Source organism: Saccharopolyspora sp. NPDC003752, from assembly GCF_053605825.1.
In genome coordinates this window covers 114,265-171,935 of record NZ_JBSGJZ010000010.1, presented here as the reverse complement: position 1 = coordinate 171,935, position 57,671 = coordinate 114,265, and the positions used below count along the sequence as shown (strand labels likewise).

General features: G+C 67.2%; 49 protein-coding genes and 1 pseudogene (1 of these 50 running past the window's edge). 28 read left to right on the top strand and 22 right to left on the bottom strand.

From position 1 onward, the window contains the following. Positions 1-6: 6 nt before the first annotated feature. Complete coding sequence (locus ACWEV3_RS15895) at positions 7-663, bottom strand: DUF1990 family protein (protein WP_452614574.1); 657 nt, start codon at positions 661-663, stop codon at positions 7-9. A gap of 37 nt (positions 664-700) precedes the next feature. Continuing rightward, the gene (locus ACWEV3_RS15890; protein ID WP_452614573.1) at positions 701-949 is read right to left on the bottom strand and encodes a hypothetical protein; all 249 of its coding nucleotides are present in this window, start codon (positions 947-949) and stop codon (positions 701-703) included. An 85-nt stretch (positions 950-1,034) separates the two neighbouring features. On the opposite strand from ACWEV3_RS15890, the gene ACWEV3_RS15885 reads away from it, so the two are divergent. Further along, positions 1,035-1,745: a DUF1990 family protein gene (locus ACWEV3_RS15885; protein WP_452614572.1), complete on the top strand. Its 711-nt coding sequence runs from the start codon at positions 1,035-1,037 to the stop codon at positions 1,743-1,745. Between the two features lie 450 nt (positions 1,746-2,195). Here the strand turns inward: ACWEV3_RS15885 and ACWEV3_RS15880 are convergent, their stop codons facing one another. The 3 genes from ACWEV3_RS15880 to ACWEV3_RS15870 are packed head-to-tail and all read right to left on the bottom strand — an operon-like array spanning position 2,196 to position 3,513. Beyond that, positions 2,196-2,336 (bottom strand): hypothetical protein, encoded by a 141-nt coding sequence (locus ACWEV3_RS15880; protein ID WP_452614571.1) that lies wholly within the window; start codon positions 2,334-2,336, stop codon positions 2,196-2,198. A gap of 29 nt (positions 2,337-2,365) precedes the next feature. Beyond that, the gene (locus tag ACWEV3_RS15875) at positions 2,366-3,235 is read right to left on the bottom strand and encodes a site-specific integrase (protein ID WP_452614570.1); all 870 of its coding nucleotides are present in this window, start codon (positions 3,233-3,235) and stop codon (positions 2,366-2,368) included. Beyond that, on the bottom strand, positions 3,232-3,513 hold the full coding sequence (locus ACWEV3_RS15870; protein WP_452614569.1) for a hypothetical protein: 282 nt from the start codon (positions 3,511-3,513) through the stop codon (positions 3,232-3,234). Before ACWEV3_RS15870 ends, ACWEV3_RS15875 begins: the two co-directional genes overlap by 4 nt. Before the next feature lie 800 nt (positions 3,514-4,313). Here ACWEV3_RS15870 and ACWEV3_RS15865 point away from each other — a divergent pair. Next, a protein-coding gene (locus ACWEV3_RS15865; protein WP_452614568.1) for an IS5 family transposase occupies positions 4,314-5,136 on the top strand; the annotation gives its coding sequence in 2 pieces (ribosomal slippage) (positions 4,314-4,855 and positions 4,854-5,136; 825 coding nt in all). 9 nt (positions 5,137-5,145) lie between these two features. On the opposite strand, the gene ACWEV3_RS15860 is transcribed toward ACWEV3_RS15865, so the two are convergent. The 3 genes from ACWEV3_RS15860 to ACWEV3_RS15850 form a co-directional block, all read right to left on the bottom strand. Further along, positions 5,146-6,711 (bottom strand): AMP-binding protein, encoded by a 1,566-nt coding sequence (locus tag ACWEV3_RS15860; RefSeq protein WP_452614646.1) that lies wholly within the window; start codon positions 6,709-6,711, stop codon positions 5,146-5,148. A gap of 128 nt (positions 6,712-6,839) precedes the next feature. Further along, positions 6,840-8,504, bottom strand: coding sequence for a flavin-containing monooxygenase (locus tag ACWEV3_RS15855; RefSeq protein WP_452614567.1), 1,665 nt, complete (start codon positions 8,502-8,504; stop codon positions 6,840-6,842). Between the two features lie 125 nt (positions 8,505-8,629). Then, complete coding sequence (locus tag ACWEV3_RS15850; RefSeq protein WP_452614566.1) at positions 8,630-9,607, bottom strand: alpha/beta hydrolase; 978 nt, start codon at positions 9,605-9,607, stop codon at positions 8,630-8,632. Positions 9,608-9,775: 168 nt separating this feature from the next. Here ACWEV3_RS15850 and ACWEV3_RS15845 point away from each other — a divergent pair, with 168 nt between their 5' ends. The 6 genes from ACWEV3_RS15845 (at position 9,776) to ACWEV3_RS15820 (ending at position 17,664) form a co-directional block, all read left to right on the top strand. After that, a complete protein-coding gene (locus tag ACWEV3_RS15845; RefSeq protein WP_452614565.1) occupies positions 9,776-10,438 on the top strand; it encodes a hypothetical protein in 663 nt (220 codons plus the stop codon). Then, positions 10,431-11,804 (top strand): glutamine synthetase family protein, encoded by a 1,374-nt coding sequence (locus ACWEV3_RS15840; protein WP_452614564.1) that lies wholly within the window; start codon positions 10,431-10,433, stop codon positions 11,802-11,804. Before ACWEV3_RS15845 ends, ACWEV3_RS15840 begins: the two co-directional genes overlap by 8 nt. A 5-nt stretch (positions 11,805-11,809) precedes the next feature. Continuing rightward, positions 11,810-12,619 carry a gamma-glutamyl-gamma-aminobutyrate hydrolase family protein gene (locus ACWEV3_RS15835; RefSeq protein WP_452614563.1) on the top strand — a complete coding sequence of 270 codons (810 nt, stop codon included), beginning with the start codon at positions 11,810-11,812 and terminating at the stop codon, positions 12,617-12,619. Then, positions 12,616-15,012 (top strand): AMP-binding protein, encoded by a 2,397-nt coding sequence (locus ACWEV3_RS15830; protein ID WP_452614562.1) that lies wholly within the window; start codon positions 12,616-12,618, stop codon positions 15,010-15,012. The genes ACWEV3_RS15835 and ACWEV3_RS15830 overlap by 4 nt, the downstream gene beginning before the upstream one ends. A gap of 64 nt (positions 15,013-15,076) precedes the next feature. Then, the gene (locus ACWEV3_RS15825) at positions 15,077-16,174 is read left to right on the top strand and encodes a Zn-dependent alcohol dehydrogenase (RefSeq protein ID WP_452614561.1); all 1,098 of its coding nucleotides are present in this window, start codon (positions 15,077-15,079) and stop codon (positions 16,172-16,174) included. A 26-nt stretch (positions 16,175-16,200) separates the two neighbouring features. Continuing rightward, the gene (locus ACWEV3_RS15820; protein ID WP_452614560.1) at positions 16,201-17,664 is read left to right on the top strand and encodes an aldehyde dehydrogenase family protein; all 1,464 of its coding nucleotides are present in this window, start codon (positions 16,201-16,203) and stop codon (positions 17,662-17,664) included. A 51-nt stretch (positions 17,665-17,715) separates the two neighbouring features. Here the strand turns inward: ACWEV3_RS15820 and ACWEV3_RS15815 are convergent, their stop codons facing one another. Continuing rightward, complete coding sequence (locus tag ACWEV3_RS15815; protein ID WP_452614559.1) at positions 17,716-18,324, bottom strand: TetR/AcrR family transcriptional regulator; 609 nt, start codon at positions 18,322-18,324, stop codon at positions 17,716-17,718. Positions 18,325-18,680: 356 nt separating this feature from the next. Between ACWEV3_RS15815 and ACWEV3_RS15810 the strand changes: the two genes are divergently transcribed. The 4 genes from ACWEV3_RS15810 to ACWEV3_RS15795 all read left to right on the top strand — a co-directional run bounded on the left by ACWEV3_RS15810 (position 18,681) and on the right by ACWEV3_RS15795 (position 24,172). After that, positions 18,681-19,376 (top strand): transporter, encoded by a 696-nt coding sequence (locus ACWEV3_RS15810; protein ID WP_452614558.1) that lies wholly within the window; start codon positions 18,681-18,683, stop codon positions 19,374-19,376. A gap of 41 nt (positions 19,377-19,417) precedes the next feature. After that, positions 19,418-20,764, top strand: coding sequence for an NAD(P)/FAD-dependent oxidoreductase (locus ACWEV3_RS15805; RefSeq protein ID WP_452614557.1), 1,347 nt, complete (start codon positions 19,418-19,420; stop codon positions 20,762-20,764). A 277-nt stretch (positions 20,765-21,041) separates the two neighbouring features. Next, on the top strand, positions 21,042-22,532 hold the full coding sequence (locus tag ACWEV3_RS15800) for a flavin monoamine oxidase family protein (protein ID WP_452614556.1): 1,491 nt from the start codon (positions 21,042-21,044) through the stop codon (positions 22,530-22,532). A gap of 158 nt (positions 22,533-22,690) precedes the next feature. Beyond that, entirely contained in the window at positions 22,691-24,172 is a 1,482-nt protein-coding gene (locus ACWEV3_RS15795) for an MFS transporter (protein WP_452614645.1), read from the top strand. 136 nt (positions 24,173-24,308) lie between these two features. Here the strand turns inward: ACWEV3_RS15795 and ACWEV3_RS15790 are convergent, their stop codons facing one another. The 3 genes from ACWEV3_RS15790 to ACWEV3_RS15780 all read right to left on the bottom strand — a co-directional run bounded on the left by ACWEV3_RS15790 (position 24,309) and on the right by ACWEV3_RS15780 (position 27,258). Beyond that, positions 24,309-25,919, bottom strand: a complete 1,611-nt coding sequence (locus ACWEV3_RS15790; protein ID WP_452614555.1) for an MFS transporter — start codon at positions 25,917-25,919, stop codon at positions 24,309-24,311. A gap of 76 nt (positions 25,920-25,995) precedes the next feature. Further along, complete coding sequence (locus ACWEV3_RS15785) at positions 25,996-26,400, bottom strand: RidA family protein (RefSeq protein WP_452614554.1); 405 nt, start codon at positions 26,398-26,400, stop codon at positions 25,996-25,998. Between the two features lie 27 nt (positions 26,401-26,427). Then, entirely contained in the window at positions 26,428-27,258 is an 831-nt protein-coding gene (locus ACWEV3_RS15780) for a phytanoyl-CoA dioxygenase family protein (RefSeq protein ID WP_452614553.1), read from the bottom strand. Positions 27,259-27,360: 102 nt separating this feature from the next. Here ACWEV3_RS15780 and ACWEV3_RS15775 point away from each other — a divergent pair, with 102 nt between their 5' ends. After that, positions 27,361-28,020 (top strand): TetR/AcrR family transcriptional regulator, encoded by a 660-nt coding sequence (locus ACWEV3_RS15775; protein WP_452614552.1) that lies wholly within the window; start codon positions 27,361-27,363, stop codon positions 28,018-28,020. Between the two features lie 43 nt (positions 28,021-28,063). Here ACWEV3_RS15775 and ACWEV3_RS15770 read toward each other — a convergent pair whose 3' ends face one another. From ACWEV3_RS15770 to ACWEV3_RS15760, 3 genes are all read right to left on the bottom strand, one after another. Next, the gene (locus ACWEV3_RS15770) at positions 28,064-29,353 is read right to left on the bottom strand and encodes a flavin monoamine oxidase family protein (protein ID WP_452614551.1); all 1,290 of its coding nucleotides are present in this window, start codon (positions 29,351-29,353) and stop codon (positions 28,064-28,066) included. Positions 29,354-29,399: 46 nt separating this feature from the next. Further along, on the bottom strand, positions 29,400-30,245 hold the full coding sequence (locus tag ACWEV3_RS15765) for an MBL fold metallo-hydrolase (protein ID WP_452614550.1): 846 nt from the start codon (positions 30,243-30,245) through the stop codon (positions 29,400-29,402). Between the two features lie 106 nt (positions 30,246-30,351). Beyond that, positions 30,352-31,665 (bottom strand): NAD(P)/FAD-dependent oxidoreductase, encoded by a 1,314-nt coding sequence (locus tag ACWEV3_RS15760; protein ID WP_452614549.1) that lies wholly within the window; start codon positions 31,663-31,665, stop codon positions 30,352-30,354. Positions 31,666-32,010: 345 nt separating this feature from the next. Here ACWEV3_RS15760 and ACWEV3_RS15755 point away from each other — a divergent pair, with 345 nt between their 5' ends. Together ACWEV3_RS15755 and ACWEV3_RS15750 are read left to right on the top strand one after the other, a co-directional pair. Continuing rightward, on the top strand, positions 32,011-33,717 hold the full coding sequence (locus tag ACWEV3_RS15755) for a recombinase family protein (RefSeq protein WP_452614548.1): 1,707 nt from the start codon (positions 32,011-32,013) through the stop codon (positions 33,715-33,717). A gap of 259 nt (positions 33,718-33,976) precedes the next feature. Then, complete coding sequence (locus ACWEV3_RS15750) at positions 33,977-34,624, top strand: hypothetical protein (RefSeq protein ID WP_452614547.1); 648 nt, start codon at positions 33,977-33,979, stop codon at positions 34,622-34,624. Between the two features lie 890 nt (positions 34,625-35,514). On the opposite strand, the gene ACWEV3_RS15745 is transcribed toward ACWEV3_RS15750, so the two are convergent. Beyond that, complete coding sequence (locus ACWEV3_RS15745; protein WP_452614546.1) at positions 35,515-36,333, bottom strand: hypothetical protein; 819 nt, start codon at positions 36,331-36,333, stop codon at positions 35,515-35,517. A gap of 1,259 nt (positions 36,334-37,592) precedes the next feature. Beyond that, positions 37,593-37,994 carry a hypothetical protein gene (locus ACWEV3_RS15740; RefSeq protein ID WP_452614545.1) on the bottom strand — a complete coding sequence of 134 codons (402 nt, stop codon included), beginning with the start codon at positions 37,992-37,994 and terminating at the stop codon, positions 37,593-37,595. A 326-nt stretch (positions 37,995-38,320) separates the two neighbouring features. Here ACWEV3_RS15740 and ACWEV3_RS15735 point away from each other — a divergent pair, with 326 nt between their 5' ends. From ACWEV3_RS15735 to ACWEV3_RS15700, 8 genes are all read left to right on the top strand, one after another. Further along, positions 38,321-38,479, top strand: a complete 159-nt coding sequence (locus tag ACWEV3_RS15735; protein WP_452614544.1) for a hypothetical protein — start codon at positions 38,321-38,323, stop codon at positions 38,477-38,479. A 343-nt stretch (positions 38,480-38,822) separates the two neighbouring features. Next, positions 38,823-39,752, top strand: a complete 930-nt coding sequence (locus ACWEV3_RS15730) for an ABC transporter ATP-binding protein (protein ID WP_452614543.1) — start codon at positions 38,823-38,825, stop codon at positions 39,750-39,752. Continuing rightward, positions 39,749-41,092: an ABC transporter permease gene (locus tag ACWEV3_RS15725; RefSeq protein ID WP_452614542.1), complete on the top strand. Its 1,344-nt coding sequence runs from the start codon at positions 39,749-39,751 to the stop codon at positions 41,090-41,092. The genes ACWEV3_RS15730 and ACWEV3_RS15725 overlap by 4 nt, the downstream gene beginning before the upstream one ends. A 178-nt stretch (positions 41,093-41,270) precedes the next feature. After that, the gene (locus ACWEV3_RS15720) at positions 41,271-43,844 is read left to right on the top strand and encodes a phosphoesterase (protein ID WP_452614541.1); all 2,574 of its coding nucleotides are present in this window, start codon (positions 41,271-41,273) and stop codon (positions 43,842-43,844) included. Between the two features lie 122 nt (positions 43,845-43,966). Continuing rightward, positions 43,967-45,391, top strand: a complete 1,425-nt coding sequence (locus ACWEV3_RS15715; protein WP_452614540.1) for an alkaline phosphatase PhoX — start codon at positions 43,967-43,969, stop codon at positions 45,389-45,391. Between the two features lie 63 nt (positions 45,392-45,454). Continuing rightward, the gene (locus ACWEV3_RS15710; protein WP_452614539.1) at positions 45,455-46,588 is read left to right on the top strand and encodes an alkaline phosphatase D family protein; all 1,134 of its coding nucleotides are present in this window, start codon (positions 45,455-45,457) and stop codon (positions 46,586-46,588) included. Between the two features lie 791 nt (positions 46,589-47,379). Continuing rightward, positions 47,380-47,529 (top strand): hypothetical protein, encoded by a 150-nt coding sequence (locus tag ACWEV3_RS15705; RefSeq protein WP_452614538.1) that lies wholly within the window; start codon positions 47,380-47,382, stop codon positions 47,527-47,529. A 58-nt stretch (positions 47,530-47,587) separates the two neighbouring features. Beyond that, positions 47,588-48,793, top strand: coding sequence for a cation:proton antiporter (locus ACWEV3_RS15700; RefSeq protein ID WP_452614537.1), 1,206 nt, complete (start codon positions 47,588-47,590; stop codon positions 48,791-48,793). Between the two features lie 161 nt (positions 48,794-48,954). Here the strand turns inward: ACWEV3_RS15700 and ACWEV3_RS15695 are convergent, their stop codons facing one another. From ACWEV3_RS15695 to ACWEV3_RS15685, 3 genes are read right to left on the bottom strand one after another with little or no spacing between them, the layout of a single operon-like run. Further along, positions 48,955-49,239, bottom strand: a complete 285-nt coding sequence (locus ACWEV3_RS15695) for a DUF6510 family protein (protein ID WP_452614536.1) — start codon at positions 49,237-49,239, stop codon at positions 48,955-48,957. 1 nt (position 49,240) lies between these two features. Then, positions 49,241-49,993, bottom strand: coding sequence for a ferredoxin reductase (locus ACWEV3_RS15690; protein WP_452614535.1), 753 nt, complete (start codon positions 49,991-49,993; stop codon positions 49,241-49,243). Beyond that, positions 49,963-50,562, bottom strand: a complete 600-nt coding sequence (locus ACWEV3_RS15685; protein WP_452614534.1) for a molybdopterin-dependent oxidoreductase — start codon at positions 50,560-50,562, stop codon at positions 49,963-49,965. The genes ACWEV3_RS15690 and ACWEV3_RS15685 overlap by 31 nt, the downstream gene beginning before the upstream one ends. A 328-nt stretch (positions 50,563-50,890) precedes the next feature. Here ACWEV3_RS15685 and ACWEV3_RS15680 point away from each other — a divergent pair, with 328 nt between their 5' ends. Next, entirely contained in the window at positions 50,891-51,367 is a 477-nt protein-coding gene (locus tag ACWEV3_RS15680) for an SDR family oxidoreductase (RefSeq protein WP_452614533.1), read from the top strand. A gap of 10 nt (positions 51,368-51,377) precedes the next feature. Here ACWEV3_RS15680 and ACWEV3_RS15675 read toward each other — a convergent pair. Then, positions 51,378-51,656: pseudogene (locus tag ACWEV3_RS15675) on the bottom strand (RraA family protein); the annotation flags it as partial. Between the two features lie 192 nt (positions 51,657-51,848). Beyond that, positions 51,849-53,276 carry a PucR family transcriptional regulator gene (locus ACWEV3_RS15670; protein WP_452614532.1) on the bottom strand — a complete coding sequence of 476 codons (1,428 nt, stop codon included), beginning with the start codon at positions 53,274-53,276 and terminating at the stop codon, positions 51,849-51,851. 89 nt (positions 53,277-53,365) lie between these two features. Between ACWEV3_RS15670 and ACWEV3_RS15665 the strand changes: the two genes are divergently transcribed. The 4 genes in view from ACWEV3_RS15665 to ACWEV3_RS15650 are tightly spaced (at most 26 nt apart) and all read left to right on the top strand, a layout consistent with a single transcriptional unit that may run on beyond the window. Further along, positions 53,366-54,391, top strand: coding sequence for a DUF917 domain-containing protein (locus tag ACWEV3_RS15665; RefSeq protein ID WP_452614531.1), 1,026 nt, complete (start codon positions 53,366-53,368; stop codon positions 54,389-54,391). Beyond that, positions 54,388-55,728, top strand: a complete 1,341-nt coding sequence (locus ACWEV3_RS15660) for a hydantoinase/oxoprolinase N-terminal domain-containing protein (RefSeq protein ID WP_452614530.1) — start codon at positions 54,388-54,390, stop codon at positions 55,726-55,728. Before ACWEV3_RS15665 ends, ACWEV3_RS15660 begins: the two co-directional genes overlap by 4 nt. Before the next feature lie 26 nt (positions 55,729-55,754). After that, positions 55,755-57,101 (top strand): purine-cytosine permease family protein, encoded by a 1,347-nt coding sequence (locus tag ACWEV3_RS15655; RefSeq protein WP_452614529.1) that lies wholly within the window; start codon positions 55,755-55,757, stop codon positions 57,099-57,101. A 10-nt stretch (positions 57,102-57,111) separates the two neighbouring features. Then, on the top strand, positions 57,112-57,671 hold the start of the coding sequence (locus tag ACWEV3_RS15650) for a hydantoinase/oxoprolinase N-terminal domain-containing protein (RefSeq protein ID WP_452614528.1). The gene runs 1,006 nt beyond the window's last position; 560 of the gene's 1,566 nt are visible here — the first part of the coding sequence; its start codon is at positions 57,112-57,114; the stop codon falls past the right edge of the window.

Below are 57,671 nucleotides of genomic sequence, written 5' to 3'. Positions count from 1 at the left end.
TGATGTTCAGATACCCGGATGGTGCCACCGCACGGTAAGCAGATCGCCAGCGGTGGGGTGGATGCCGGAGGGCGCAAGCACCAGGTCTCCCTCGTGCAGGACGGTCGCCGCTGCGGTGGCGCCTGTGAGGCGGTCTTGCACCAGCCTGCGTAGGCGTGCGCCGCACTGGCGGTAGAAGCGCAGCTGGGTCCGGCGGCCGAACAGCAACCAGCCCAGCCGGGTGATCGGGCCCAGGGCGGGCGAGCGTTGTGAGAAGCCGGTGATCACGAACTCGACCTTGCCGGACTCCAGGTCCTTGACGAGTTCGTAGCTCATTCTGCCGCGCTCGAGGTGGCCTTCGAGCGTCGTGTAAGCCCAGCCCCACACCTGCTGGGAGCCGCCACGCGTCTCGTCGACCACATGGGTCACACGCACGCCCATGTAGAAGCGCAACCCGTGGAAGCGCCCTTCGAGGAGCATGTCCCGCCCCAGCAGGGGGTCGCGGCCGTCGTAGACGGCACGGACGAGCGTAGGCACCGAGAACTCGTAGTCCCGGACGAATCGGCAGGCGATCTCCCAAGCGCCGCCGGGCTCCGGCGGGCCTGGTCGTTCGCGCGCGAGGTATTGGCGGTAGGTGTCGAAGTGCCATTCCGGCGGTTGGATTTGCTCAGCGGTGAAGTTCACCTTGCGGTGCCGCAAGTTCCCCAGAGCTGAGGCGTAGTCAACGCCGCGGAGCAGTCGAGCGCGCATCGCGACTTCGTTCGAGTTCGTGCAGTGAAGCACCAATCAACCACAGCGTTGGTGGCCACAAACCGGTGAACAGGGCTCGGCGTTCGGCGTTGCCGCGCTGTTCCTCGTCGACGGTCTTGGCCCTGATCCACAGGCCCAAGCACAGCAGAACCGACCCCAGCGACAGCACCTGCAGATGGGTGCTGCGCAGCCCGACCTGGTGCAGTGTCCGAACGACCACTGGTCCTCCCCGTGTCATCGCTGGCGTTTCGGGGCATGACACGAGCATGCCCGGCCCGGGCAATCCACGCGAAAGGAGCGCCGTTGTGGCGTCCAAGGGTTCTTTCGTCCGCCGTGCGCTCGCGGTGGCGCGTTTGCTGCTTGGCATGGCTTTGATCTCGTGGCGCTACCTGTGGCAGATCACGCCGCTGCACCGGAGCGAGGAGTGCGGAGATGAGTTGGACCTGCCCCCTGCGTTGCCTGATGGCCTCATCGACGAGCACTGCCAGCTGGTCGGTGATGGGACTGGTCAGCTGTTCCACCGCACCTTCAGCGTGCGGATCGAGGCCGGCGACCTCGACGCCCCCACGTTGATGGCGGTGGTCATGACTGATCTCAACCGAGCCTTCCCGCGCGAGGTCGCGACGGTGCAGCGAACCCGAGGTAGGGAAGGTGGTCTGCGGGTCGGTGACGAGCTCGTGGTCCGGATGCCGGGGCCGTGGAATGCGCCGGTCCGGGTTGTGGCCTGCGAGGACGCTTCGTTTCGGATGGTGACGCTGCGGGGGCACCTCGAAGCCGGGCAGATCGAGTTCCGCGCCCGGCCGGAGGGAAAGGCGGTTCGATTCGAGATCGAAGCCTGGGCGCGCCCCAGCACCCGGCTGGTGAATCTGCTCTACGCACGAGCGCGGCTGGCCAAGGAAATGCAGCTCAACATGTGGGTGCGCTGCTGTCTGCGCGCCGCCGACCTCGCCCACGGCCGAGCACGCGGAGGCGTCCATATCCACACGCGCCGCACGCCTACATGCGCCCAGGACTGAGAGTGAGTCCGGATTCAACGTCGACATGCCCCTGAGCCAGGGTTGCATCACAAAAAATGGGCGGTTCAGCCGCACCAACCCTGGATCGCGGTGGCGAAACGGGCCGTGAGTCGTGTGGCAGCTATGGCGGCCCGCCGGTGGGACGCCACGGCCAGTCTCCAGGACGTGGCGCAGCCGGGCGTGGCCGTGGTCGAAGTCTGGAGCAGGAGTCGTGAATCCGGTGCGCTGGCCATTGCTCATTCCTGAACTACCGTCAGGCGCGGTGCCCACCGGTTGACGGGCTGGGGGCGGGTCGTCTGATTCGTGGTTTCTGAAGGGCGCGAGGTTGGGATGTTCGAGGAGCGAGTGATCTGGCCACGAGCAATGTGGTGTCGGGTGCCGCCGGCAGAAATGGGAGGCCTGGCTGGGCGCCAGGCCTCCCGGGTTGGGCGTTTCACGGATTATTGGGTTTTAGCCCGCTAGTGGGTGGGGTTCTCCGGTGAGGGCGGCGAGTGCGGCGGCGATTTCGCGGATGTCGGCTCGGGTGTAGGTGGTGGTGCTTCCGCCGTCGCCGTTGTTGTTGTCGGTGTGGCCGGCGTAGGCGCGGGCCACGGCGTAGCCGAAGTTGCGTTCGACCCATTTCAGGGTGGTGTGGCGGAGCCAGTGGATGCTGATCTGTTGGGTGGCGACCCAGGGGAGGTGTTTGCCGAGTCGGGTCCAGAGGTGGTCGTAGCGCCGGTAGGTGATGGGAGTTCCGTTGGCGTAGCGCAGGAGCTGTCCGCCTGAGGCGGCGGCGCGCGTTGTTCGGCGTGCTCGCGGAGATGGGTCATGAGGGTGGGGGAGACCGGTTGCCAGCGGACGGTCTCGCCTTTCTCATGAAGCATGATCAGGCAGAGGTCCGGGTCCAGGTCCCGGGGTGTGAGGGACAGTGCTCCGCCTCGGCGGCAGGCTGTCTCGGTGTGCAGCCGGAGGATGAGGCTGTCGAGCACCGGATCGTTACCAGTGGTCGCGGCGACGTGGTTGATCTCCTCGAGCGGGGAGTCCGGCAGGCCGCGGCGTGTGGTGGGCAACCGGCGCGGTTTGGGCACTTTCTTGGCGGGGTTGTCGGTCTCGCTGATCAGCTCGTCGGTCACGGCGTGGTTGTAGAGGCAACGCAGGGCGGCGATGAGGTGTTCGGCGGCGCCGCGTCCGCCGCGGGCGTTGCGGCGGATGACCACCTGGTTGCGGGTCTTCTCGGCGAGCTGTTTGATCTCCAGTGCTGTTGGTTCGTCCAGCCGCCGCTGGCCCCACTCGGCTGCCACGCGTTTCCAGTAGGAGCTGTAGACGCGCCGGGTTCCGGCGCTGACCGCGTCAGCGACTTTGGGGATGTACTCGGCGAAGGTCGGAGCGAGCGGCCGCGTGGACGGGGTGCTGACGAGGTCGTCCACGGAGACGCCGAGGCGTCCGAGCAGTAGCTTCGCTGCTTCGATCTCCTCCGGGCCGGCTCCTGATGTGATCTTGTTCTCGGTCATGCCGGCTCACCACCCCACACCATGGCGTGACGCTGCTCCAGGGCCTGGTCCACGGCGGTCAGGGGGTCGACCAGCAGCATGTCCCGCCGAGGGTCGGCGACCAGCAGTACCGAGTCCCTGGTGTGGATGCCGCAAGTAGCTCTGGCTGTGGCCGGGATCATGATCTGTGGTGTGCCGGGCAGCCGGTGGATCCCGCCCGGATCGGGCTGCAGCACGACCGCTCCCGAGGCGACCCGGATGGTCAGGCTCTGACCCGGTTGCCACTCCAGGGCGTGCAAGACCGGTCTGGCCGAGACCCGGCCGGACGAGAGTCCATCCGGACCATGCCGTAGATCACCGGCAGCTCACGGCGTCGGGTGATGACCGGCAGAGGCAGACCGCGGCACTCCCCGCCTCTCACCTCGGCCGGCGAGTCATGGTTGGTGACCACGGGCGGCACCAGGCCCGTGACGATCTGCTCACTCATGGCCACCACCCCGGTGACCAGCGCACATCAGGGGACAACACCCCTGCAGACACCATAAATCGCGACGGCAGAAGGGCCGCCGCGATACGGTGTTCAAGTACTCGCTGTGATGGGGAAATTTCACGCGATTTTGTGTCCGAGGGGGGACTTGCACACTATCCACCCGGCTCGTGCTTCCCGAAATTGGTTGAGGCAGGGGTATATCGCTGTCCCGCCTGTCTCGCCGGGAGTCCGCCTGGGACGCCTTGATGGGCCGGGCGGGCTTGCCTTGTGACCTGTGAAAAGGCCGACTGGTGCACGGTCGGGACAGGTGCTGTCGGGTGTCCCAACGTGTGCCCGAACAGCCCCCATGGCCCTTGTAGCGGGTGCTCGGTTTCGGGACACGGTTACCTGTCCCGGTACAGCTATGCGGGGAACGTCGCTGCCCTGGTGTGGAGGGTCCAGACGGCGCACAAGATCAACCCCAAGTACCTCCGCTACCACCGCGAGCAACACAGCTTCAAGGACAACGGCTGATCCTTGCCCGTACTCCTAAGGGGTCGTTGCATAATGATCTTTGTCTGGCATGGTGGTGGCTGAAGTTGATCACGTTTCGATCGTTGGGAGCGTGGGATGGCTCGCCCGAAGCCGTGGGAGGTCAGTGACGAGCTGTGGGCGTTGATCGAGCCGCTGCTGCCCCGGCACGAGCGTCGGTTTCGGTATCCAGGACGGCGTCGGATCGATGACCGCAAGACGGTGCAGGGCATCTTGTTCGTGCTCTACACCGGCATCCAATGGGAGCTCCTTCCCCAGGAGTTGGGATTCGGCTCGGGGTCAACGTGTTGGCGGCGGTTGGCCGAGTGGCAGCACGCCGGGGTGTGGGAGGAGCTGCAGGAGGTACTACTGGCAAAGTTGCGTGGCGCGGGTCAGCTCGACTTCTCCCGTGCGACGGTTGATTCCTCGCAGATCCAGGCGAAACGGGGTCGATCGTCCCCAAAAGTCGGTCCGAGTCCGGTTGACCGAGGCCGGCCGGGCTCCAAGCACCACGTCATCACCGATGCACAAGGAACGCCGCTGCGGGTGTCGCTGACCGGTGGCAACCGTAACGACATCACGCAACTGCTGCCGCTGGTCGAGGCCATCCCACCGGTGAAGGGCCTGCGTGGACGCCCACCGCAAGCCTCGCCGGCTCTACGCCGACCGGGCCTACGACCACGACACCTATCGCGATCGGCTTCGGGCACACGGCATCACGCCGTGCATCGCCCGGCGCGGTGACGAGCACGGTTCCGGCCTCGGGAAGCTGAGATGGGTCGCTGAAGCAGCGATCGCATGGCTGCACGGTCCCCGCCGCCTCCGGACCCGGTGGGAAACCCGCGACGACATGCATGACGGCTTCCTCCAACTCGCTCACTGCATGGTCCTCGCCGCCAAGCTCCCCACAGCAGCATTCTGAAACGACCCCTTAGTCGCTTCCCTTGGCGCGCAGATTCTTGCGCAGGATTTTCCCGGACACTGACTTCGGGATCTGCTCGATGAACTCGACGACCCGCACCTTCTTGTGCGGCGCGACCCGCTCGGCGACGAACACCATGACCTCGTCCTCGGTAAGGTCCGCACCGGCGGCCTGCTTGACGACGAATGCCTTCGGCACCTCCTCGCCGTCGGCGTCGCGCACCCCGATCACTGCGGTATCGGCGATCTTGTCGTGGGTGAGCAGCAGGGCCTCCAGCTCGGCGGGCGGCACCTGGTAGCCCTTGTATTTGATCAGCTCCTTGACCCGGTCGACAATCGAGTAGACGCCCTCTTCGTCGACGACGGCGATGTCGCCGGTGTGCAGGTAGCCGTCGGCATCCTTGGTGGCGTCGGTCGCGTCGGCGTTGTCGAGGTACCCGACCATCACGTTCGGGCCCTTCACCCACAGTTCGCCACGCTCCCCGATGCCGACCTCCTGACCGGTCTCCGGGTCCACGAGCTTGCACTCGATATTGGGCAGCGTGAAGCCTGAGGAGCTGAGGTCCAGGTCGCCGCGGTCGTCGGGCATGCAGTGGCTCACTGGGGACAGCTCGGTCATGCCGTAGCCCTGCAGCACCGTGCATTGCAGCCGCTCGGCGACGGCGCGGCCGAGCTCGCCATCCAGCGGGGCTGCGCCGGAGAAGATCGTCTTCACGCAGGACAGGTCGTAGGTGTCGACGATCGGGTGCTTGGCCAGCGCGACCGCGACCGGCGGGGCGATGTAGAGACGGTCGACGCTGTACTTCTGCGTGATCGTCAGGAATTGCTCGAGGTCGAACTTCGGCATGGTGACGACTGTGGAGCGGGCGTGCAGGCCCTGGTTCATCATCACAGTCATGCCGTAGATGTGGAAGAACGGCAGGAACGCCATGATCTTCGTCTGGTCAGTGACGGAGCCCATCGCCTGGACCTGGAGCAGGTTCGCCACCAGGTTGCGGTGGGACAGGATCACCCCCTTGGCCAAGCCGGTGGTGCCTGAGGAGAAGGGCAGCACCGCGGTGTCCGTCGCGATCGTCATCAGCTCCGGGGCCGGGGCGCCGGAGGACACGAGGTCGGCCAGCGAGTCGTGGCCCTCGGTCGCGTCAATGGTCAGGACTGCGTCGGCGGACAGCCCCGCCTCCTTCGCAGCGGGCAGGGCCCGGTCGAGGAACGACGAGACGGTGATGACCATCTTCGCGCCGGAGCCGGTGAGCTGGTGGACCAGCTCACCGGCGGTGTACATCGAGTTCGCGCTGGTCACGATGCCGTTGGCGCGCAAGATTCCGTGGAACGATGCTGCCCACTGCGGCAGGTTCGGCGCGAACAGGCCGACGACATCGCCCTTGCCGATGCCCCGGGCGGCGAGTCCGCCGGCGATCTTCTCGACGAGGTCGCGGAACTCGGTGAAGGTGAGCTGGTCACCGGTGGTCCCATCGAGGAACGCGGGCGCGTCGGCCCGGTCCCCGAAGCCGTCGGCGAACAGGAACTCGGTCAACGAGACGTCCGGAATCTCCACGTCCGGGTACGGGCTGCGCATCGACAAGGCGTTGCTCCTTCACGGGGTCCATTTGGGAACGGGGCCGCAAAGGCCCCGGGTCATGTAGCGCGCGAGGTGCCGCCGTCTATCGCCACGATGACGACGACCGAGAGCCTGGAGGGTGATCTTCATTCGATTTCCTCGTCGATGCGGCCGATGCGGGGTACGGGAGCGTGACCATCGATCTTGATGCCGGGGTAGCCGCGCTTGGCGAGCTCAGTGCACATGCGGCGGTATTTGCCGACGCCGCCGACGTAGCCCATGAAGGTGGTTGGTTTGCCGGCGATGTTCGAGCCGCGATACCAGGAGTCGGTGGTGGCGTACAGCGTCTGGCCGACTGTTTTCTCGGTGATGGCCACCCAGTCGTCCTGGGCTTCGGCGGTGGGTTCGATGACCTCGGCGCCTTGGGTTTTGGCGTGGGCGATCAGCCCGGTGATCCAGTCGACGGCTTGCTCGATGGTGACGATGACGTTGCTGACGAGTGCGGGGCTCTGGGGTCCGCCGATCATGAAGAAGTTTGGGAATCCGGCGGTCATGATCCCCAGCAGCGTGCGGGTTCCGTCGCTCCACGCGTCTTGCAGCTTGCCCGCCTGCGGCGTGGTGATGTTGAGCGCGAACAGGGGGCCGGTGAAAGCGTCGAATCCGATTGCCAGCACCAGGGCGTCGACAGGGTACGAGTCGTTGCTGGTGATGATGCTGTCGGCGGTCATGGTCTCGATGGGCTCGTCGCGCAGTGAGACGACGGAGACGTTGGGGCGGTTGAAGGTTTCGTAGTAGTCGGTGCCGAAGCAGCTGCGCTTGGCGCCCAGCGGGTGGTACCGGGGCTCCAGGACGCGTGCCGTCTCCGGGGCGGCGACGATCTCGCGGATCTTCTCGCGCATGAACTCCGCGGCGGTCTCGTTGGCCTCGGCGTCCAGGAGCAGGTCGGCGAACTCTGCCCCAACGCCGAGGAATCCGCTGCGTTCGTAGGCCCTCTCGTAGCGCTCGTGCCGTTCTTCGGCGGAGACGTCGAAGGCGCGGTCGGTGACCGGGCGATCCGGGATGCCGCCGGGGGAGTGGCGGCACTCTTCGCGGATGGCGGGGTAGTTGCTCTTGATCTTCTCGACGGTCTCGGCGTCGAGCGGGGCGTTGCGGGCGGGGAAGACGTAGTTCGGGGTGCGCTGGAAAACGGTGAGGCGCTCGGCGACTTCTGCGATGAGCGGGATGCACTGCACGCCGGATGATCCGGTGCCGATGACGGCGACGCGCTTGCCGGCGAGGTCGTCCAGGGAGATGTTCCAGCGGCTGGTGGACACCGTGATCCCGGTGAAGTTCTCCTGCCCGGGCACATCGACGTCCTTCGGCGTCGACAATCCGCCCGAGCCGGCGAGCAGGTAACGACCTCGGCGGGTCTCTCCGGAGCCGAGGGCGACTTCCCAGAGATGCTCGTCGGCCAACCAGGTCGCGGCGACCACCCGGGTGTTGAACTGGAAGTGCCGGCGGAGGTCGAACCGGTCCGCTACGTGATTGATGTAGTCCAGAATCTCGGCCTGCGGGGCGAAGCGCTCGCTCCAGGTCCACTCCTGCTGGAGTTCTTCGCTGAAGGAGTAGGAGTAGTAGACGCTTTCGACGTCGCAGCGGGCACCGGGATAGGTGTTCCAGTACCAGGTTCCGCCGACGCTGGGAGCGGTCTCGAATCCGGCGAAGCTCCAGCCCTTCTCGGTGGTCTTGTACGCGGCGTACAGGCCGGAGAATCCGGCGCCGACGCACAGCACGTCCACAACAGGGGCGGTCGGCGAACTGGTCTCAGTCATGGTCTCTGCCTTCTCGTCGTCTGGAGCGAGTCATCGACAAGCCACAGCTAGATTGTCATATGTCTGGGTCAAATGACTAAGAAGTTAGGTGTGGCCCGACGGGTTCGTCAATGGCGGACCGCGTCTCACATGGGAGAGGTCGTCGCGGCGAGGCCGCGCAGATGCCGAACGACGTCCTCGATCGCCGCATCGGTCTTGGCGAAGACGCCGACCTCGGTGAAGAAGCCGTGGAAGACGCCGGGGTAGCGGATCGCGGTCGTGGCAACGCCGTCGTTCCGCAGTCGCTCGGCGTAGGCCTCGGCGTCGTCGCGCAGCGGGTCGACCTCGGCGGTCAGGACCAGGGCGGGTGGCAGGCCCCGCAACGACGTTGCCTTCATGGGGACCGCGTGGTGTCCGACTTCCGCGCGGGCGGCGCCGATGTACTGCTCCCAGAGCCAGCGGGCGTCCGCGCTGGTCAGCAGAGGTGCGTCGGCGAACTCCGTCCAGGACGGCCTGGCGAACGAATCGTCGACGGCGGGGTAGGCGAGGACCTGCGATGCGGGCCGGGGTAGCCCGAGGTCCCGGATCTTCAGGCAGAGCGCGGCGGCGAGGTTGCCGCCCGCGGAGTCTCCGCCCACGGCGATCAGGTCCGGATCGATGCCGAGCTCGAGGGCCGATCCGCGGAGCCAAGCCAGCGCGTCGAACGAGTCTTCGAGTGCGGCTGGGTAGGGGTGTTCCGGGGCGAGCCGGTACTCAGGGGACAGCACCGCCCACCCGGACCGCGCGGCGATGGCGCGGCAGAGCTCGTCGACACCGTCGAGCGTTCCGAGGACGAACCCGCCCCCGTGGAGGTACACCAGCGCCGGCCGTGGGGCCGCGGTAGCGGGGCCGGGCGGGTGGTAGAGGCGAGCCCGAAGGTGTCCCGACCTGCCCGGCACGGTCAGCTCGTCCACGCGGTCCAGGTGGGTCTTGGGGTTCTCGGAAGGCGCGGTGGACAAGAGCTCGCGTGCCGCTTCGGGGCCGAGTTCGCGGAGGGGTGTCGTCAGCACCTCCGCGACGGCCTGGGCGACGAGCTGGGCGTCGGCGTCGAGGTGGTCCCAGTGCGAGGGGTGGGGCTTGGTCACGCGATGACTCTCCAGGTGAGGTGGCGGTGAGGTGTTGACAGTGTGTGACCCGTGCCGCAACATAGTCAAACGTCCAAGTCACTTGACTAATTAGGCCACGGGGCGGTCGAGTGAGCGGGCGACGCCACGCGTCGCGTGTGAATCTCGCGAATTCGAAAGGACCACAAGATGACCGAAACCGCGCCGGTTCCCACGGCGCCCCCTGCGGGTGCCGCACGGGTCGAGGTCAGGATCGAAGATGATGCGAGCCCGATCGTTCGGTTGATTGGGCGGACCCTTCGGGATTCGGTCCTGGCCGGGCACGCGTTCGAAACACTGCGGAGATCGACGGGAACGGTGGCGATCCGTTCGCATGACACGCCGCAGGCGGCGGTGATCGCCTTCGGTGCCAACGGTATTGACGTGTCCAGTGGCGTGGTCGTCGAGCCGGACGTGACGCTCACCGTCGATCTCAACGCGCGGTTCGCAGCGGTGGGAGATCCCATGGGGGATTCCGATCTCGCTGCCGGGATTCTCGCCGCCCTGTCTCCGCCGCTGCCGGACTGGCGCGCGGCGGCGCAGAGCTTCTGGGAGGTGGCTCGGTCCATGCCGGGCATCCCCGACGTCTTGATCGCGGTGACCGAAGGGCCGGACGGTGTGGAGCAAGCTGTTGTGGGCCGAGGAAGTTCGCGGTACTTGATCGCGGGGGCACCGGACACCCTGGCCGGAATCTTCTCCGGTGCTGACGATCTGCTCGCGGTGCTGTCCTCGGGTGTGCTGGGGATTCAGGGCACGTTGTCTCAGCTGTCCGTGATGGTCGGCGCTTCCTGGAAGGTTCGTTACGATGACTGAGCTCACCACTGCTGCACGCGGCTCGCACGCCGTGGAATCCCAGTCGCGGACGGTGCGTCTGGAGGCGACGAACCCAGAGGGCAGTTTCCTGGGCAAGAACGTCGCTCGGGAGAAGTTCGCCTCTGGTGCGGACTCGGGTTTCGCTTTTGCTGATCTGCTGTTCGGACTGGATCTGGGCAATGCCCCGGCGTTCGGGTTCGCCTATCCGGAGTGGCGCGGGCATCTGGACGATGTGTACTTCCGCCCGGACATGTCGACGCTGGTGGAGTGGGAGCCGGGCCTCGACGCGGTGATCGGTGATTACTGGCTCAAGGACGGGTCCCCGGTTCCGCTGTGCCCGCGCAATCTCGTGCGGAAGATGGTTGATCGGCTCTCGGCTTCCGGTTTCACGGCCACTGTCGCCGTCGAGATCGAGGCGACGGTCTTCGAGGAGTCGGTTCAGGAGGCGCGGTCGCGTGGCTACCGCGACCTCACGCCTCTCGGCGGAACCGCGGGAACGGCCTACCACCTCGCGAAGTCGAAGGACTGGGTCGAGTACATGAATGCTGTCGCTCGTCGTCTTGATGAGGTCGGCATTTCGTGGGAGGCGTGGAGCGACGAGGACGCCGCCGGTCAGATCGAGCTGAACCTCGCGCCGAGCGATCCGATCGCGATCGGCGATGCGTGGGCCCGAACCCGGCAGGTCATGCGGGAGGTCGCGTTCGACCGGGGCCACACCGTGACGTTCATGGCCAAGCCCACCGCCGGCTACGGCCAGGCGTCGCACCTGAACGTGTCGCTGCAGCGCGACGGGCGCAATGCGTTCTACGCCGAGGACGGACCGTCGGAGACGATGCGCCACGCCATCGGTGGACTGCTGGCGACGATCGAGGGCAACTCGTCGATCGTGTTGCCGCAGATCACGTCGTACCGGCGGTTGGTCGACCTCAGCGGGCCGCCGGTGACGGTCACGTGGGGCATCAGCAACAAGACCACCGCGGTGCGGGCGGTGTGCGGGCATCCGAAGCAGTCCCGCCTGGAGTACCGGGTCCCCGGTGCGGACGCGAACCTGTACCTCGCGCTGGCGGGTGTGCTGGCGGGTGTGATCGCGGGTGTGGAGCGCAAGATCGAGCCTCCACAGCCGGTGGGCGAGATGGCGTGGTGCCTGCCGCCAGGTCTGGGCATCGAGCGGTTGCCGGACACCATGACCAAGGCGGCCGATAAGCTCGAGCAGGATCCGCTGCTCCGGGACCTGCTGGGCGGGGAGTTCGTGGACTACTGGGTCGGGTCTCGCCGGTGGGAGTGGATGCAGTTCCACACCGCAGGCGGTGATCCCTTCGCCGAGCTCTCGGAGTGGGAGTCGGTCCGGTACTTCGAACTGCCGTGACCGCCATGACCGAAACATCAGCCGTGATGCGGCCGCTCATCGGCATCACCGGTCGGCGGTACCGCTTGGAGCTGCTCGGAGGCGATCGCCGCTACGGCGATCGCTGCGCGGACAGCTACATGTCCGACTTCGCCGCCCGCATCGCCCTGGCCGGTGGGCTGCCGGTCCACCTGTCCTACGACACCGATGCGACGGCGATCTGCCAGTGGCTGTGCGGGGTGGTCATCACCGGCGGGCAGGACGTGCATCCGGCGTGCTGGGGCGGGGACACCTCAGTCGTTAGCGGGGTTGATCCTCGCACGGACCCGGTGGTCCACGACGTCGAGCGCGACGAGTACGAGATCGCCCTCGTGCGCGCTGCCCTGGCGCGCGGGCTTCCGGTGCTGGGCGTGTGCCGGGGCATGCAGGTCCTCAACGTCGCGCTCGGAGGCACCCTCGTCGCCGACCTCCCGCCGAGCTCGGTGCAGCACCTCTCGGCGGAGTCGGCGCCAACCGACGGCGCGGCCGACCACGTCGTGGCGTTCGAGCCCGGCTCGATCGCGGCGGGACTGCTCGGGGAACGGGCGGTGACCAACTCGTGGCATCACCAGGCCGTCGACCGCTGCGGTGCGGGGCTCGTGGTGACCGGCCGGACGAGCGACGGCGTGGCCGAGGCCGTGGAACTTCCCGGCTCACCGGTCCTCGGCGTGCAGTGGCACCCGGAATGGATGGTGCGTGCCGATCCGACGATGAGCTGGATCGTCGAGGAGTCCGCCCGCAGGGTTCCCACGACAGCAACACCAACGTACGCAAGAGAAAGGCAGCAGTCATCGTGAACGAGTTGGGCGAAAGGTCCGACGTCGCATCGCTGTCTGGTCGGCAACCGGTCGTGGCGATGGAGCACATCGGCGACGACCCGTCCACCCCGACGCTGAACGCATTGCTGTCGGCTTGCGCGACGCGCTTCCCGGACAAGGAGTTCCTGCGCTTCGGCGGCACGTCGTGGACCTTTGCCGAGATCGACAGGTGGACGTCCAAGTTGGCACACCGGCTGATCGAGGTCGATGGCATCCGGGTGGGTGACCGTGTCGCGATCATGCTGCCGAACATCGTGCACTGGCCGGTCGCGTGGCTGGCCGCGCTCAAGGCCGGTGCCGTGGCCGTGCCGATCAACTCGTCGTACAAGAGCGCAGATCTCGCGTTCGTCCTGGAGGACTCGGGTGCACGAATGGTGTTCACCGACAGGGAACGCACCCCGCTCGTGAACGACGCGGCAGCCGAACGCGGCCTGGCGGAGGTTCGCATCGTCGATCTCGCCGAGGACGGAACCGGGCCATTCCCAGCGACCGCGCCGGAGGTGACCGTCGACGCCGACACGCTCGCCAACCTGCAGTACACCTCGGGCACCACGGGCTTTCCGAAGGCGTGCATGCTCACCCATGATTACTGGGTACGCCTGGGATGGGTCTGCGCCGCCATCACCGGACTCGGAAACGAGGACGTCCTGCTGACGGCCCAACCGTTCTCGTACATGGATCCACAGTGGAACACGGCGCTCGCGTTGACGGTAGCGGCACCTCTGGTGGTGCTGCCGCGGTTCTCCGCCTCTGGCTTCTTCGCCGATGTCCGCCGTCATCGAGCCACGTTCTGCTACGTGCTCGGCTCGATGCCGACCCTCCTGTTCAAGCAGGAACCGCGCCCCGACGACCAGGACAACGACCTCCGCCTGGTGCTCTGCTCGGGCATTCCGGTGGGTCTCCACGCCCAGCTGGAACAACGTTGGGGAGCGCCGTGGCGGGAGGTCTTCGGCATGACCGAATCCGGGGTCGACCTCTTCAGCCCTGTCGACGACACCAGCGCGGTGGGAAGTGGCTGTCTCGGCCTTCCCGTGCCGACCAAGACGATCCGCGTGGTCGATCCGGACGGAAGCGATGCGTCCGATGGCGAACCGGGCGAGATGGTCATCTCCGGCACACCGATGATGAAGGGGTACTGGAACAGGCCGGAGGAGACCGCGGAGGTCCTGCGGGACGGCTTGCTCCACACCGGCGACGTCGTGGTCCGCCGACCAGATGGCGGCATCCAGCTGGTCGGGCGGGTCAAGGACATGGTGCGCCGTGGCGGCGAGAACGTCGCCAGCGCCGAAGTCGAGGCCGCGCTCGAACGCGACGATGCGGTCGTCGACTCCGCCGTCGTCGCCGAACCTGACGACGTGCTCGGCGAAGAGGTCAAGGCCTTCATCCAGCTCGCCGAAGGGGTCGCACCCGAGCGCGCCACGGCCGAGCGGATCACCGAGCGCGTCCGCCACCAGCTGGCGCACTTCAAGGTGCCCCGCTACGTCGAGTTCGTGCCGGACTTTCCCCGGACGCCTTCCGAACGGATCAACAAGCCGGCACTCAAGGAGCACGCGGCCCACGAGCCCGGGATCACCTACGACCTGCGCACGCGCCGCGAGAATGTCTCAGCGACCGCGAGTTCGAGCGTCGTCGACGTCGAGGTCGTCCGGGAGGTCGCCGTGGTGACGCTGCGCCGCCCGGAGAAGCTGAACGCGCTGGACGTCGAGGCGCGGCTGCGACTGGCGAAGGTCATCCGCGAGCACGGAAGCGGCGAAGCGGTCCGTGGAATCGTGCTCACCGGCGAGGGACGCGCGTTCTCGGCAGGGGAAGACCTGTCGGCCGCCCCCACCTCGTACGAGCAGGTTCGAACGGCGTTGGAGTCCTTCCACGACATCACGCGGGCGATCCTGCAGACGAGCGTCCCCGTCATCGCGGCGGTCAACGGCCTCGCGGTGGGCGGAGCATCGGAGATCACGCTGTGCTGCGATGCGCGGATCGCGAGCTCGGCGGCGGAGTACTACCAGCCGGAAAACCGCCGGGGCCTCACCATCTCCAACGCCTCGAGCGTGCTGCTCCCGCGTTTGGTCGGCAACCACGCGATGCGGCTGATCCTGGGCTCACCGCGGATCGGCGCCGACGAGGCGCTGCGGATCGGACTCGTGGACGAGATCGTTCCACCGGACGAACTCATCGACCACGCCATCCACACCGTCCACACCTGGACCCCGGAGAACAACACGACGGCTCCCCACCTGGCACTGCTGCGACCGCAGATCGAGGAGATCGAGAAGGCCTTCGCCCGCGAGGACGTGGCCGGGAAGCAGGCGTGGGACAGCGGAGCGCTCAGCGCGGGCGTCGCGAGTTTCTGGACGACCAAGGCAGGCCGCCCGTGACCCGGAAAGCCCTGAGCCGAGCCGTTCATCGCCTAGCGAGACCAACCGCAGAGGAGTGCCCGGAATGATCGAGACGAAGGCCGCGGTCCTGAGCGCGGTCAACGAACCGCTGGATCTGGCCGTGATCCAGGTGGACGAGCCGGAACCGCTGGAAGTGCGCGTCGAAGTCACCCACGTGGGTCTGTGCCACAGCGACCTGCACTACATGACCGGAACCGTGCCCATCGGGCTACCGGTGGTCCTCGGCCACGAGGTCGCCGGCGTCGTCGAGGCAGTGGGTTCGTCGGTGACCGGTCTGCAACCAGGAGACCGGGTCGTCGGGGCGCTGACGCCGTCCTGCGGCCGGTGCAGCAACTGCGAGGCGGGCCGGTCCACGCAGTGCCAGCGGATTGCGGAGATCCGCCAGCGTCCACGACCGGCCTTCCAACTCGGGAACGGCCGGCCGGTCGAGCGGCTCGGCGACATCGGAGGTTTCTCGCAGCACACCCTCATGCGGGAGAACGCACTGGTGAAGGTCGCCGACGACGTGCCGCTGCACGTCGGCTGCTTGCTCTCGTGCTGCATCACCACCGGCGTCGGCGCCGTCTTCCGCGGCGCCCAGCTGCGCCCGGGCAGCACCGCCGCGGTCATCGGGTGCGGTGGGGTCGGCTCGGCCATCATCCAAGGGGCCCGGCTCGCGGGCGCGTCGGCCATCGTCGCCATCGACCTCGACGAGACACGGCTGAAGGCGGCGCGCAGCTACGGCGCAACCCACGTCGTCAACGGCGGAGCCGACGACGTCGTCGCCCAGATCCACGACCAGCTCGGTGAGGGCGTCGACTACGCGTTCGAGGCGGTCGGCTCGGCGCGCACCGCGGCAACAGCTCTGGCCGTCCTGCGCCCCACGGGCACCGCGTGCCTGGTGGGGATTGCGCCAGGAGGGACGGAGCTGAGCCTGCCTGCATCTGACTTCTTCTTCGAGGAGAAGCGGCTCATCGGGTCCTACATGGGTTCGGGGCATGCGCGCCAGGACATCGCGCAGTTCGCGCGCCTGTATCAGCACGGCCAGTTGCTGCTCGACGAGATGGTCACGCAGGTGATCCCGTTCCGCGAGATCAACGAGGGCTTCGAGGCTATGAAGTCCGGTGACGTGACCCGCATCGTCGTCGACCTCCAGTCCTGAACCACACGCGAAACGCAGAGGAACCCATGGCGAGCAGCGAAATCACGATTCCCCAGCCGGTGAACTACATCGCCGACGACTGGAGCGAATGCGAGACGTTCCACGACGCGTGGAACGTCGACCCGAACACGCGTGAACCCGTGCATCGCATGGTCACGACGCCACTCGGTGACCTGGAGCGCGCGGTGCACCACGCGGAGCGGGTATACGACATCGGGCGCTGGGACGACGAGGCGCGCCAAGAGCGAGCGGACGTGCTTGAGCGGGTCGCTGCGCTCATAGAGACCCGCGCTGAGGACATCGCTCGGACAGATTCCCTCACCAGCGGTACACCGATCAGCGTCACCCGGAAAAGTGCCGCCTTCCTGCCCGCCAGGATTCGATCCACGGCGAGCGATCTGCTGAGCATCCCCCGTGTGAAGGCATTGGAGGCGGGAGGCCGCGATGTCCGCCTCTACAAGGTGCCGTGGGGACCGGCCGCGATCCTCACTCCGTGGAACGGCCCGAGCTTCATTCCTGCGGCGAAGGTTGTGAGCGCGATAGCGGCGGGCTGCCCGGTGATTCTGAAGCCGTCGGAGCACGCGCCGAGCAGCGCGCAGATCATCGTCGAGTGCTTCGTCGATGCGGGCCTGCCCAGCGGTGCCCTGCAGCTCGTGCACGGCGCCGGTGACGTCGGCGCCGCACTCACCGCTGATCCGCGCATCAAGATCGTCTCGTTCACCGGGGGACCGGGCGCGGGCCGCGCGATCGCCCGGGCAGCCGCGGAGGACTTCAAGGTGCTGCAGCTGGAGCTCGGCGGCAACAACCCAGCGCTCGTGCTGGAGGACGCGGATGTCGAGGTCGCCGCCGACGGCATCCTCGACGGCATGACCAAGCTGAACGGTCAATGGTGCGAAGGGCCGGGCAAGATCCTCGCCAACCGACGTCTAGCCGATCCGCTGCTTGAGGCGTTGACGGAGCGCATCTCCAAGCTCGTGGTCGGCCATTCTCTCGACGAGGACGTCGAGATCGGCCCCATTTCGAACGCGCCGCATTTCGAGACGCTCCAGAGCAGGATCGAGGGGCTGCGCGATCTCGGAGCGAGCATCCGCCAGCCTGCCCAGCTCCCGGACCTCGACGGGTTCTTCCTGTCGCCCACGATCGCCGTCGGCGCCGATCCCGCTCGGGCCACCGCAGAGCTCTTCGGGCCGGTCGTGTCCCTACACGACGTCGACTCCGACGACGAGGCGTTGCGCATCGCCAATGCGAATCCTTCGGGACTCGACGCCTACGTGTTCGGTACCGACACCGACCACGCGATCGAGATCGGCTCCCGCGTGCTGTCGGGTGAGGTGCGCGTCAACGGTGCCAAACTCGCCGACCTCGGTGACGACTCGGCTCAGAGCTTCTGGGGCCCGGCCGGCATCGGCGGCCACGGGCCTGCCGAGTCGGTACGAGTCTTTTGCGGCGATCGGGTCGTCGGCGTCGACTCGCCCGACCTTCCGCTGTGAGCACGCGAAACCGCACCACTCGAGGACAGTCCGAAGCCGGACCCGGCCCGATCACAATGCCGCAGGCGAAGATTCGAGCCGAGTCGCAAGCCAGCTCTCGAGAACTGACGCGGAGATCCGCATCTGTTCCGCTGCGGCGGACCGATCCCCGTAGGTCAACCAGTTCAAACCGAAGCCGTCGGCCAAGCACGCAATGACATAGGTGATTTGATCGATGGTCTCCGGTTCGACCGGATGGTCCGCGGCCGCGTTTCGAAGTGCGGTGCGCACGGTTTCCATGGCCTTGTCGTACACCGTGACGGCTTGTTCCCCGTGCTGCCTTCGCGCCCAGTTGATGAGCTCCAGAGCTGTCGTCCCGAGGCTGGCTGATTCGACGTAGAACTCCATGACGCCGCGAAGGATGGCGTGAGCCGTCACGGCCAGATCGGCATGCGGGTCGCTGTCGGCGATGGCCTCGCGAAACCTGCTGGCGACGAACTCGAAGACGTCTGCCAGCAGGTCCTCCTTGGAGTCGTAGCAGTAGTGCAGCGTCGCCAGTGGCGCCTGTGCCTGCTCGGCGATTCGCCGCGTCGTCGCTCCGTCGATGCCGCGGTTCGCGATGACTTCCACCGCCGCGCGGACGAAGTCGTTGCGCCGCTCTGCGGCGGAGATTCGTGCCACGAAATCCTCCCGATGTCGGGGCATGTCCAGCTAGTTGGACGCCTGACCCAGTCAGGCACGAGCCTAGCATTTCGGACTGAACGCCGACGATCCGTCGCATCGCGGCCCAGAAACTTGGTCAAACGACTAGCTCAAATGACTAAGTTTCGGTTAGCATATGGCCGGAATCACAAGTTCCTGGTTTGCAGCACGCAACTGTGCTGATCACGAGCGCGCACCGCCGTCGTATCGGGGGCGGCATGTCCTGAACCAGTGGTCGGTCGCACCGACGGTCTCCGCGTCGGACACGAGAACGAACGACCGCACACCGCCGGCCTTCGGCGAAGAAGCGAAGGCCCGATCAGAGGACAAGAACGATGAAAGACTTGCTCTTCTTGCTGGCCGATTTGTGGATGATGTTCGCCGGCTTCGTCTACGGGTGGAAATTCATCCGACGCTACGGCAATTACCTGCTCGGCCTGGAATGGATCGTCGTCGCCACCTCGGGCACGAACTTCATGATCTGGGCGCTCTCCGGTGGTGAGGAGGGCAGCGTCCTGTACAGCATCGCCTACTTCTTCGACGCCTTCTCGCGATCGGTTGGCATCACGCTCATCCTCGTCATGGGCCTGATGCGGGTGACGCATCGGTACAAGCCCAGCGTGACAGTCGACGTCGGCGCGTTCGGGCTGGCAATCGTCGCCGGGCTGTACCTCCAGCAGTTCCGAGCCCCGACGCTCTACCTGGGCCCAGCAACGTTCTACGTCGTGGTCAACGTGCTCACAACGCTCTTCCTCGCCTACTTCTCGTGGCGGCTCTGGCGCATCGGCGCCAAGGGGCTGGCCGTCGGCGCGGGGCTGGTCACCGCCGCGGCATCCGCTATCGCGATCACGTACGACTTCTTCCCGATTCCGGGCGACGACCCGCACCGAACGCTCTTCTACATCGCAGCGCTGGCCGTTTGGGGAACCCAGATGTTCGCGTACTACTTCGCTTACCGCGCTTTGCACGACCACAACGTGGCGACGGGTGTGGAGCGGGTGCCGAACGAAAAGCGCGTTGCTCGGTCGTGAACATCAAGGCGTAGACAACGCATTCGCTAGGAGCACGTCAGATGAAGACGAACAACGTGGAGTATGCCTCCTTCAGCGGTTGGGTCGATCCTCCCGGCGATGTCCGGCCCGCCTTGGCCGGTGACCGCAGCTGCGCGATCGCGGTCATCGGCGGCGGAATCAACGGCATGTCGACGGCGCTGCGGCTGGCCGAGCGCGGTCAAGACGTCGTACTGCTGGAAGCCGAGTTCTGCGGTCACGGCTCGAGCTCCCGCAACGCGGGGCAGCTGGCCGGTGCGCCAGGTGGCGACATACAGCTGCTGGACCTGCTCTTCCGCAAGAAGATGCCCGCCATGTCGCGGTTCACCGACAACGCCGCGCATCACGTGGAAGACGTGATCAAGAGGTTCGGCATCGACTGCGACTACGAACCGGTCGGCAACTGCTTCGCCGCGGTCTCGCGCGGGCAGATGGGTCGAGTGCGCCGAGTGGCCAAGATCCTGCGGAGGGCAGGTACGGAAGTCGAGCTGGGCACGAGCGACGAACTCGGCATCCCGCGCGGATTCCTCGGCGGAATGCGCGAGGTGGTCGGCGGGATGATGAACCCCGGCAAGTTCAGCCTGGGCCTGCGTCGAGCTCTGCTGTCGTCTGATGCTCGAGTTTTCGAGCGGACGAAGGTCGTCGACGTCACCCGGCAGGGAGGTCAGGTCGTCATCTCGACCCCGCGCGGTGAAGTCCGCGCGGACAAGGCGGTGCTCGCGACCAACGCCTTCGCCGGCGAATGGGACATCACGCCCCGCCATCTCGCCGTCCCCATCTACGTCATCGAGGTGGAGACCGAGCCGATCGATCCCGGACGTCTGGCCGCGCTGGGGTGGACCAGCCGGTCGGGGCTGGTGACCCAGCACAACATCATGGAGAACTACCGGCTGACCTCGCGCAACACCATCGTCTTCGGAGTCCGGAGGCTCGAACGGGGCACGACCTATCCGCTTCCGGAAAAGACGCCGGACCCGGAGCTCGTCGAGGAACTCGCGGAAGCCTTCGCGATGCGCTTCCCGACCCTGGCCGATCTGTCCATCGATCGCGCGTGGGGAGGGTGGATCGCGATCACCTCGACCTGGTTGCCGCTCGCCGGTCAGCTCGGCGATGACGTCTTCTATTCGATCGCGTGCAACGGCCACGGGCTGGCTCAGGCACCGTACGTCGGGTCGCTCATGGCCGATCTGATCGTCGACGGCCGACGGCACGAAGACCTCGAGGTCTTGTGGAAGAAGACGCCCAAGTTCCCCCGCCCGATGATGATGGGCCCGCTAGGACTGCGCACCATCTGGGCCGTCGACCGCTTCAACGACCTGGTGAACGGGAGTCGGCGAAATGCTCGAAGGCGGTCGACGACAGTGGCTTGAAAACCGCATCGAGAATCGTCCCGTCCCCGCGGGGGATCGCTGGTCGTCGAAGGGAGTTGCTGCGTTCGTCGACCTGTGGGTCGGGGCAGTCCGGGCTGGGCGTTGATCCCGCCAGCTGTGTGGGCGGGCCGGGAGGCCGATGGTGCCCGACCCAGCATCCATGATCTCGAACTCGCTTCGAGATCGAAATCATCTCGCTGTTGGCTGCTGTGCCGGCCGCGACACGGACCGTGCCGACGCGGTGACGCCGCGCTCGCACAAGCGAGAAGGAGAATTCGTGAGCGAGAACGGAAATCGAGAGCAAGGCGGCGTATCGCGCCGCGGAGTGCTGGCGGCCGGTGGCGGTTTAGCCGCTGCGGGCCTCGCGTTAGGACGAACCCCGGCGGCGCAGGCGGCGCCGATGAGCACCAGCGCGGATGTCGTTGTTGTCGGGGCCGGGATTTCGGGCCTCACCACCGCGCGCCGCCTGGTCCAGGCTGGCGTTGGGTCAGTGCTGGTGCTGGAGGCGAACGACCGGGTCGGAGGCCGGACGGAGAATCTCGACGCCGGCAACGGCGTGATCACCGAGGGCGGCGGGCAGTGGGTCGGTCCGGGCCAGGACCGCGTCCTCGCGCTGATCGATGAGCTCGGCCTCAAGACGTTCAAGACCCATGTCGAGGGCAAGTCGATCTACCTGCGCAACGGGAACCGGCAGACCTACGAAGGGACGATCCCTCCACTGAGCCCGGACGCACTCGCGGATTGGGCGCAGTTGCAGACGCGGCTCGAGAAGATGGCCTCGACGGTTCCGGCCGAGGCGCCGTGGAATGCTCAGAACGCCTTCGAGTGGGACAGCACGACCTTCGGGGCATGGCTCGACGCGAACTCCGTCAGCGCGGAGTCGAAGTGGCTGCTCACGTTGGGTTTCAGCGTTATTTTCGCGGAGGACCCGCACAACACCTCCTTCCTCCGGGCCCTCCACGCGATCGGATCTTCCGGTGGGATCGAGCACATGTTGAACGCCACCGGGGGCGCCCAGGAGTCGCGCATCGTCGGCGGCTCGCAGCTGATCTCGCAGCGGATGGCGGAGCAGCTCGGAAATCGGGTCATCGTCGGCTCGCCGGTCACCGAGATCAGCCAGGGAAGCCAGGGCGTCCTGGTGAAGTCAGCGCGCGCCCAGGTGCAGTGCAAGCGGGTGATCGTCGCCATGGCGCCCGCGGACGCCGAACGGATCCGTTTCACGCCGGGCCTGCCGGGCCGACGCGCGATGCTGCAGCGAAAATGGCACAACGGCACGGAGAACAAGCTGGCCGCGATCTACGACGAACCGTTCTGGCGCAGCCAGGGGTTCAGCGGGCAAGCGATGACCGACCTGCCTGGCGCAGCGTACGTCGTCGACAACTCGCCGCCCGATGGCAGCATCGGCATCCTCCTGACGTTCATCGGCACCGCTGGTCACGGCCCGGGTCTCAAGTGGAGTGACGCGATCCTCGACGACCCTGCTGCGCGCCGCGCTGCATTCCTAGACGGCCTGGCCGCTCTGTTCGGGCCGAAGGCGGCGCAGCCGACCGGATGCGTCGAGAAGGACTGGCTTCACGAGCCCTGGATCGAGGGGGGCGTGAGCACGCGCGCGCCAGGCACGCTCACCCAGTACAGGAACGCCGCACGCGAGCCGGTGGGCCGGATCCACTGGGCCGGCGCGGAAACGGGGATCATGTACGAGGGTTACATGGACGCAGCGGTGAGCGCCGGCGAGCGCGCCGCGAAGGAAGTCGGTCAAATGCTCTGACCACTCGAGTGCGGCGGGAGAGCGCGAAGCGTGCTCACCAATTGTCGTCACCGTCCATCCGGGATCTGAAGCGATCGTTCGCGGAGCAGAGCCCGCGCGCCTTCTCGGGCCATCTGGAAGTCGTCCCATCGCTGCGCATGGCGAAATGACCATTGGAAATGAACATGACCAGATTGACCAAATCGGTGAGACCCGCGGCGCCATCGAGGGTTGGCCCTTCGCGTGGTGCGCTCATGGGTGTCGCGGCCATCCTCGCCACCGTTACCAACGCGGTTTCCTTCATGTTCCCGCCCCTGCTTCCCCTGATGCAGGCCCAGTTCGGGCTCGACGTCTCGGCATCGGCCTGGATCTTCACCGCCGCGACGTTGGGCGGTGGCGCAGGCTTCGTCCTGCTTCCCCGTCTCGCCGACGTGCTCAACGACCGCACCACGGCACTGCTTTCCGGCACTGTCCTCATGGTCGGCGCGCTCGCGCCTGCCATCGGCAACTCTTACGTCACGCTGCTCATCGGGTCCGCGCTCCTTGGGTTCGGCAGCTCCGCCCAGCTGCTGCCGCTGGGCTTCCTGCGCCGGCACCTGCCCGGTGATGCGATCTCCACGGCCGTCAGCGTGCTGATCATGGCTACCGGCTCTGGGACCGTCGCCGGGATGGTCGGCGGCGGACTGACGGTCAAGTTCTTGTCGCTGCAGAGCTTCTTCTTCGTCCTGGCTGCGGCCGTGGTGGCTACCACGGTGGCCCTGGTCGTCGTCATTCCCTCGTCCAAGCCGGAGTCGTCGGGAAAGATCGGCATTCCCGGAACGGTGTGGATGCTCGCGTGGCTCACCCTCATCCTGCTCGCATTGACCCAGGGCCTCCTGTGGGGCGACGCGGCGCTCGTGCTCCTGCTCGCCGGTATCGCCGGCGGCGTGGCGTGGGCTCTGGTGCAACGACGGTCCTCGTCGGCGGTGTTCGACGTCAAGGTGCTGAAGGAGCCGTTCGTCAAACCGGCGTGCTTCGCCGCTGCGATGTTCGGCTGCGTGGACGCCGGGTTCCTCCTGCTGGTGTCCTACTACACCCAGACGCCCACTGCGGCCGGATACGGATTGGGTGTTGACGCTCTGGGCACCGGGCTGCTCATGCTGCCGTTCGCACTGATGATGTTCGTCGGCGGCAAGGCCGCCGAAAGGGCCGTCGCGAAGGGGCGCAAGGGCGCCGTCCTCGTCGTCGGCGCCACAGTCTGCGCGGCTGGCCTCGGCTGGCTCGCGGTCGCCCACCAGGAGTGGTGGCATTATCTCGTTGGTGCCGCTCTCGTGGGTGCGGGTAGTCGCGTGGGCTACAGCGGCAGCTTCGCGGCGCCGCAGATGGTCGTCCCGGAGCACAAGGCGGGGATGGCCGCGGGAATGGTGGGCACCCTCATGGCCATCGGAATCGCTTTCGGCGCGGCACTGGTCACCGGGCTGCTCACCGTTGCCACCGTCCCCGGTACTGACGTGCCGGAGGAGTACCTCTTCACCGTCGGCTACGTGATCACCCTCGGGTTCTCCCTGCTGGTCTTGCTCGTCACGCTCATCTCGCGATTTCGCCAGCGCAGAAATCGTTCGGCAACCAGGACCACCACCAGGATCACGCCCCGCCCGGGCGTGTCCGTCTCCAGCAGGTAGGCGGTGCTGAACGGCCTCACCACCCGTGAAAGCGCAAAGATCCGTGAAAGTCGTGTCGGGTGTCGCCGGGAGCGACGCTGCCTCAACGGCTTTCGGCACGCGCGTGGCGAACGAGTTGAGCACGTCGACGATTCGGTCACGCGCCGCCCAGTCGTCCGCCTCCCGTATCGGCGGCCTCGCGGTCTGCGTCGCCGACGGACGCAGCCGCGTTGAACTCTTCGGCGATCACCCCTTCCAGCGGACGCTTCGCGGTCCGGGGACCGAACAGGACGACCAGGACCGAGGACACGACGTAGGCGACCGCCGCAGCGACCATCACGCCGCCCATGCCCCAGCTGGCGAAGAACGCCGCGCCCAAGAAGCCGGAGGCCGCACCGCCGACCCGTCCGACGTTGAGGACGATCCCGCTGCCCAGGCCGCGGACTTCGGTAGGCATCGTTTCCGGGATGTAGGTGTAGAAGGCGATGACGACGAGCCCGGTCACGATGGCGGCGGCTCCGCCCGACGCGATGACGACCCAGCTGGACGGGGAGACACCGAGCAGGACCAGCGGTACCGCGGTGATGACCGACGTGGCGAAGATGACGATCTTCCGCTCGATCCGGTCCATGAAGAGCAGAGCGATGAATGGCGTTACGCAGTAGACGACGTTCCAGACGAACTGGATCCAGTACGCATCGGTTTCGGGATAGTTGAGGCCGTAGACGAGTGAGTAGAGGGCCCAGTTCTGGAACAGGTAGTAGCCCAGGGTCGAGCCGAAGAAGCCCGCGGACACGACGTGGAGAATGCCGATCATCCGCTTGTTCCCGAGGGCCTCGCGCAGCGACGGCCGTCTTGTTCCTCCGGCGACGACCGAAGGTTCGGGCAGAGGTCCGCGACGGAGCGCGCGGGCCTCGAGCTTTTCGACGATCTTCTCCGCCGCATCGAGCTGTCCGCGAGCGAGGTGCCAGCGCACCGACTCCGGCATGGCGAAACGAACCAGGGGAGCGATCACCAATGCACAGCTGCCGATGAGGAACAGGTGCCGCCAAGTATTCGGCCCGCCGTGGGGAATCGCGAGCAGGACCAGCAGTGCGATCACCGGAGCGATGACCACGAACCCGAAGTTCAGGATCGACACGAACCGGCCACGAGTTTTGCTCGGGAACATCTCGGCGACGTAGACCAGCAGAACCGACGTCGCCGCCGCCGCTCCGATCCCGGTGACGCCCCGGGCGAGGACCATCACCTCGAAGTTCGCTGAGAGTGCGGTCGCCAGTGCGCCGAGGGAGTAAAGGGCGGTCGACCACGCGATGACCGACCGCCTGCCGAACCTGTCGGTGATCCGGCCGCCGGCCAGGCCGCCGACGATCATCCCGACGAAGAAAGCGGTGGTGACCGCACCGATCTGGGCCAGCGTGAGGCCGGCGTGCTCCTGGATCGCGGGTGTGATGTAGGCGAAGAGCGCGTTGTCGTAGAATTCGAGCGCCAGATTGGCGGCCAGGATCGAAATCCAGATGGCGTGCGGCGCCATCGCCGGCAAGCGGTCAAGCCTGGACGTCAAGTCCGCGGACTTCGATCTTCGGGAATCCTTGTCCGATTCTGGATGAGTCATTCTTTCTCCTTTCATGCGACAGCTCGATCGCACGCGTGGACGAGAAAGACCCGATTCCGGCAGATCAAATGCGGCTATCGCCGTCACGTCGACCTCGAATGGCCACCATTCCGGAAGGTGATCGAGGCCAGCCCCGTCTGCGGTCGTGGGCAAGCTGATTCATCGGTGAGGGGGAGCTGCTGCATGGACGCTCCCAGCCGGGATGTCGCGTTCCCGTGTCGTATCCGGGTCAGCTGTTGCCGCTGCCGGCCACGGCGACGACGCGGATCTCGACCAGCAGTTCAGGGCGGGCCAGCTGGGTCACTCCGACCGCGGTCCACGATGGGTACCGGTCGGGGATGTACTCGTCCTTGACCTCGGTGAACGCCGTGATGTCGCCGCGGAGATCGGTGTGGAACGTCGTCAGTTCGACGATGTCGAGCAGGCTCGCTCCGGCAGCTTCGAGGACGGCTTTCACGCCTTCGAACGCGAGCCGGGCCTGTGCTTCCATGCCGTCGGCGGCAGCTTTCGTGGAGGCGTCGATGCCGACCTGGCCCGACACCCAGATCAGGTCGCCGACACGGGTCGCCTGTGAGAAGTGCAGTGAGTCGTAAATGGACCGGGTGCCGGGTGGGTTGATCGATTCGCGCTTCATCGCGTCGATGCTCCTCGCGAGATCCGGTCAGACGACCTGGCGGAAAACGGGTGAGCGGAACGGGTCTCCGGGGTTCAGCTTCGCCATCTCCTCGGCGAACAGGACGCCGTTGCGGGCGTAGCGCGGGTTCGATTCCGGAAGGGGCCGGAACGTGGCGTCGTCGCCGAAGAAGCGCAACACCAGGGTGTGGCGGTCGGGGCAGCCAGCGTCGACGCCAGCGCCGCCGTGCAGCGAACGGGGATGGAGCACGACGACGTCACCGGGATCGACCTCCCACGAGATCACGTCGTAGGCGTCGGGGTCGACAGCCCGCTCGGCGTCGATGTTCGGCAGGCGGGGCAGGGTGCCGTCACCGTAGAGCGGATCGGTGGGATCGTCGGGGTCGGCGAAACTGGCCCCGTCGTACTGGATTCCGCGATGGGAGGCGCGGACGATTTCCAGCGAGTTCTGCTTGGGGATGTGCTGGAACGAGATCCACGCGTTGCCCCAGTGCTGGCCGGCCCACGGCAGGTTCGCGGTGTCCTGGTGCCAGGGACCGCGACCGCTTTTCCCGCCCGCTTTGAGGAACACTTCCTCGGCGAAGTACCAGACGTGTTCCGAGCCCCACAGTTCGGCGAACATCCGGCCCAGCGGCAGCGACGCAACCAGGTCGTCCAGGCGGTCTTTGGCGAGCGGGTTGGCATTGTCGATGTGGGTCTGCAGTTCGGTCCCGTCGAGCCCCTGGAACACGTACGGCCCGGGATTGGCGACGGCCCAGTCGAACGCCTCGCGGCACTGCGCCAGCTGTGCTTCGTCGAGGCAGTCCTTCATGAGGACGGCGCCGTCGTTCCGGAAGGCTTCCCGCACTGACTCGTCCATGGGTGCTTCCTTTCTCGCATCCAGCGTGATGGGGAACACGGTAGAAGATCCGACGCTTTTACACAACGAGCGTTATGACAAATCTGTGGCAGAATCGATGGAGTGCCGAAGACGAACGCCTCACCGCCGGGTGGCGAGCCGGTCGCGCAACGCGGTCGCCCTGCCGGGGACCACACCGCGAAGCGGGCAGAGATCCTGAAGGCGGCGGCCTCGGTCATCGCGGAGGACGGCTACGCCAAGGCATCACTGCGCAAGGTGGCCGAACGTGCCGGATATACGACCGGGGCGGTGACCTACTACTTCGCGAACAAGGAGGAGCTGGTCACCGCATTGGCCGAAAGCCGGTTCGACCGCTACGACGCGATGCTCGAGCCGGCCCGGGCCAAGGCCGACATCAAGCTGCTCTATGAGCAGTGGCTGGCGATGACCACCGGCGATCCCGAGTACTGGCCGGTGATGTCCCAACTGCTCACTCATGCGCGCTACGAACCGGCTCTGGCAACCATCATCGAGCAGCGCTACGCGCGTTATCACCGCCTGCACACCAAGATTCTCGAGGCCGGGCAGGCGCAGGGCACCATCCGCGACGACATACCCGCCGACCTGCTCGCCGACCAGCTCGCCGCCATGGGCGATGGCTGGATGATGATGTTCCCCTTCGAGCCCGAGCGGTTCGATCCGAGCCGGGTCGAGGCGCTCATCGATGCCGTGCTCACCTTGATCGCCCCGGTTGCGAGTGCACGCCGCAGATCCGGCTCGTGATGCACGAACTCGCCGCCCGGGTGGCGGGGGATAGCCGGCGTCGTCAACCGTCGTCGGCGAACACGCGAATGATGTCGCGGGCGGCCTTGGCGCCGGTGGCTATGGCGCCGTCGATGCCGCCGAGGCCGACCGCCGCGATGTCACCACCGGCGAAGTGGATGCGCCCGTGGGGTGCGCGCATCAGAGGCGCCGCCCGAGTCAGATTTCCCGGTCGGTGATGAACCCAGGTGCCTTTCGAGAACTCGTCGGTGACCCAGTCGTGAGCCGCGGTGGCGACCACTTCGATGTCCGGGACGAACCTCCGCAGCGCCTGCTGCACCGCTTCGCGGTCCTCGGCGTTGATGGCAGAGGCGTCGGAGCAGAAGCACACGATGAGCGTGTCACCATCGTGGCGGTACTCCGTCTTGGCCGTGTTGATGGGGTGCTTTCCGACCGGGGCGTTGGCCACGAAGGGTTCGATCTCGCCCTTGACCCGCACCCAGATCTTGCTCGTCCTCATCGGGTGCCGTTGGTCGATCATCTCGCGCACCGACTGCGGGACCGGGGGCGTGATGACCACGTCGCTCAGGGTGTTGATCGGGAGGGCGATGACTGCGCGTCGTGCCGGGATGCGCTCGCCGCCGCGGGTGGTCGCGACGACTCCGGGGCCGTTGTCCTCAATGGCCGCAATCGGTGCGGACAGGCGGAGTTGGGCCTTCGAGTCGCCGGCGATCGCTTCGAGCAGACGTCGGGTTCCGCCCTCGATCGGCCAGTGACCAGCTGTTTCGATGAAGGCGTGCCAGTCGCCGAAGCTGGTCGCGACCCAGAGGAGGAACTGCGCCATTCCTTGCTCACCGTACGAGCAGACCAGCGATGACAGCACACCGTCGAGCACATCTCGGTCCCATGTGGACAGATGCAGGGAGTCGATCCGGTCCGCGACCGTTTCCTTCTCGATCGCACTGGTTTCGGCGGCGCAGGGCTCGAACGGCCGCGGGAACCGCTCCCGCGCGTCACCCACGAGTCGAGCGACAAGCGGACCGCCGAAGGCGGTGTATTCGGCGGGCGTCCCGGAGTGCACGTCGTCGTCGGCGAGCCAGTAGATCTTCTCGACCGTCAGCGGCGTGGACAGGCTGATTTCGTAACGTTCGAGTTCGTGCCAGACATTCGGCTGGGTCCAGTGCGCGTACGCGCCGCCGAACTCCACCGAGCGGCCGAAGGCTTCGCCGGAGTAAGTCCGGCCGCCGATCCTGTCGCGCGCTTCGAGATGGATCACCGAATGGCCCGCAAGGCTGAGATCCCGGGCCGCGGTCACGCCGGCAAAACCGGCACCGATCACCGCAACGTCATGCATAGTGCGCGGACTCCCTCCACGAATGACAGATGATGGTGCAGTACGACTATGTCGCGCGGTATCGCCCTGGCTCGACTTCCGCGACCAGGCTCTTGCCGATCAAGCGATCCAGGTGCTGACTCGCTGTCCGCCGCTCGACCGGCGTCACGTGCGCACCTTCGACCTGCGGCCGGTAGACCAGACGGTGCTCGGCGATGTCGTTGATGTTGCGCGGTTCGCCGAGGAACTCCAGTAGCTTCGCGTCCCGTTTCTCCACCACACCAGCGAAATCGTCGAGCCGCCTGCGGAACTCGGCGGAACCGTCGATCACGCCCTTCTGGTGCGCTGTGCCGTACCAGCGAGCCTCGATGTCCCGGCACCGGCGCATCGACGCCTCGAAGTCCACCAGACTACTGCTGAGGTCGCCGTAGTACGGGCCGAACGAGCTCAGGTCGATATCGGCCACGAACAGAAAGCCGTCCGGCTCGATCAAGAATCCGCTGTGACCAGCTGTGTGACCGGGAAGATGCACCACGGTCACAGTCCGCCCACCCAGGTCGAACTCGGTGCCGTTGGTGAAGCCCTGGGCATCCGGCCAGCCCTGCACGTGGAATTTGTCCCGCAGTGCCCTGTCAGCATCCGCAACAGCGTCGGCCGGGAGGCCGAATCCGGCGACCATCACCTCGCGGGACTGCAACGCAGCAAGGTCCGCGCCATGAACGTGGACCGGCACGTCGTAGTTCCCGAGCCCGGCGACGTGGTCCTCGTGCGCGTGGCTGATGAGGACCAGATCCGCTGGCGGCGGGGCTTCGACGAGCGACAGCGACGGATCGATGACAAGCGTGGCGTCGGTGCCGCGCACCAGCAGGGAGTTGCCGAACGGATACGCACCCCGATTGGTGCCGCCGAGCACGGTGACCTCGCCGTAGTTCTGCTCCGTGTATCCCGTGGCGACCAACTGGCCCTCCTACTCGTTCTCGGACGTGGTCGAACTCGGAAAGCCTTGGGGGCAGGAGTATTCAGCGCTTGCTGCTGTGGAGCCGGTCTGACAGCCGGTCGATCGCCCACATGGTGCGCAAGGTCAGCGGGCTGCAGAACAGCGAGGGAGCGAACCGCGGCTGCGCGCGCCATACGGTGCCGAGATCGTCGTGGAGCTCGTCGCCGGCGAGTCGGTCCGCGAGCAGCGTGCCCAGGTAAGGTGCTTGGGCAAGGCCGTGGCCGTTGCAGCCGATGAGATAGGAGACGTTCTTCGTGGCTTCACCAGCGACGGGCAGCCATGGCGACGTCATCGCTATCCACCCGCCCCACGTCCGATCCAGCGCGACGTCACGAAGCGACGGGAATCGGGTGCGAAAGCCGCGGGCCAGGTCCGCGACGGCGGCTGGGTCCGGCGTGCGGGACTCCAGTGCGCCCCGCCCGGCCGAGAGGCGGCGAACACCGAAGACGATCGTGCCGCGCGGCGTGAGGCGGTAGCTCTCCATGATGTTGTGCTTGGTGACGATGCCGGAACGACTCCTCCAGCCGGTCGCTTCCAAGCGTGCGGAATCGATCGGATCAGTCTCGACCATGCGGACCCACACGGGATTTGCCAGCCGTTTCGGGGCAATCGCGAGGTCGCGGGAATAGGCGTTGGTGGCGAGCACGACCCGCTCGGCACGGACGTGGCCGCCCGGCACGTTGACGACGACTCCCGCGCTCGTGGGTTCCACGGTTCGAACGGGGGTGCGCTCGAACACCCTCGCCCCCGATTCGAGTAATGCCTCGCGGAGCCCGAGCGCGAACTTTCCGGGATTCAGCAGCCCTCCGAGCGGTTCGAAGAGGCCTGCGAGGAACGTTCCCGGCAAGCCGAGATCGCGCCCGCTGCCGAACTCAGCCTCCGATCCTGCCTTGTGGAGGATCTGCGCGGTTCGCCGAACTTTCTGGATTTGGCCGCGCGAGACAGCGGCTTCCACGTTGCCGGTTGGCTCGTAGTCGCTGTCGATCGCGAATCGCTGGATGAGTTCCTCGGTGAAGCGGACTGCTTCCTGTGCGAACTGGACGATGCCCCGAAGACGATGGGGCTGCAGCACCCCCAGGAGCCGGGGATCGCCTGGCGGCGCGCCGGACAGATGACCGGCGTTGCGGGAGCTCGCCCCGACCCCGCAGAACCCGGCTTCGAACAGGGCGACGTCGGCACCTCGTTCGGCCAGCCGCAGCGCTGCTGCCATGCCGGCGTAGCCACCACCGACGACGGCGACATCGCAGGAGAGTTCGCCCTCGAAAGCCGGCAGGACTTCGCCCGGGGGATCGATCCAACCGCTGAACGACGAGTAAGTGATTCCATCGATGGCCACATCACACCTCTTCTGCTGTTGGAGCACCGCCGGCGACCCGGTCCAGGCGCAGAAGCCGAGCGCTAACAACTCAGCTACGTCGACCGCGGCCAGAAGTCCGCCCGCCGGTCACCGCTAGGTCGTTCACGTTGGTCAGGAGATCCCGCTGTGAGCGCTAGATGATGGAGGCACCGTATCGAGTCCCACGATTTTACGCAACGGTCGTGATGTAAATTCCCGACGATCGTGCACGGGAACTCCGCGCAACTGCACACCCTGACCAACCCAGCTGCCACTTGGTGGGCAGGGATGTGCGGCTCGCAGATGTGTCGACGTGCTCGTCGGGTCACGGCTGGCCGCATCGAGGTGATCGACACCATCGACGACGGGATCGGCCCATGCGGTTTCTACGGGCGGTGCTCCACTGAGGACAACCAGGACCCGGAAACCTCGTACGGCTGGCAGCTGGGCACCGCGACGAAGTTCGTTGAGCCGTTCGGCGGGACGATCGAGGCCGAGTTCTTCGACGTCGGGCAGTCGCGTTCGGTGCCGTGGGAGCGACGCCGAGAAGCTGAACGGCTGCTGGCGGCGTTGAAGGACCCGAACCGGGGCTGGAATGCCGTGGTCGTTGGTGAGGGCACGCGATGCTGGTTCGGCAACCAGTTCTCGCTGGTCGCTCCGAAGTTCGCCGCCTACGGGGTGGACCTGTGGGTGCCCGAGCTCGGCGGGAAGTTCGACGCCCGCAACCCGTCGCACAAGATGCTGATGAGCGTGCTCGGCGGCATGAGCGAGTCGGAACGCCAGCACGTGCAGGCGCGGGTGCGGGCTGCGATGGACGCGCAGGTGCTCAACGAGGGCCGCCACCAAGGCGGCCGAGCCCCCTACGGCTACGTCACCGTCAATGGCGGACCGCACCCCAATCCGCGAAAGGCGGCGGAGGGCTACCGGCTGCGGGTGCTTGCGATCGATGAGGAGTCTGTCGAGGTCGTGCGGCGGATCTTCGCGGAGTACCTGGGCGGTAGAGGAGACCGGGCGATTGCCAACGGGCTAAACCGCGATGGTGTCTCGTGTCCGTCGGCGCGTCGGCCGGACCAGACTCGGCACCGGCTGGCCGATGGATGGCGGGGCAGCACGGTCCGGTCGATCCTGGAGAACCCGCGCTACACGGGATATGCGTTCTTCGGGCGCTGGACGCGGCAGGAAACCCTGCTCGATCCGGACGACGTTGCGGCGGGGCACGTGATCCGGTTCCGGCGTGCAGCGCCTGACTGTGTGGTGCGTTCGCGGCGGCTGGCGCATCCGGAAGTCGTGAGCGTGGAGGACTTCACTCAAGCCCAGTTGCTCCGCCGATCGAAGGGCGTGGGCGGACTGCGGACCGCCCGCAAGGCCGAGCGCAGCGGCCGACCCACCAAGCGGCCGTACCTGTTCCGTGGTCGCATCCGCTGCGGGGTGTGCACGCGGAAGATGGAGGCCAGCCCGCGCGCCCACGGCATGTACTACAGGTGCCCGGCCTGCACTCTTGCGCCCGGCTCGCCAGCATTGGCCGAGCACCCGCCCGCCGTGTACCTCCGCGAGGATCTGATCAGGTACGAGATCAATGGGTGGCTCGGTGGCCTGTTTGCCCCTGAGAACGTCGATCAGACCGTCGCGGCACTGGTTGCGTCTCAGGGCATGCCCAACACCGCATCAGCCACGCTGGAGACGGCTAAGAAGTGGCTCGCCAACGTCGAAGCACGGTTGCGTCGCTTCCAGGCGGCGATCGGCGCGGGTGTTGATCCAGAGGCGCTTACCGAGGCGATCAACGAGGCTCAAGCCGAACGGGCAGCCGCTCGCGCGGAGTTGGAGAACAAGCCAGCGCCCAACGCACTCACCGATGCTGAGGTCTACGCCATGATTGATTCGCTCGGCGACGTCGGCGCATCGGTGTCGAGTGCCAAGCCAGACCGGCTGGCGAGCCTCTATGAGGCTGTCGACCTGCAAGTACGTTACGAACCTGCGGAGCGGGCCGCCCAAATAAAAATTCACCCGGCGAGCCGGGTGAATAGCGTGCGTGTCCGAGGACGGACTGGGTAGCTCCCTTGGAAGTGGAATGGATCGCCGGATAGCGAAGAGCAGATTCCGCAGCCGATGGGCGGCGGGTCTTTCGGGTTTCCGGTGCTGCTCCGTTGGTGTGAAGGACTTTCGATGCGACGTCCTTCTTGGTGATCTCCTGACACGGTGCGATTGATCGTGAACCGTGACTGGGGAGCGCGGACGCGACAGACACGCCCTGGAGGCGTGCGCCACCTGGGGGGTGCTGCGCGCGGTGCGATCCCTGCTGAGGAGGAACTCGATGCGCCTGAAGAAGACCATGCTCGCCGCTGGCACCGCTGTGCTGACCGTCATGGGGGCGGCGGTACCGAGCTCGGCCGCGCCAGCGGCGGGTTCGAACGAGACGACGCTGGCCGGTCCTGGCACTCCGTCGATCATCTACTACGGCAGCACCGAGGATGGACGCTATTTCCAGACCATGCCACTGGATGCCACCGACCCCGCCAATCTGTCCGTGCCGCGCCCGGACCTCACCCTGCCCCAGGATCGCGACGCACACGGTAGCGTGGTCATCGGCCGCAACGGGCCGCGGATGGCTGTCTGCGACATCTATGTCAACCCCGTGGGGTTCGACCTCAACCGTCGGGCGATCTTCGCAGGCATCGATCAGTCCTGCGACTCCGACATCTTCTACCACTGGGTCCGGTTCCGATTCGACCGCACCGGCCCCGACGGATGGGTGCCGTACTCGCCGAACCGCCTCACCGAATCCCGTGGGGAGAGCCCGTGGAGGTTCCTGGTGGAAGAGGCCTGCACTCCCGGTGCGGGGGCTTTCCACTACGTCACCAACGCTGATGGGCATGCCCAGCTTGACGACGGCACCCAGATACACAGCCCGGTGGTGGTCAACGAACCGACCCCCGGAAACTGCGGGAGCACCATTCCCTAAGCGCCGGGCGATGGTTGCGGCGGTTGTGTCAGGTACCGGCCGCCACACCGCTCCCATCCCAGGCGCGGGCATTGCCCGTAGGGATGCAGCCATCCCGCGATGCGCATTACGACCTGTGCGGCCGACCGCCACCGGCCGCTCCGCATCCGAACCAGCCACGCGGGTGCGGCGTGGCACCAGTACATCCCTTGGCGAGAAGCTGTTTCAGAGGCGCTATCGGCGTCCGCGCGGGCGGCCGGAGCATGTGGGCCAGCGTCGGGGCCGAACGAGGTTCCCCCCATCACGACGCCTTCCGGCAGTGGCGGGTATGGCTTCTGCTCACTCATGACGCCCGACCCTAGACCTCGCATAGGCCGCAGACTCGACTGCTGATCAGCCTCACCCATGAGGCGTAATACCGACTCCGTCAGCCGGTCGGTCGCGGCCTCCCGCCCGCGGTGCAGTGGGCGACGGACACAGCGACCGATTACGCAGACGGACAGGAGGGCTGGAACAGCAGCAATGCTGCGACCAAAGCAACGGTGGCAATCGGCAGCTACACGCCTGATTCAGTAGGCGGAGCTTGCGACGCACGATCCGCGCCAGCACCGTCACGTGCTCGGCCACGCTGGCCGCCAAGAACCATCCCCACGTGCGTGGGGATGGTTCGGCATCAGGATCGCACAGGGAAGGTCGAGGCGGCTCCACCTGAACCAGGCGCACACCCACTCGGCCCCGACGGTGTACAACGGGTGCTGTCAGCAAGCCGACCGAGCTCGGCAAAGAGGCCGAGAGCCAGTCAGGATCCGGCCAATTCGAAGATCATTGCCTCGTGGGGTAATTACGTGGTGGTTCGCGGCGATATTCGGCACGGACCGTGCTTGATGCCGATGCAGTGCGCGTTTTGCGGATCATTCGACCATAAGCTGTCGTAGCTCTTCCCGGAATGAGGGGTGCTCCGGCTCGTCCACGATGTGAAGGTGCACGTGGGCGCCCGCGAGCCGGTATTCGTCGAGGGCTTCCAGGTCACTGTCGGTCCACCGGCCGTCGGTGATCAGATGGACGTTCAGCTGGATGCGACGGATCGGGACGTTCCCCAGCCCGGCTTGCCATTCTTTGATGGCCTGTCCGAGGTTCTGTCCGCGGGCGTGGGGAGTGAGCGGGAGCTTGGCTCGGACGATCGCTTCGGCGGAGAACTCCGGTAGCGAAGTCAAGCCGGGAACAGGGCCGCCGAAGGTGGACAGGAATAGCAGGTCGGTTTCGGCAAGGCTGTCGGCCCAGCGAGGCCGGGGGACATTCCCGGGCAGTTCGGCCATGACTTGAAGGCGTTCCTTGGCCGCGCGTGCCGGCATGCTGGCGCTGACGTCGGCGGCGACGATGGTGACCTGAGGTCGCGGCAGCGCTTGCCACATTTCGTCGAGCCAAGCGGCGGTCGCTGAGGCGGACCTGGATCCGGGTACGAGTGCTTCGCCGACACCGATCGTGGTGCCGCCGAATCGTTGGATGTGAAGTTGATCAGCGCCGGTACTGGAAAAGTAGGACGCACCAAGAATTCGCCAGGGCTGACACTCGAGCAATGCGACGATCGCGCTCTTCAGCTCCTGCGGCCCGTAGCCGTGTCGTGCTTTCGCCTCGACGGCCAGCAGGACTGGTTCGATGTCGGAGCCCGGTGCGACCGGCCCGCTGCTTGCGCCGGCAACGGTGACGAGGACTTCCGGACGATCCCGCAAACCTGCGAACAGTGATGCCGGCGGAACCGCCTCGTGCTGGTAGTAGCAGCGAAGCTCCCGGCCATCGATCAGTTGCGATGTCGCGATCGCAGCGGGATTGGTCGAGCCAGCCTTGAGGCGGCCGACCCGGAGCGGGACTCGTCTAATGTGCGCAACGGGACCCGTACGAAAACGCCGCCGGACCAGGGAAGTACCACGGGCAGCGCGACATCACCATTGCGTTGCAGTTTCCCTGGAAAGAACAACGCATCGCTTGGGTTCTGCCGGAAGATGATGTGGACACGAGCGAATGCGGCTACATGTGTGCTATACATGTTTCGCCGGAAATAGCTGCTCAAACTGACCCGAAAGCTGTGTTTTCCTGGCTGTACGCGAAATGTTTGGAAGCACTTGAGCGCATAGGCGAGAAGACCAGGCTGGGAAGGCCGCCGTACGGGGCTCATCTGGCCCTTCCGTCGGAATTTGCGCCAGAGCCTGGAGTTGTCAGGCTCGTTGCCCTTCCTCGGCTGGTGAAGAAAATTGCCAACCTGGACGACGAACAGAAAGCTGTTCTCGTTCCTGTCGACAAAATGCGCGGAGCTGATGCTTGGGAGGTGGACCTGGGCGCGATTTCTGCGACCGTTCCCCGGTCTGTGCGTGGCCGAGCGGAGTTCGTCGAGCAGAGGATCAGGGCAAGCGGTGTGCTGCCGAAGGAAAAAGGCACCTGGGGCAATTCCGGGATCCTGAAACAAGCTCTGGATCCTGAGCAGAGCAGAAAGTCCCCGCCTGTCGCCACGGCTCCCCCCTCCGTGGCATTGCGGTGCCTGGCCCGAACCCCCAGCAGGCCGGGCACCCCGCCTTGCCGGTTGTGGGAGATCTCCCGGCTGATCGTGGGGGGTGTCCGACCCCGGTCGGCGAGGTAGATCAGCTCGTCCTGGGTGAGGTAGCGAGACGCCGAAGCAGCCCGGTCAGTCCGCACTTTGTGTGCGGGCTGACCGGGCCTTTTCCTCGTGGGAGCGGTGCCGTTGCGCCGCCGCTTGCCGGTCCGGCGGTTGATCCCGGCGATCCCGGCACGCCTCCCGGCTGCTCACCCCTTGATCCATGAGCCGGGAGTATTCCTCCCGCTCACGGTCCAACTTCCTGCGTCCCTGCGGTGTCCGGATCTTGCGGATCTCGAAGGCCATCGCGTCCCCGAAAGGTCGGGTGTTGCGACGACCGCCAGAACTCGAGCGAAACCGGACGGATGCGGGGGCGACTGCTTGGACCCGCCGAGCGGATTCTCACTTGACGAAGACGTCCAGCTGCATCCCCCTCTGCCGGTGGTTGTCGACCGGGCACCAGAAGTCGTAGACCCCGGGGCCCAGCGTCACGGTGATGTCGGCGGAGCCGCCGGGCTGGACCAGCGGAGTCCTCACGTTCGTGTTGCGCGAATCCTGGATCGCCAGGATGTGCGGCATCCGCCCCTCGTTGACGGCCCGGAACGTGTACTGCCCAGGCGAGAAGTGATTCGGTTGCAGGAACCGGAAATCGACCATCCTGACAATCACGAGACGCGGCCCACCACCACCGCCGCCGCCGCCCACGGGCGCGGCGGGCGCCGGCGACCCCGCGACAGCAGTCGACGCACCGGCGCACACCGTCGCCACCAATGCGAGCACACCGAGCAGCACGCCCAGCAACACCCGCCCCGTTCTGCTGGATTTCCTGCCGAGAACCCTGGTCTCGTTCGCTTTGATCAGCATTGCCGACCCCCCACACGAAATTCGGCACCGGGCAGGGAAAGGCGGTAGCACACCCAGAAAACCATTACCAGCCCGGACATTTCGAACCAGCACAACCAGGGTAAATCCGCGAGGCATTCCTTTGGTGTCGGAAGTTCCAGGCGGAACCGCAGTGGAGACTCTTGCAGCTGAGAAGCTTGCGCCAGCAGTGACGGCCCACCCGGCATTTGCTATCGCACCTGGGCAGCCTGGCGTTCGCGATGAAGGACGTCGCCTCCGGGTAGGGCGTGACCACCACTGTGCCCTTCGGCAGCTTCGCTGAAACCGACGACGGCGCCTCCGTGGTCAAGTGGGACCAGAACAAGGCCGAGACCGAGGAGTCGGACCACAGTCATCCCGATCCTGCTCGGGTGCTGGTGATCCGGATCGTCCTGGTTCTGCTGTGATGGTCGGCCGACGTCTCCATTGAGCTCTTCTCGGAGTTACTCGATGAACCTGGGCTGCGTTGTACCGCGCCGAAAGGAGGTGAAATGCACTAGTTGTCCTGCTGTTTCCGGGCTTTCATGCCTGATGTCTCTTGTGGACGAGTGGGTCTAGTTGGGTGCTGGTTCAAATCCTGCTGGCCCGACCTCGATTTTCGGCACTTTTGGGAATGCTTCGGGCGAATCGGCCTCACGGGCGCGAAACATGGGACCCCGGTCGCCTTCCGTTTGCTGAACGTTCAGCCCGCGTCCGTGCCCGGGTTGATGGTTGTCCCTAAGTTCTTAGCCTGACGAAAGAAGGGGAACAATGGGCACACCCCCCGCAGTGCGGGCTCGTGGGATCACCAAGTGTTTCGGCGATGTCGTCGCGCTCGACGGCATCGATCTGGATGTGGCGCAGGGGCAGATCCACGGGCTGGTCGGGCCGAACGGCGCTGGCAAGACAACCTTGCTCGGTCTGCTGCTGGGCCTGGCCGTCGCCGACAGCGGCACGCTCGAAATTCTCGGTACGCCGGTCGGCCGGGCGCTCACCGATCCCGACGCCGTCGCGGGTTTCGTCGACGGGCCCGGCCTCTATCCCTCGCTCACTGCCAAGCAGAACCTCACCGCGCTGGCCGTGCTTCGCGGCCGCGACGTGCGGACGGCGGGGATCGACGACGTGCTCGATCAGGTCGGGCTCACCGATGTCGCCGACGACCGGATCCGGGGTTTCTCCCTCGGCATGCGTCAGCGGCTCGGACTCGCCGCAGCCTTGCTCACCAAGCCCCGCCTCCTGGTGCTCGACGAGCCGTCCAACGGCCTCGACCCGGCCGGCAAGCAGCACGTGCACGGCGTCCTCGCCCGGCTCGCGGCCGACGGAACCTCCGTCGTGCTCTCGAGCCACCGGATGGACGATCTCGAAGCACTGTGTTCCGAGGTCACCATCGTCGCCACCGGACGGGTCGTGTTCTCCGGCCCGCTGAGCAAGCTCGCCGCCGAGAACCAGGAGCTCGACTACCGGATTCGCACCTCCGACTCGGAGGCTGCCCGCCGGCTGGCCGCCGATGTCGCAGGGATCCGTGTCGTAGACGGGCAGGACACCGAGGTGCTCGTGGTGAGCGCGCCGGTACCTGCCCTTGACGAACTGGTGGCGCGGCTCGTGCGGGCCGGCGTCGCGGTGCGTGAGCTTGCGCCCGTGGTGTCGCCGCTGGAGGCCGCATTCCTCGCACTGACCGAGCAGCAGGAGTCCAGCAAATGACCGCGACCCTTCCCGCCGCCCGTCCGGTCTCGACGGCGCGCGGTTACCGCTTCGAGCTGGTCAAGCTGCTCTCGCAGTGGCGGGTACGCCTTCTGGTCCTTGCCTGCTGGATCGCGCCCGCGCTGTTCATCATCGCGGTGAGCCAGCAGACGACGTTGCCCGTCGACACCCTCTTCGGCCGCTGGATGAACACCACCGGGTGGGCCGGATCGCTGGTGCTGCTGGGTTTTTCGGGCCTGTACGCGCTTCCGCTGCTGGCCTCGCTGGTCGCCGGTGACGTGTTCGCCTCCGAGGACCGGCTCGGTACCTGGCGCCACCTGTTGGTGGCGGTCCGGTCGCCGCGGCGGATCTTCGCCGCGAAGGCACTGGCCAGCCTCACGGTCCTGCTGGTTCTCGTGGTAGGGCTGACCATTTCCAGCGTCGTCGGTGGGATCGTGGCGGTTGGCGGCCGGGAGCTGATCGGCCTCGACGGACACCTGCTCGCGCCGGGCGACGCCGGAGGGAAGGTACTGCTCGCCTGGGCCTGCGTGCTCGCGCCGACCCTCGCGCTCGCGGCGATCGGACTGTTCGGGTCCGTCGCATTTGGACGGTCGCCGATGGGGCTGCTGATGCCTATCGTGGTCGCCTGCATCATGCAGTTCGTGCAGATGATGCCGGTGCCCGTCGCGGTGCGCCTCGCGCTGCCCACCTACGCTTTCATCTCTTGGAATGGGCTGTTCACTTCTCCCACGCAGCTTGGGCCGCTGGTGATCGGCATCGTGGTCAGCCTGGTGTGGGCCGTGGCCGCGACGGCTCTGGCCTACGTGCTTTTTCTGCGGCGGGACTTCACGAACCTCACCTACGACGGCGCCGGGCGCCGCGCGATCACACTGGGGCTGCTGCCGCTGGTCGGGGTTTTCGCGGTAGCCGCTGCGGTCGTGATCCCGGTGACCGGCGCTACCGGTTCCGGGATCGAGCAGGACAAGGTGCAGCGCTCGGTGGCCACGGCCTTCGCCCACCTCTACCGCCTGCAAACGCGCCAACTCAACCGGCCCGATGTCACCGAGGCACAGCTGATGGCCGCCGCGGCGTGCAACAAGGGCGGCGGCCAGATCGCCCCCGAGGGGCCGGGCAATGACTGGCGGTGCGTCGTCTCCTGGCATCTCCCCGGCGTCGAGGCCACTGGGTCTGCGATCTACCAGCTCGACGTCACCGCAGACGGGCGGTTCGTCGCTGACGGCGACGGGCCGAAGGAAGTGAACGGTTACTTCCTGGTGCACACCCCGGCAGGGGATGTGCCGAACCCGCTATGGCAGTTCGACGGCAACGTCGAACTGCTTTCCACCCCTCCGAAGGGATAACTCAACAATGCAGGTAACGCGTCATCGTCGGCGCTCCGAGAACGTCGGTTTCCGACTTCTCGGGCGACGAGGTGGCCGTCCGATACGCCTGGCTACCGCGGGCGCGTCGGCGGTAGCCCTCGCCGTCACCGGCACTGGCATCGGATTCGCCCAGACTGAATTGTTCGGGACCGATCAGGTGGGTCAGACCACCGACAACGGCCTGGTCATCTCCTCCGACCAGTACCTCGCCCCCTACGGGGAGCGCATGGTCATCAACAACGGCAAGATCATGTCCTCGGCGATCAGCCCCGACGGCACCCACATGGCGGCGTCGATCGCCGACGGCGGGATGGCTCTGTCCATTGTGGATCTGAAGAGCTACGAGGTTCAGCAGCTGATCGGCAACAACGCCGCGGCGAACCTGCGTATCCCGGGTAACGACATCGGGCAGGAAGGCCCGACGTACTCACCCGACGGCACGTCGCTGTGGCTGGGCCAGGCCGACGGGTACCGCAAGTTCACGGTGAACCCCGACGGAACGCTGGCGAACCCGACGTTCGTGCCCATCACTGCGGTCAACGGCAAGCGCGCACTGGCCGGAGAGGCGGTGTTCTCGGCCGACGGCTCGACGGTGTACTCGGCGGTCAACGGCCAGAACCGCGTCGTGGCGATCGACGTCGCGACCGGTGCGATCACGCAGAGCTGGAACGTGGGCAACGCCCCGCGTGACATGCTTCTCGTCGGCGGCAAGCTGTACGTGAGCAACGAGGGCGGCCGCCCGGCGCGGCCGGGCGAGACGACGATGAACTCCTACGGCACCCAGGTGCCGGCCAACGGGGACACCGGTTCCGCCACCACCGGTACCGTGAGCGTCATCGACGTCGCCAACCCGGCCGCCACGCCGGGCAGCATCGACGTGGGTCTGCACCCGACCACGCTGTACGCGAAGAACGGCGCGCTGTTCGTCACCAACACCTTCTCGGACACCGTGTCGGTCATCGACACCACCAGCGACAAGGTGATTCAGACCATCGCCACGCAGCCGTGGGCTGACGCCTCGGTGGGTTACGGGCCGACCGCGACGACGCTGACCGACGACGGGCACCTGCTGGTGACGCTGGGCCGGGCCAACGCGGTCGCGGTCTACAAGTACGCCAACCCGGTGGAGCCGGCCAGCTTCATCGGTCTGCTGCCGACGGACTACACCCCGTCGGAGATCGCCGCGGTCGGCAACGAGATCGTCGTGTCGAACACCCGCGGCATCGACGCGCGTCGCTCGACCACCAACCAGCACCGCACGCACGACACCACGTCGAGCCTGACGCACTTCACGCTGCCCAGCGATGACGTGATCAAGGGCGAGACCGGCAAGGTGTTCACGCAGAACGGCTGGCGCGGCAACTCGCTGGCCAAGGCGGGCAACACCGGCGCCGTGCCGCCGGTGCCCGTTCCGGTCCGGCTCGGTGACCCCTCGACGATCAAGTACGTGTACTGGGTCGTGAAGGAGAACCGCACCTACGACCAGATGTTCGGTGACATGCCGCAGGGCAACGGTGACCCGTCGCTGGCCTCCTACGGTCAGAAGGTCACGCCGAACAACCACGCGCTGGCCGGCCAGTTCGGCCTGTACGACAACATCTACGACACCGGTACCAACTCCGCCGAGGGCCACAACTTCGTGACGCAGGCGGACAACCCGGAGTACACCGAGTCGACCGCGGGTGAGTACATCCGCAGCTACGACACGGAGGACGACGTGCTGGGTCACCAGCGGTCGGGCTTCATCTGGACCGGCGCGAAGAACGCGGGCAAGTCCGTCAAGAACTTCGGCGAGTTCCAGGACTTCGAGCAGAAGCCGGCCGGTGCGACCTGGCAGAACTACTGGTGCGACGCGAAGAACATGGCCGCGACCGGACAGCCCAGCGCCTACCCGATCAAGGTCGGTTCGGCGATCCCGTCGCTGAACGAGGTTTCCGTGCCGGGCTTCCCGCACTTCGACCTGAACGTCCCGGACGTCTACAAGTACGAGGTCTGGAAGCAGGACTTCGAGAAGAACGGCCCGGCGAACCTCAACATGATGTGGCTGTCCAACGACCACACCGGTGGCGCGACCAACGGCCCGGCTCAGGTCGCGGACAACGACCTCGCGCTCGGCAAGCTGGTGGACACGATCTCGCACAGCAAGTACTGGCCCGAGACCGCCATCTTCGTCGTCGAGGACGACTCGCAGGCCGCCGCCGACCACGTCGACGGCCACCGCGCGCCGGTCCAGATCATCAGCCCGTGGGCCAACCACGGCGTGGTGGACAACCACTACGGCAGCCAGATCACCATGCTCCGCACCGTGGAGCAGATCCTCGGCATCCAGCCGATGAACCAGAAGGACACCGCGGCATCGCCGATGAACCAGGCGTTCACCCCGCACGCCGACTTCACGCCGTACAACGCGGTGCCCAACCAGGTGCCGCTGACCGACGGCCTGAAGACGATGCCAGAGTGTGGCGCGGACGTCCCGGCTCAGGCGGCTGTGACGACCGCCGCGGTGCCCGCGGACAAGCAGCAGCTCGCGGAGCAGTGGGCCGACTGGAAGGCTCAGCAACAGGCGAACGGAACGGCCGACAAGGTCGATGCGTTCAACCCCGCGCAGCTGAACCACCTCGGCTGGTACGAGGCGACCGGCTGGGAGAAGCCATTCCCGGGCGAGGACGAGTTCTACGCACCGGCCGACGTGCCGGGTGCGGCGATTCCGTCTCGGGACACGGACGGCTGACGTAAGTCGATCCCGTCACAAGGGCCCCTGCCCAGCGTCCAGCCGGACGGGGGCCCAGGCGGCATTTTACATCGGCCACTTCGATCTGTGGCAGGAATTCAGCATTACCAAGGGAGACTGTCTTGACAGCACCGATGTCCCGCCGCGACGCCCTCCGTGCTGGCGCTGCGGGCGTGTTCAGCATCATGATCGCCGGCAGTGTGGAGGCGATCGCCGCTCCCGCCGCTTCGGCGATGACCCGACGGGTCGCCGGCTACGGCCCCCTGGTCCCGGACCCGGCCGGCATTCTGTCGCTGCCGGAAGGGTTCTCGTACAAGATCGTGGCCGAGACCGGCGTCACCAAGCTGGAGTCCGGTGAGCCGACCCCGTCCGACCCCGACGGCACCGCCGTCTTCGAGGGCGACGGCCAACTGGTGCTCATCAACAACCACGAGGTCGGTGGCAGCGAGCCGTACCGGGTGCCCACCCTGGACGGCCTGACGTTCGACCCGGGCGCGGGCGGCGGCACCACCAACATCGTCGTGGACGATGAGGGCAACCGGGTCAACGAGTACGTCAGCCTGGCCGGCACCCACAACAACTGCGCCGGTGGCTGCACGCCGTGGGACACCTGGATCACCTGCGAGGAGACCGAGCAGCGCGCCGGCGGTGCCTTCCTGCACGATCATGGCTGGTGCTTCGAGGTCGACGCCTTCGACCGCGACGCCAACCTGAACCCGGTGCCGCTGAAGTTCCTCGGCCGTTTCTCGCACGAGGCGATCAGCCTCGACCAGGTCGACAACCGCATCTACCTCACCGAGGACGCCGGCAGCCCGAACGGCCTCTATTACCGGTGGACCCCGCCGACCGGTTTCACCGGCGGCAAGGGTGCGCTGCGCAAGCTGGCGCTCTCCGAGGGCGGCGACACCGCCGGCACCCTGGAGGCGATGGCCTGCTACCTGGGCGGCACGCGGATCACCGACCTGTCGGAGGCCACCCGGACCGGCACCCGCTACGAGGTGAAGTGGGTCGAGGTCCCGGACCGGCTTGCCACGGCGGCCTCGATCCGCAAGCAGTTCAGCGCGGGTGAGGTCACCTCCAGCCGGAAGCTTGAGGGCGCCTACTACGGCGACGGCGGCCACTACTTCGTCGCCAGCTTCGCCCGGGCGAGCGACGGCAGCGTCAACGAGCACGACGGCCAGGTGTGGTTCTACGACCCGGCCACCGAAACCGTCACCCTGAAGACCATCTTCAAGGTGAACCCGAACCCCGACGAGGACACCAACTTCGACGGCCCCGACAACATCGTGGTGGACCCGAACGGTGGTCTGATCCTCGCCGAGGACGGCGAGGGCATCCAGCACCTCGTCGGTATCACCAAGGAGGGCGACAGCTACCCGTTGGCGCGCAACGAGGTGAGCGTCGACAAGGAGTTCACCGGCCCGACCTTCGCCAAGGACGGCCAGCTGCTGTTCGCCAACATCCAGTCGCCAGGCCACGTCTTCGCGATCACAGGCCCGTTCCATACACCGGGCACGCCGTCTGACGCGGGCGTCCCCCGAGCCTGACGGTTCCACCGCGACACCGGCACCGATGGACCTCGGTTCATCGGCACCGGTGTCGCCGTATCCGTGTCGTGCCAGTCGTGGGTGGGCGGGCCCTATCCCGCCTACCGCGATCTCGCTGGCCAGGACGTCGACTTCGTGGTCCACCTCGGTGACTACATCTACGAGACGGCCGACGGCAGCCTGACCGAGTTCCGCAGGCTGCACGCGCTCTACAAGACCTCGCCGGACCTGCGCGCGGCGCACGCGCGCTTCCCGTTCTTCCTGACCTGGGACGACCACGAGGTCCAGAACAACTACGCCGGCGGGATCGCGGGCGGCGCTGGCGACGGCAGGCCGTTCCTCGAGAGGCGTGCCAACGGCTACCAGGCGTACTACGAGCACCTGCCGATGCGGGAGGCGCAGCAGCCGCATGGGCCGGACGCGCAGATGTACCGGCGCACCAACTTCGGCAAGCTCGCCCAGTTCAGCATCCTCGACACCCGTCAGTACCGCTCGGACCAGGCGCTGGGCGACGGCCGCAAGGCGCCGAGCGGAGAGGTGTACGACCCGACGCGCACGCTCACCGGCCCCGAGCAGGAGCAGTGGCTGCTGGCCGGGCTGGCCGCGTCGAAGGCGACGTGGAACGTCATCGCGCAGCAGACGATCATGGCGCAGTTCGACTGCGACCTGGGCCCCGGTCAGATCGTCAACCTCGACCAGTGGGACGGCTACCCGCCCGCCCGCTCGCGCATCCTCGACTTCATCGCGGCGAACAAGCCGTCGAACCCGGTGGTGCTCAGCGGTGACTGGCACACGCACTGGGTCAACGACCTCAAGACGGACTTCAACGACCCGGCGTCGCCGACGATTGCCACCGAGTTCGTGGGCACGTCGATCTCGTCCGGCGCGGGCTGGGACGCCGACGTACGCCAGGGCCTGCCGGCGAATCCGCACGTGAAGTTCTACAACGGAACCTACCGCGGATACGTCCTGTGCGATGTGACCGAGGAGCGCTGGCGCAGCGACCTGCGCATCGTGCTCAACCCGCGTGACGCGGCCTCGTCCGCATACACCATCGCCGCATTCGAGGTCCGCGACAGCGTTCCCGGCGCGGTGCGGATCGACGCCGGCGACGGCCTGGCCGCGCTCCTGAGCGCGAATGGCGGGAGTGCGCGACTTTGCTACGGCGTTTTCGACAGTAGTGCTGGGCTCCGGTGAGAAAAAGGGGACTTTTGTCCCGCGCACGTTCCGTGGCCACTGAGTAGTCGGCGGGCCCGATGATTCACCGATTAGGTACTCACTGAGGTTTTTCCAACCTCGTTCTGCGTGGCGGTGCGGGTGGCGGAACCTCAGAGGCTCCCTGGTCTGTGGGTGCCCTGACTTATGTATGTCCAATACACGGCGTCAGGGCCGTCCTCGCCAGGAAGCCTCTGAGAACCCGCGGCGGTGCGAGCTGCGTAGGTGGGCTATGCGCCTTCGGCGCATGCGGCACCTCATCGACGTACGGCTTCGCGGGCCGCGGCTGCGGGCCGACCAGGATGAAAAACGTTCACTGGTAACTGTCTCTTGTGGACGCCTACTGAGGATCAAGAAGTTGCAGGTTCGAGTGCAGGTCAGTGGGCTTTTTTGAGCCCCGATGTAGATCCGGGTGATCGTCTCGGCGGGTGTCGTCTCGTCCCGCGCATGCAGGCAAGTGATTATCCGTGTCGTCCGGAACCCAGCCCGGTTTGTCCGCGCGCACGTCGATCAGCCAGACCTCCCCGGCCTGGGTGCGCCCCCCGGGCGTGAGTGGCGCCGACTGTTCATGTCTTGACCGGGCATGGCGCGCGACGCATCAGATCTTTATGGCCAGTGGTGAGCCAGATCGGGGCACGCTTGCTGTGGTGTGCGTTCCCGGGTCTTGTACGTGGTGTGAGAGGCGTCGGCACCGCGGGCGGGCGTGAGCCGGTCGGCTGCGGTACACAGTGGGACTGGCCTGGTACTTCGTTTCCGCACGAGGGTGGTGCGCCGTGAAGGTCGGAGTGGGCGCCGTGGGGTCGGCGACGGTGCTGTCGTTGATCGAGCGCGGTGGGGTGTGCCGGGAGGTCGTGCTGGTCGACCGCGACGCCGCCCGGGCGAAGGGGGTGGCCGCGGGCACGCGGTGCCTACGTTTTCCGTAGCCAGCGAGGTATGGCTGCGCCTGCTTGAGGTGGGCCAGCGGTTGAGCGGAGGTTGGCGATGCCGAGCTTCGGGAATCTTCTGATCCTGACGATCATTGCGTTTCTGGCGCCGTTGTTGCTCGGGCTGGCACCGCGGCTGCGGATCCCGTCGGTGGTCCTGGAGATCGTGGCGGGAGTCATCGTGGGGCCATCGGTGCTGGGACTGGTGGTGATGGATCAGGCGGTGCAGATCGTCGCCTTGCTGGGGCTGGCTTTTCTCCTGTTTCTTGCGGGGCTGGAGGTTGACCTCCATCGCCTGCGCGGGTCTCTGCTGCGGGTGGCCTTGATCGGCTACGTGGTGAGCTTGGCGATCGGCGTGACAGCGGGCTTCTCGTTCGGTGCGGCAGGCTGGGTGCGTGACCCGGTGCTGATTGCGGTGGCGCTGTCCGCGACGTCGCTGGGTCTGGTTGTCCCCGTGCTCAAGGACGCCGGGCGTGCGGACCAGGCGATGGGGCAAATGACGATCACAGCGTCCTCCGTGGCCGACTTCGCCGCGGTGGTCCTGCTGTCGCTGCTCTTTTCCACGTCCGGCGGGAGCACCGGAGGCCGGCTCGCGTCGCTGATCGTCTTCGTCGCCTTCGTGGCCGTCATTGGGTTCGCGGTGGCTTTGGCAGGGCGGTCAATGCGTCTGGGAGATCTTTTCCTGCGGTTGCAGGACACCACCGCGGAGATCCGGGTTCGTGCGGCGGTCGTGCTGCTCGTGGCCTTCGTTGTGCTTGCCGAGCGCTTTGGTCTCGAGAGCATCCTGGGTGCGTTTCTGGCCGGTGCGGTCGTGGGCTTGGTCGATCGCGACTCGGCTACGCATCCGCATTTCCGGACGAAGCTGGAGGCGATTGGGTACGGGTTCCTGATTCCGGTGTTCTTCGTCGCCAGCGGTGTGCAGCTCGACCTCGGAGGGTTGATCGCGACTCCGTCCGCGCTGCTGCGAGTGCCGCTATTCCTCCTCGCGCTGCTGCTCGTGCGCGGGGCTCCAGCACTGCTCTACCAGCGCTCGCTTGGCACACGCTCCTCGGTCGCGGCCGGGCTGCTGCAGGCGACGTCGCTGCCGTTCCTGGTTGCCGCAACGCAGATCGGCGTCGCGCTCGGCCTGATGACTCCGGTGACTGCGGCGGCGCTGATCTGCGCGGGTCTTCTGTCGGTTCTCCTGTTCCCAGCTGCCGCCCTCGCCTTGCTGCGCAAGCCGGTCTCAAGCGAGCGCCGCGGAGGCACGGCGGAGACCACGTAGCGCCGCACGGGCGCGGCGGGATGATTGATCGGCATTGCTGTGCGAGCCATCCGTGTCACGGGAGTAGACGTAGCCGCGACGGTTGGCAGGATCGAGGGCCTTGTCGTCGCTGTTGGCCCGGCATATCGCGAACTGCACCACCAGACGCGGGAGGGTACGGGCTAACCGGAACCTGCCAGTGGGATCTGGAGACTCATCGTGCCTTTCAGGTCCAACCAGGCCTTATCCGGTCCCCGGACAAGGCGCAGCACCACCTCGTCGCAGCCTGGACATCGGGCGACCAGTCCGGGTGCGTGCTGGTAGACGCGGAGTGTAGCGACCGGGCCGGTGCGCCCGCAGCCCATGCAACGCTCGACGGCCGCTGTGACATCGACCGCGAAAACCTCCGCCAACGGCCCGGCCAGGGCGTTGCCGTCCACGTGCTGCTCGGTGTTCGGCTGTGTCATGTCATCCTCCACTCGGGCCGAACCTCTCGGTCTTGATACGCCCAGGCGCGTGGCCCAGCGCCACGAGAATGTTGGCGGCCGTTTCGACAAAACCCGTGGGGCCGCAGACGAAACAGCTCGGTTCGAACTCCGGTGGCCAGCCACCACGGTTGATGTCCGCGAGCCCGATCCTTCCAGGCTTCCCGGCCCAACCCTGCGGCGCCGACCGCGTGTACACGTAGGTCACGTCCAGGCCGTCGTCCCCACGCGTCGGCTGAGCCAGCTCCCGGGCGTAATACACCTCCGCAGGCGAGCGGACCGAGTAGAGCAAGCGAAACGGTGTACGACTGCGGGCCGCCCGACGCGCCCGCACCATCGCCATCAACGGCACGATGCCCGATCCTCCCGCGATCAGCAGCACCGGCTCGGTCTCTGCCGGGCGCCATACGAACCAGCCACCGAGGGGTCCGCGCACCTCCACCGGGTCTCCTACCGAGTACACCTCGGTCAGGTACGAAGACACCTCGCCATCGGGCACCCGTTGCACCGTCAGCTCCAGCCGATCATCGTCCGCGGGGGCTGCCAGTGAATAGCTGCGCTGCGCGCTGTAACCATCAGCGGCGGTGAGCCGGAGGTCGACGTGCTGTCCGGCCGAATGTCCCGGCCAGCCCGTTACGTCCAGCACCAGCGTGCGTGCCGTGGGCGTCTCGTCGCGGTAGTCGACCAGACGCGCGACCCGCCAGCTCAGTCGCCCTGATACCGCTGCTCGCGCCACGGGTCACCGTAATCGTGATAGCCGATGGTCTCCCAGAATCCGGGTTCGTCCTCCAGCAGCAGCCGCATGCCGTGCACCCACTTCGCCGATTTCCAGAAGTACAGATGCGGCACGAGCAACCTGGCCGGACCTCCGTGCTCGGGTGGAAGATCGGCACCGTCGTACTCGTAGACGATCCACGCCTGGCCATCGAGCAGATCCTCCAACGGCAGGTTCGTCGTGTACCCACCGTAGGAGTCCACCAGCGCGAAATCTGCCGCCGTGTCCACCTCGGCCAGTAGCGTCTCCAGCGACACGCCCCTCCAGGTCGTGCCCAGCTTCGACCACTTGGTGACGCAGTGGATGTCCACTTTCGGCGTCTCCCTGGGCAGCTCCCGAAACTGCGGCCACGACCAGCGATGGACCTGCCCGGTCTCCGTCGTGATCACGAACTCCCACTCATCCAGCGGAACCCGCGGCGTCGGGCCCGCGGACAACACGGGGAAATCCTCGATCAGGTACTGGCCCGGCGGTAAGTGCGGCCCGGTCGTACGCCGCCGCCCCTGGAAACCAGGCGACACGATACCCATCGCAGTCCCTCCCCAGCACGGCTCACGAACCAGCACCATCCGTTGATCGGGCACACCAAGCAGAACGCAGTCGATAGCCGCTCAACATGTCGAGAGCCCATCAGCATCGGCACCCGCCAACATGCTGGCCGCGGTCAAAGCACGGAAGAGCCGAAATGCCCCAACACCCAAGACGGTCAGTCGTCGGGCTAGGCCTCGGAGAAGGGCGTAGTACGTACGGTTGTCCACGTCGAGGGCCATGCCAACCGGATAGACGGCAGCTTGCGGGACTGGGCGGCGCGGCGCAGCATCGTCCTGGAGGTGGTCACGCCCTCACCGGAGGTTCACCATGCGAATAGCTGTGGCTGGTGCGACCGGCAATATCGGTGCCCGCACCGTCTCGTTCCTTGAGCGCGAGGGGCACGTGGTGGTTCGCATCAGCCGCTCTCTCGGCGTTGACCTGATTACGGGCCGGGGTTTGGACGCGGCGCTCGAAGGGGTTGACGCGGTGGTCGATGCCATCAGCTCGCCGCCGATCAGCGCCGCCGAGACTCGCGACTATTTCGGGACTACCACGAGAAATCTTCTCGCCGCCGAGGAGCGCGGGGGCGTGCGTCACCACGTCCTGTGGCTTGGACATTTTGACGGCCCGGAATGGGCGGAACGCCGAGCAGCCGAGATCACTACAGCTCTTGCCGCCCGAAGCGCCTTCCTGCCCGTAGTGCTGAAGGGTCCTCGTTGCGGATCTGAGCCAGGAAGTCCTCGTCCTCGGCTTGGATGTGTTGCGCTTCGGTCAGCACGTCCCGCACGCTGTGCGCCGGGATGACGACGGCGCCGGCGCGGTCTGCGTAGATGTAGTCGCCGGGTGTGATGCACACGCCGCCGACTTCGACGGGGATGTTGGCCGCACACGGCATCACAGTGTCGCCGCCCGCTCGGGTGGCCTCGCCCGTGCACCAGGTGGCGAAGCGATACCGGGCCAGTTCGTCGAAGTCGCGGAGCCGGCCATCGCAGAGCAGCCCGGCGAGCTCGTGGTTATGCAGGCGGGACATCTTCGTGCCACCGCCATGCGAGACGTCCGGGTAACCACCGCTGGAGAGCACCAGAACTGCCCCTGCGGGGGTATTCCTACCGCATGCATCATCGACTCCTGCGTGCCGACGGCCCCCACAGTGGAATGCGCGCCGTGCCTGGCACTAAACACCTGCGACAGCGCCTGCTCGAGCGACTGCCGCCGGCCAACCGCACGCCCTGCCTACCGCTTCTCACCAGGTCGGATCAGATTTTCGGCAAGAGCAGGGTTGGGGTCAGGTCAGGTGGGCGCGGCAGGCTAGTTGGACCTTGAGGCGTTGTTGCGGGTCGTCGAGGTCGATGCCCATCAGCTCCGTTACCCGGCGCACTCGGCGGCCGACCACGTTGCGGTGCACGTGCAGTTCCTCGGCGGCGCGGGCCGGCGAGCCCTGGTGGTCCAAATAGGACTGGAGGGTTCGCAGCAGGGGTTCGGCTCGGCGGTTTCCCAGCGCAAGCACGGGGGAGAGGAGTTCGTCCACGGCCTCGCGGGCGGCGTCAGAGGAGTACCACTCCAGTAGCATCCGATCGAGCCCGACAGCGTCGTGCGCCGACACCGGCCCCGTGTCGGGCCCGCGACCGCGCAGCAGTGCGCTCCGCGCTTCCCGCGCCGAAGTACGCACACCCAACGGGCCGCGATGCGGAGTTCCCACACCGCAACGTATGTCGGCGGCGGGGAAGCGTTCGCGCAGCGAGCCGAGCAGGCGTTCGGCTTCGGCGAATGCGATGCGCATGCCCTCGCGGCGCGGATCCGTTGGCTGCGAGCGCAACAGCACCAACGCGTCATCGACCCGCGCGGCGTTCCACTGCGCCGCTCCGGATGTGCGAAGAGTGCTCAGGGCTTCGGGCGTTGCCGCCTCCAACATCCGGAAGCGGTCCGTGCCCGTCAGGGCCGCCGGTTCGGTGCGCAACGCGATGTGCCAGGCGTCGATGGGTAAGCCCAGCGCGCGGCCTCGCGGAGCGAGCTGGAGTGCGGTGTCCTCCGGCGCGACGAGCAGTTCGGCGAGCAGTTGGCTTCGGGAGCGCACAGGGATGTCTTCGGCGCTGCCGCTGGCCGACACCAGCGCTGCCATCGTCAACACCGACCGCACCGCTGCGCGGTGGTGCCCGGCGCTGCGCGGCGCCGCGAACTGCACCTCGCCTTCGGCTCCGACGGCGACCGCGCCGTCTTCGCCTTCCGCTGCGGCACGCGCCTCCACCGGTACGCCGAGCAGCTCTGCGGCCAAGGCTGCGGATCGCTGCGCATTCCCCGCGGTTCTGGGAAGTTGCTGCGCGGCGGCTTCGACGCGGGCCAACGCGTCCGCGGCGTCGCCGTCGATCGTGCGCGCAATCGCGACGACGAGTGCGGCGAGGTCGCCGGTGGCGTGCAGGATGCAGACCCGCCCGTTGTCGGCAAGCGCCCGTGCGGTCGGCGGCAGTTCGTCTGCTTGGCCGGTCAGGGCCAGCGCGGCGGCACCGGCAGTGGACGCGTCGCGGACCGCGATGTCCAAGCGATAGCCCGACACCGGCGCCAGCAGCACAGCGATGCACCCGGCTGGCAGTGTCGGGACGCGATCCAGCCGGTGTTCCAACCGCACACCGGTCACCGGGCCTGCCGAGACCGGCCCGCCAAGCACGCGGATGCCGGCCAACCCGGGTGACGTGAGCACGTTCTCGACCGTTGGCATGCCGACTAGTGTGCCAACATCACCTAGTCGCTCCGAAATGGGTGCCGGCAGCACCTCGTCGGTCGGGTCGGTGTCCTTACCGTTGGCGAATGGACATCGATGCCGGGCTGATCGTGGACTTCGCACGCGGGTGCGCTGTCCTGGGATCAGGCGGCGGTGGCGCCACCACCGTGGCGAGCCTGGTCGCCGAGCAGGCCGTCGCCGAGTGCGGGCCGGTGCGCCTGATCTTGCCCGCCGAGCTCGCGCCCGAGACGCTGGTGATGCCGGTCAGCACGATCGGCTCGCCGACTGTGGCCGCCGAACGGATCGGCAGCACGCGCGAAGCCGCGCACCTGCGCGACCAGGTCGAGCGGATCCACCGGCGCCCGGTCGGTGCGGTGCTGCCCAGCGAGATCGGCGGGATGAACGGGCTGGTGGCGCTTTCCTTCGCGGCCCGCCTCGGGCTGCCGCTGCTGGACGCCGACGCCATGGGCCGCGCCTTCCCGCGCATGGACCAGACCGTGCTGGAACTGGCCGGGGTGTCCCCGGTGCCCGCGGTGCTCGCCGACGAGCAGGGCCGGACGCTGGTGATCGACCACGTCGACGGCCGCTGGCTGGAGCGCCTGGCCCGCGCTGCGGTGGACGCCTTCGGCGGACAGGCCACGTCCAGTGACTACCCGCTGACCGCCGAGCAGGCGGCGCGGCACGCCGTGGCCGGTTCGGTGACCCGCGCGATGACCGTCGGCGCGGCGCTGTCCGACGGGGTGGATCCGCGCCGCGCATCCGGTGCCGGGATCCGGGTGCTGGCTACGGCGAAGGTCGCCGAACTGCGGCATCCGGACGATGCCAGCACCGAGGTCCTGGTCGAAGGCCTGGGTTCGGACGCCGGGCGGTTGCTGCGGATCGAGGCGCGCACCGAATACCTGGCGGTCTTCGCCGAAGGCGCGCCGCTGGCGGTCGTGCCGGAGGTGATCGCCGTGCTGGACAGTCGGACCGCCGAGCCGATCCCGGTCAACGACCTGCGCTACGGCCTCCGCGTGTGCGTGGTTTCGCTGGACTGCGCGCCGATCTGGCGGACCCCGGCGGGCATGCGCCTGGGCGGACCGGAGGCGTTCGGGTTGGAGGGGATCTCGTGATCATCGGAGTGGAAGTCGGCCCCGCCAGCACCAACGCTGTGCTGCTCGCCGGCGGCGCGACCACGGTCGCTGAAGTTCCCTCGATCGCCGACGACGTGGTCGGCAGCGTCGCCGCCGCGTTGCGCGCACTCCCGCCCGAGCGCACCCGAGCACGTCAGGTGGCCATCGGCCTCCGCGTCGCCGAGACCGCGGTGGCGCGCCGCGAAGCCCTGGCCAAGGTGGGCGTCGTGCGCATCGGCGGTGCTGCGGATGCGGTGCGGCCTATGTTCGGCTGGCCCGAGGACCTGCACACGGCCGTGTGTGCGGGAGCGATGATCGTGGACGGCTGGGCCGGCCTCGATCCCGCTGAACGCGCACCGCTGGATCGCGACGCGGTGGCCCGCTTCGGTGCGCGAATGGCTGGAACCGCTGAGGCCTTCGCCGTGTGCGGCGTCTTCTCGCCCGCGGACAGCGAGCAGGAGCACGAGGCCGCCGAGTTGCTGCGCCGCGAAGCCGGTGACGTGCACGTCGCCCTGGCCGGCGAGTTCGGCTCGCTCGGGCTGATCGAGCGGGAGAACACGACCGTGCTTGACGCGGCGCTCAGCCGCCTGACCACCGAGCTCTGCAACGGGCTCGAACGAGCGCTCGCCGAACTCGGCATGCGCGCCGCGACGGTGTTGGTGCCATGCGGCGACGGCACCCTGACCAGCCTCGACTACCTGCGCCGCCAGCCCGGCCTGAGCCTTGGCAGCGGCCCGGCGAGCATCCTGCGCGGCGCGGGTGTGCTGGCCGGGCTCAGCGACGCGATCGTGGCCGATACCGGTGCTCACGGCGCGTGCAGTGCCCGGATCGGCGCGCTCATCGCGCACTACCCCCAGGAGTCCGGGCCCGGCGAGCGGATCGGTGGCGTGCCGGTCTGCTTCCGGATGCCCGATCTCATTCCGGTCGACGGCCCCGCCCCGCAACAGTGGGCCGAAGCCGTCGACCGCATGCAACCGGCCGCCGGACGATTGCCGATCGTGATCGTCGGGGCCGGCGAAGCACCTGCGCGGATTCCGGGCGTCGCCGAGATCGTGCGACCGGAGCACGGCGGCGTCGCCGGGGCCGTCGGGGCGGCCACCAGCCCGGTCGGCGGGCAGTGCGAGCGGATCGTCCGGCTCGGCCCGCGCACCCGCGTCGAGGCCGCGCTCGACGACGTCCGCGAAGGTGCCTGCGCCCGCGCGGTCCGGGCCGGTGCCGATCCGCGCCAGGTCCAGATCGTCTCCGTCGACCGCGCCCCGTTGCCCTATCTGCAGGACACCGCGGTCCGGCTGCGGGCCCGCGCCGCCGGACCGCCGCTGCCCGCGCGAACCCCCTGACATCGCCGAAACCAGAGGAGTCCCGCATGTCGGACACCGATGTGGACTACCCGCTGGAGCGGGTGCCCAGATCCGCCCGCTACCCGTGGTTCAACGTCGCAGTGCAGCGCTTCGGCCAGCTGTCGGACCTCACCCAATTCCTCCTCGGCGCCACCCTCGGCGCCGGACTGTCGTTCTGGGGCGCGTTCTGGGCGTTCACCCTCGGATCGGTGATCCTGGAGATCGTCTGCATCTTCGTCGGCATCGCCGGGATGCGCGAGGGACTGTCCACTTCGGTGCTGACCCGCTGGACCGGTTTCGGCCGCTACGGCTCGACGCTGATCGGCGTAGTGATCGCGGTGAGCCTGTTCGGCTGGTTCGGCGTGCAGACCGCAGTGTTCGCCGAGGGGCTGCACTCGCTGGTCGGCGGAATCCCGCTGTGGGGCTGGTGCCTGATCACCGGGATGGCGGTGACTGCCTTGGTGCTGCGCGGTTTCCGGGCGATGGGCTGGACCGCGTTCGTCACGGTCCCGGCGTTCCTGGGCCTGGCCGGGTGGGCGATGTCGGTGCAGATGTCCCGCTACAGCCTCGGGGAACTGGTCGCCTCACCGCCGTTCGGCGAGGGCATGTCGATCGCCACCGGGGCAACGATCGTCGCGGGCTCCTACATCGTCGGCGCGGTGACCACGCCGGACATGACCCGCTTCAACCGCAACGCCGGGGACGTGGTCAAGCAGACCGTGGTGGGCATTTCGCTGGGCGAGTACGTGCTCGGCCTCGCCGGGGTGCTGCTGGCCTACGCGGTGAAGTCCTCCGACGTGATCGCGATCATCACCGCCTCCTCCGGGGTGGCCGGGGTGATCATCCTGGTGTCAGCCACCATCAAGATCAACAACTGGAACCTGTACTCGTGCTCGCTGGGTCTGATCAACGCGGTGGAGTCGCTGTTCGGCGTCCGGCTGAACCGGGCGCGGGTCACCGTGGTCGTCGGCGTGCTGGGCAGCCTCGCCGCAGCGGCCGGAATCCTGGACGCCTTCGAGGACTTCCTCACCCTGCTCGGGGTACTCACCCCGCCGGTGGCCGGGATCATGGTCGCCGAGTACTTCGTGGTCCGCCGCTGGCGTCCGGAGCTGGACGCCTCCCGCGCGCTCGGCCGGCTGCCGGAGACCGAACCGGCCTGGGTGCCGGCCACGATCGTGCTGTGGCTGGCCGCATCGGTGTTCGGCTGGCTGTCCGAGCACTTCCAGTGGTGGGGCATCCCGGCGCTCAACTCGTTGTTGCTGGCCGGCCTCGGCTACGCCCTTGCCGGTCGGCTCGGCCTGGTCCGCGGCCACCGGGAACTGCCGGTCGAGCAACCGGCGGAACCGGCCGCCGCCCTCGAAATCACTCGCTGAAAGGTCATCCATGCGCATCGGAATCGACGTCGGGGGCACCAACACCGACGCCGCGCTGCTCGGCGACGACGACCGGGTGCTCGCCGCCGCGAAATCGCCGACCACCTCGGACGTCACTGCCGGCGTCGCCGACGCGGTCCGCCGGGTGCTGGCCGACGCCGACGGCGATGCGGTCACCACGGTCATGATCGGCACCACTCATTTCCTCAACGCCCTGGTCGAAGGCGCCCGCCTCGCGCCGGTGGCGGCGGTGCGCCTCGGTCGGCCGGCCACCGAGGCGTTGCCGCCGATGGTCGACTGGCCGGACCGGCTGCGGCAGGCCGTCGGTGGCCACGCCTACATCTGCCACGGCGGTCGGGAATTCGACGGCCGCCCGTTGTCGGCGCTGGACCCCGACGAACTCAAGCGGGTCGCAGCCGACATCGCCGGGCACGGGGTGCGCTCGGTGGCGGTGTCGTCAGTGTTCTCCCCGGCGGCGGCCGAGGACGAGCAGCGCGCCGCGGAGATCCTCGCCGCCGAGCTCGGAGACGTGCACCTCTCGCTGTCCAACGAAATCGGCCGGGTCGGGCT

Excerpts from the sequence above, each read along its gene's own strand:
- ACWEV3_RS15875 (WP_452614570.1), bottom strand. The coding sequence starts at position 3,235 with ATGACCGAGAACAAGATCACATCAGGAGCCGGCCCGGAGGAGATCGAA.
- ACWEV3_RS15860 (WP_452614646.1), bottom strand. The coding sequence starts at position 6,711 with ATGCGCAGCCCGTACCCGGACGTGGAGATTCCGGACGTCTCGTTGACC.
- ACWEV3_RS15855 (WP_452614567.1), bottom strand. The coding sequence starts at position 8,504 with ATGACTGAGACCAGTTCGCCGACCGCCCCTGTTGTGGACGTGCTGTGC.
- ACWEV3_RS15845 (WP_452614565.1), top strand. The coding sequence starts at position 9,776 with ATGACCGAAACCGCGCCGGTTCCCACGGCGCCCCCTGCGGGTGCCGCA.
- ACWEV3_RS15840 (WP_452614564.1), top strand. The coding sequence starts at position 10,431 with ATGACTGAGCTCACCACTGCTGCACGCGGCTCGCACGCCGTGGAATCC.
- ACWEV3_RS15835 (WP_452614563.1), top strand. The coding sequence starts at position 11,810 with ATGACCGAAACATCAGCCGTGATGCGGCCGCTCATCGGCATCACCGGT.
- ACWEV3_RS15825 (WP_452614561.1), top strand. The coding sequence starts at position 15,077 with ATGATCGAGACGAAGGCCGCGGTCCTGAGCGCGGTCAACGAACCGCTG.
- ACWEV3_RS15820 (WP_452614560.1), top strand. The coding sequence starts at position 16,201 with ATGGCGAGCAGCGAAATCACGATTCCCCAGCCGGTGAACTACATCGCC.
- ACWEV3_RS15810 (WP_452614558.1), top strand. The coding sequence starts at position 18,681 with ATGAAAGACTTGCTCTTCTTGCTGGCCGATTTGTGGATGATGTTCGCC.
- ACWEV3_RS15805 (WP_452614557.1), top strand. The coding sequence starts at position 19,418 with ATGAAGACGAACAACGTGGAGTATGCCTCCTTCAGCGGTTGGGTCGAT.
- ACWEV3_RS15795 (WP_452614645.1), top strand. The coding sequence starts at position 22,691 with ATGAACATGACCAGATTGACCAAATCGGTGAGACCCGCGGCGCCATCG.
- ACWEV3_RS15785 (WP_452614554.1), bottom strand. The coding sequence starts at position 26,400 with ATGAAGCGCGAATCGATCAACCCACCCGGCACCCGGTCCATTTACGAC.
- ACWEV3_RS15780 (WP_452614553.1), bottom strand. The coding sequence starts at position 27,258 with ATGGACGAGTCAGTGCGGGAAGCCTTCCGGAACGACGGCGCCGTCCTC.
- ACWEV3_RS15770 (WP_452614551.1), bottom strand. The coding sequence starts at position 29,353 with ATGCATGACGTTGCGGTGATCGGTGCCGGTTTTGCCGGCGTGACCGCG.
- ACWEV3_RS15750 (WP_452614547.1), top strand. The coding sequence starts at position 33,977 with ATGCGCCTGAAGAAGACCATGCTCGCCGCTGGCACCGCTGTGCTGACC.
- ACWEV3_RS15730 (WP_452614543.1), top strand. The coding sequence starts at position 38,823 with ATGGGCACACCCCCCGCAGTGCGGGCTCGTGGGATCACCAAGTGTTTC.
- ACWEV3_RS15725 (WP_452614542.1), top strand. The coding sequence starts at position 39,749 with ATGACCGCGACCCTTCCCGCCGCCCGTCCGGTCTCGACGGCGCGCGGT.
- ACWEV3_RS15700 (WP_452614537.1), top strand. The coding sequence starts at position 47,588 with ATGCCGAGCTTCGGGAATCTTCTGATCCTGACGATCATTGCGTTTCTG.
- ACWEV3_RS15695 (WP_452614536.1), bottom strand. The coding sequence starts at position 49,239 with ATGACACAGCCGAACACCGAGCAGCACGTGGACGGCAACGCCCTGGCC.
- ACWEV3_RS15685 (WP_452614534.1), bottom strand. The coding sequence starts at position 50,562 with ATGGGTATCGTGTCGCCTGGTTTCCAGGGGCGGCGGCGTACGACCGGG.
- ACWEV3_RS15680 (WP_452614533.1), top strand. The coding sequence starts at position 50,891 with ATGCGAATAGCTGTGGCTGGTGCGACCGGCAATATCGGTGCCCGCACC.
- ACWEV3_RS15670 (WP_452614532.1), bottom strand. The coding sequence starts at position 53,276 with ATGCCAACGGTCGAGAACGTGCTCACGTCACCCGGGTTGGCCGGCATC.
- ACWEV3_RS15665 (WP_452614531.1), top strand. The coding sequence starts at position 53,366 with ATGGACATCGATGCCGGGCTGATCGTGGACTTCGCACGCGGGTGCGCT.
- ACWEV3_RS15655 (WP_452614529.1), top strand. The coding sequence starts at position 55,755 with ATGTCGGACACCGATGTGGACTACCCGCTGGAGCGGGTGCCCAGATCC.